This window comes from Candidatus Tisiphia endosymbiont of Nemotelus uliginosus (assembly GCF_964264755.1).
In the GTDB taxonomy this organism is placed as follows: domain Bacteria; phylum Pseudomonadota; class Alphaproteobacteria; order Rickettsiales; family Rickettsiaceae; genus Tisiphia.
The window spans coordinates 576,377-634,047 of record NZ_OZ183481.1; the positions used below are offsets into that span (position 1 = coordinate 576,377).

At 33.0% G+C, this 57,671-nt stretch carries 56 protein-coding genes, 4 tRNA genes and 3 pseudogenes (2 of these 63 running past the window's edge); 33 read left to right on the top strand and 30 right to left on the bottom strand.

From position 1 onward, the window contains the following. Positions 1-505, top strand: partial view of a hypothetical protein gene (locus ACFELW_RS02960; protein WP_375330386.1) — the 3' portion only. 200 nt of this gene lie to the left of the window's left edge; the window shows 505 of its 705 coding nt (coding positions 201-705); the start codon falls outside the window, past its left edge; the stop codon is at positions 503-505. A 10-nt stretch (positions 506-515) separates the two neighbouring features. Beyond that, positions 516-935 carry an SCO4402 family protein gene (locus tag ACFELW_RS02965; protein ID WP_375330387.1) on the top strand — a complete coding sequence of 140 codons (420 nt, stop codon included), beginning with the start codon at positions 516-518 and terminating at the stop codon, positions 933-935. A 1,184-nt stretch (positions 936-2,119) separates the two neighbouring features. On the opposite strand, the gene tsf is transcribed toward ACFELW_RS02965, so the two are convergent. The 3 genes from tsf to cysS form a co-directional block, all read right to left on the bottom strand. Then, positions 2,120-3,052, bottom strand: coding sequence for a translation elongation factor Ts (gene tsf / locus ACFELW_RS02970; protein WP_341759864.1), 933 nt, complete (start codon positions 3,050-3,052; stop codon positions 2,120-2,122). Positions 3,053-3,352: 300 nt separating this feature from the next. Then, on the bottom strand, positions 3,353-4,240 hold the full coding sequence (gene rpsB / locus ACFELW_RS02975) for a 30S ribosomal protein S2 (protein WP_375330388.1): 888 nt from the start codon (positions 4,238-4,240) through the stop codon (positions 3,353-3,355). A gap of 216 nt (positions 4,241-4,456) precedes the next feature. Then, complete coding sequence (cysS, locus tag ACFELW_RS02980; RefSeq protein ID WP_375330389.1) at positions 4,457-5,851, bottom strand: cysteine--tRNA ligase; 1,395 nt, start codon at positions 5,849-5,851, stop codon at positions 4,457-4,459. Positions 5,852-5,946: 95 nt separating this feature from the next. On the opposite strand from cysS, the gene rodA reads away from it, so the two are divergent. The 5 genes and pseudogenes from rodA (at position 5,947) to ACFELW_RS03010 (ending at position 9,504) form a co-directional block, all read left to right on the top strand. Further along, a complete protein-coding gene (gene rodA, locus ACFELW_RS02985; protein WP_341759865.1) occupies positions 5,947-7,047 on the top strand; it encodes a rod shape-determining protein RodA in 1,101 nt (366 codons plus the stop codon). 200 nt (positions 7,048-7,247) lie between these two features. Continuing rightward, positions 7,248-7,322: transfer RNA gene (locus ACFELW_RS02995), tRNA-Asn, on the top strand. A 28-nt stretch (positions 7,323-7,350) separates the two neighbouring features. After that, positions 7,351-7,566 carry a translation initiation factor IF-1 gene (infA, locus tag ACFELW_RS03000; RefSeq protein WP_094649298.1) on the top strand — a complete coding sequence of 72 codons (216 nt, stop codon included), beginning with the start codon at positions 7,351-7,353 and terminating at the stop codon, positions 7,564-7,566. 14 nt (positions 7,567-7,580) lie between these two features. Then, a complete protein-coding gene (locus ACFELW_RS03005; protein ID WP_341758919.1) occupies positions 7,581-8,210 on the top strand; it encodes a Maf family protein in 630 nt (209 codons plus the stop codon). Positions 8,211-8,455: 245 nt separating this feature from the next. Beyond that, positions 8,456-9,504: pseudogene (locus tag ACFELW_RS03010) on the top strand (IS110 family transposase). 382 nt (positions 9,505-9,886) lie between these two features. Here ACFELW_RS03010 and ACFELW_RS03015 read toward each other — a convergent pair. After that, the gene (locus tag ACFELW_RS03015; RefSeq protein ID WP_375330390.1) at positions 9,887-10,891 is read right to left on the bottom strand and encodes an N-acetylmuramoyl-L-alanine amidase; all 1,005 of its coding nucleotides are present in this window, start codon (positions 10,889-10,891) and stop codon (positions 9,887-9,889) included. Between the two features lie 290 nt (positions 10,892-11,181). Here ACFELW_RS03015 and ACFELW_RS03020 point away from each other — a divergent pair, with 290 nt between their 5' ends. From ACFELW_RS03020 to ACFELW_RS03030, 3 genes are all read left to right on the top strand, one after another. Then, on the top strand, positions 11,182-11,475 hold the full coding sequence (locus ACFELW_RS03020) for a transposase (protein WP_341759866.1): 294 nt from the start codon (positions 11,182-11,184) through the stop codon (positions 11,473-11,475). A 489-nt stretch (positions 11,476-11,964) separates the two neighbouring features. Then, positions 11,965-12,090 (top strand): hypothetical protein, encoded by a 126-nt coding sequence (locus ACFELW_RS03025; protein WP_375330391.1) that lies wholly within the window; start codon positions 11,965-11,967, stop codon positions 12,088-12,090. Positions 12,091-12,589: 499 nt separating this feature from the next. Then, on the top strand, positions 12,590-12,889 hold the full coding sequence (locus ACFELW_RS03030; protein ID WP_094649795.1) for a transposase: 300 nt from the start codon (positions 12,590-12,592) through the stop codon (positions 12,887-12,889). 21 nt (positions 12,890-12,910) lie between these two features. On the opposite strand, the gene ACFELW_RS03035 is transcribed toward ACFELW_RS03030, so the two are convergent. Continuing rightward, on the bottom strand, positions 12,911-13,408 hold the full coding sequence (locus ACFELW_RS03035) for an IS630 family transposase (RefSeq protein ID WP_375329725.1): 498 nt from the start codon (positions 13,406-13,408) through the stop codon (positions 12,911-12,913). Positions 13,409-13,428: 20 nt separating this feature from the next. After that, positions 13,429-13,914: a helix-turn-helix domain-containing protein gene (locus tag ACFELW_RS03040; RefSeq protein ID WP_341758975.1), complete on the bottom strand. Its 486-nt coding sequence runs from the start codon at positions 13,912-13,914 to the stop codon at positions 13,429-13,431. An 84-nt stretch (positions 13,915-13,998) separates the two neighbouring features. On the opposite strand from ACFELW_RS03040, the gene ACFELW_RS03045 reads away from it, so the two are divergent. Next, complete coding sequence (locus ACFELW_RS03045; protein WP_375330392.1) at positions 13,999-14,817, top strand: IS3 family transposase; 819 nt, start codon at positions 13,999-14,001, stop codon at positions 14,815-14,817. A gap of 134 nt (positions 14,818-14,951) precedes the next feature. Then, positions 14,952-15,715 (top strand): IS5 family transposase gene (locus tag ACFELW_RS03050; RefSeq protein WP_375329714.1). Its coding sequence is split into 2 segments (ribosomal slippage): positions 14,952-15,284 and positions 15,287-15,715, totalling 762 coding nucleotides; the frame shifts between segments, so codons are not numbered across the junction. Between the two features lie 440 nt (positions 15,716-16,155). On the opposite strand, the gene ACFELW_RS03055 is transcribed toward ACFELW_RS03050, so the two are convergent. After that, positions 16,156-16,230, bottom strand: a tRNA-Gln gene (locus ACFELW_RS03055). 301 nt (positions 16,231-16,531) lie between these two features. On the opposite strand from ACFELW_RS03055, the gene ACFELW_RS03060 reads away from it, so the two are divergent. Both ACFELW_RS03060 and ACFELW_RS03065 read left to right on the top strand, forming a co-directional pair. After that, entirely contained in the window at positions 16,532-16,915 is a 384-nt protein-coding gene (locus ACFELW_RS03060) for a hypothetical protein (RefSeq protein WP_375330393.1), read from the top strand. Positions 16,916-16,932: 17 nt separating this feature from the next. After that, positions 16,933-17,034: a hypothetical protein gene (locus ACFELW_RS03065; RefSeq protein ID WP_375330501.1), complete on the top strand. Its 102-nt coding sequence runs from the start codon at positions 16,933-16,935 to the stop codon at positions 17,032-17,034. Positions 17,035-17,163: 129 nt separating this feature from the next. On the opposite strand, the gene ACFELW_RS03070 is transcribed toward ACFELW_RS03065, so the two are convergent. Beyond that, positions 17,164-17,927, bottom strand: a protein-coding gene (locus ACFELW_RS03070) for an IS5 family transposase (protein ID WP_375330394.1) whose coding sequence is annotated in 2 segments (ribosomal slippage) — positions 17,164-17,558 and positions 17,558-17,927 — 765 coding nt in all. Because the reading frame shifts where the segments join, the coding sequence is not laid out codon by codon here. A 72-nt stretch (positions 17,928-17,999) separates the two neighbouring features. On the opposite strand from ACFELW_RS03070, the gene ACFELW_RS03075 reads away from it, so the two are divergent. Together ACFELW_RS03075 and ACFELW_RS03080 are read left to right on the top strand one after the other, a co-directional pair. Beyond that, entirely contained in the window at positions 18,000-18,227 is a 228-nt protein-coding gene (locus tag ACFELW_RS03075; RefSeq protein ID WP_375330395.1) for a transposase, read from the top strand. Between the two features lie 54 nt (positions 18,228-18,281). Then, a protein-coding gene (locus ACFELW_RS03080) for an IS5 family transposase (protein WP_375329687.1) occupies positions 18,282-19,045 on the top strand; the annotation gives its coding sequence in 2 pieces (ribosomal slippage) (positions 18,282-18,639 and positions 18,639-19,045; 765 coding nt in all). A gap of 125 nt (positions 19,046-19,170) precedes the next feature. On the opposite strand, the gene grxD is transcribed toward ACFELW_RS03080, so the two are convergent. Next, positions 19,171-19,500, bottom strand: coding sequence for a Grx4 family monothiol glutaredoxin (gene grxD / locus ACFELW_RS03085; protein WP_341758924.1), 330 nt, complete (start codon positions 19,498-19,500; stop codon positions 19,171-19,173). 51 nt (positions 19,501-19,551) lie between these two features. Here grxD and nth point away from each other — a divergent pair, with 51 nt between their 5' ends. Then, complete coding sequence (nth, locus tag ACFELW_RS03090; protein ID WP_341758925.1) at positions 19,552-20,190, top strand: endonuclease III; 639 nt, start codon at positions 19,552-19,554, stop codon at positions 20,188-20,190. 70 nt (positions 20,191-20,260) lie between these two features. After that, a tRNA-Ser gene (locus ACFELW_RS03095) sits at positions 20,261-20,348 on the top strand. Between the two features lie 202 nt (positions 20,349-20,550). On the opposite strand, the gene ACFELW_RS03100 is transcribed toward ACFELW_RS03095, so the two are convergent. The 3 genes from ACFELW_RS03100 to ACFELW_RS03110 are packed head-to-tail and all read right to left on the bottom strand — an operon-like array spanning position 20,551 to position 21,607. Further along, on the bottom strand, positions 20,551-20,874 hold the full coding sequence (locus ACFELW_RS03100; RefSeq protein WP_375330396.1) for a transposase: 324 nt from the start codon (positions 20,872-20,874) through the stop codon (positions 20,551-20,553). Next, positions 20,817-21,101, bottom strand: coding sequence for a hypothetical protein (locus ACFELW_RS03105; RefSeq protein ID WP_375330397.1), 285 nt, complete (start codon positions 21,099-21,101; stop codon positions 20,817-20,819). Before ACFELW_RS03105 ends, ACFELW_RS03100 begins: the two co-directional genes overlap by 58 nt. Continuing rightward, positions 21,053-21,607: a helix-turn-helix domain-containing protein gene (locus ACFELW_RS03110; protein WP_375330398.1), complete on the bottom strand. Its 555-nt coding sequence runs from the start codon at positions 21,605-21,607 to the stop codon at positions 21,053-21,055. The genes ACFELW_RS03105 and ACFELW_RS03110 overlap by 49 nt, the downstream gene beginning before the upstream one ends. Positions 21,608-21,723: 116 nt before the next feature. Here ACFELW_RS03110 and ACFELW_RS03115 point away from each other — a divergent pair, with 116 nt between their 5' ends. Genes ACFELW_RS03115 through ACFELW_RS03135 form a run of 5 tightly spaced genes read left to right on the top strand, consistent with a single transcriptional unit; the run spans position 21,724 to position 25,775 of the window. Next, positions 21,724-22,161, top strand: a complete 438-nt coding sequence (locus ACFELW_RS03115; RefSeq protein WP_375330399.1) for a hypothetical protein — start codon at positions 21,724-21,726, stop codon at positions 22,159-22,161. Beyond that, the gene (locus tag ACFELW_RS03120) at positions 22,154-23,707 is read left to right on the top strand and encodes a portal protein (RefSeq protein ID WP_375330400.1); all 1,554 of its coding nucleotides are present in this window, start codon (positions 22,154-22,156) and stop codon (positions 23,705-23,707) included. Before ACFELW_RS03115 ends, ACFELW_RS03120 begins: the two co-directional genes overlap by 8 nt. Before the next feature lie 4 nt (positions 23,708-23,711). After that, entirely contained in the window at positions 23,712-24,005 is a 294-nt protein-coding gene (locus tag ACFELW_RS03125) for a hypothetical protein (protein WP_375330401.1), read from the top strand. 23 nt (positions 24,006-24,028) lie between these two features. After that, a complete protein-coding gene (locus ACFELW_RS03130) occupies positions 24,029-24,979 on the top strand; it encodes an Rpn family recombination-promoting nuclease/putative transposase (RefSeq protein ID WP_375330402.1) in 951 nt (316 codons plus the stop codon). Between the two features lie 4 nt (positions 24,980-24,983). Then, positions 24,984-25,775: a hypothetical protein gene (locus ACFELW_RS03135; RefSeq protein ID WP_375330403.1), complete on the top strand. Its 792-nt coding sequence runs from the start codon at positions 24,984-24,986 to the stop codon at positions 25,773-25,775. 317 nt (positions 25,776-26,092) lie between these two features. Here the strand turns inward: ACFELW_RS03135 and ACFELW_RS03140 are convergent, their stop codons facing one another. After that, positions 26,093-27,106, bottom strand: a complete 1,014-nt coding sequence (locus ACFELW_RS03140) for an IS4 family transposase (protein WP_375330404.1) — start codon at positions 27,104-27,106, stop codon at positions 26,093-26,095. Between the two features lie 74 nt (positions 27,107-27,180). Between ACFELW_RS03140 and ACFELW_RS03145 the strand changes: the two genes are divergently transcribed. Together ACFELW_RS03145 and ACFELW_RS03150 are read left to right on the top strand one after the other, a co-directional pair. Continuing rightward, on the top strand, positions 27,181-27,408 hold the full coding sequence (locus tag ACFELW_RS03145; RefSeq protein ID WP_375330405.1) for a hypothetical protein: 228 nt from the start codon (positions 27,181-27,183) through the stop codon (positions 27,406-27,408). A gap of 274 nt (positions 27,409-27,682) precedes the next feature. After that, the gene (locus ACFELW_RS03150; protein ID WP_375330406.1) at positions 27,683-33,556 is read left to right on the top strand and encodes an autotransporter domain-containing protein; all 5,874 of its coding nucleotides are present in this window, start codon (positions 27,683-27,685) and stop codon (positions 33,554-33,556) included. Positions 33,557-33,700: 144 nt separating this feature from the next. Here ACFELW_RS03150 and ACFELW_RS03155 read toward each other — a convergent pair whose 3' ends face one another. Beyond that, entirely contained in the window at positions 33,701-34,399 is a 699-nt protein-coding gene (locus ACFELW_RS03155) for a 50S ribosomal protein L11 methyltransferase (RefSeq protein WP_375330407.1), read from the bottom strand. A gap of 510 nt (positions 34,400-34,909) precedes the next feature. On the opposite strand from ACFELW_RS03155, the gene ACFELW_RS03160 reads away from it, so the two are divergent. Next, entirely contained in the window at positions 34,910-36,223 is a 1,314-nt protein-coding gene (locus ACFELW_RS03160; protein ID WP_375330408.1) for an MFS transporter, read from the top strand. On the opposite strand, the gene ACFELW_RS03165 is transcribed toward ACFELW_RS03160, so the two are convergent. From ACFELW_RS03165 to ACFELW_RS03185, 5 genes and pseudogenes are all read right to left on the bottom strand, one after another. Beyond that, positions 36,138-36,902, bottom strand: a complete 765-nt coding sequence (locus tag ACFELW_RS03165) for an HD domain-containing protein (protein ID WP_375330409.1) — start codon at positions 36,900-36,902, stop codon at positions 36,138-36,140. The genes ACFELW_RS03160 and ACFELW_RS03165 overlap by 86 nt on opposite strands. A gap of 282 nt (positions 36,903-37,184) precedes the next feature. Further along, positions 37,185-37,286 (bottom strand): annotated as a pseudogene (locus ACFELW_RS03170) (IS5/IS1182 family transposase); the annotation flags it as partial. A 317-nt stretch (positions 37,287-37,603) separates the two neighbouring features. Continuing rightward, on the bottom strand, positions 37,604-38,134 hold the full coding sequence (locus tag ACFELW_RS03175) for an IS630 family transposase (protein ID WP_375330410.1): 531 nt from the start codon (positions 38,132-38,134) through the stop codon (positions 37,604-37,606). A 5-nt stretch (positions 38,135-38,139) separates the two neighbouring features. Next, positions 38,140-38,655, bottom strand: coding sequence for a winged helix-turn-helix domain-containing protein (locus tag ACFELW_RS03180; RefSeq protein WP_375330411.1), 516 nt, complete (start codon positions 38,653-38,655; stop codon positions 38,140-38,142). A gap of 63 nt (positions 38,656-38,718) precedes the next feature. Further along, entirely contained in the window at positions 38,719-39,051 is a 333-nt protein-coding gene (locus ACFELW_RS03185) for a reverse transcriptase domain-containing protein (RefSeq protein WP_375330412.1), read from the bottom strand. Positions 39,052-39,111: 60 nt separating this feature from the next. On the opposite strand from ACFELW_RS03185, the gene ACFELW_RS03190 reads away from it, so the two are divergent. Continuing rightward, on the top strand, positions 39,112-40,152 hold the full coding sequence (locus ACFELW_RS03190) for an IS630 family transposase (protein WP_375330413.1): 1,041 nt from the start codon (positions 39,112-39,114) through the stop codon (positions 40,150-40,152). Between the two features lie 20 nt (positions 40,153-40,172). Here ACFELW_RS03190 and ACFELW_RS03195 read toward each other — a convergent pair whose 3' ends face one another. Continuing rightward, complete coding sequence (locus ACFELW_RS03195; protein WP_375330414.1) at positions 40,173-42,038, bottom strand: AAA family ATPase; 1,866 nt, start codon at positions 42,036-42,038, stop codon at positions 40,173-40,175. A 196-nt stretch (positions 42,039-42,234) separates the two neighbouring features. On the opposite strand from ACFELW_RS03195, the gene ACFELW_RS03200 reads away from it, so the two are divergent. After that, the gene (locus ACFELW_RS03200; RefSeq protein ID WP_375330415.1) at positions 42,235-45,378 is read left to right on the top strand and encodes an N-6 DNA methylase; all 3,144 of its coding nucleotides are present in this window, start codon (positions 42,235-42,237) and stop codon (positions 45,376-45,378) included. A gap of 97 nt (positions 45,379-45,475) precedes the next feature. Here ACFELW_RS03200 and ACFELW_RS03205 read toward each other — a convergent pair whose 3' ends face one another. The 3 genes and pseudogenes from ACFELW_RS03205 to ACFELW_RS03215 form a co-directional block, all read right to left on the bottom strand. Continuing rightward, complete coding sequence (locus ACFELW_RS03205) at positions 45,476-45,973, bottom strand: IS630 family transposase (RefSeq protein WP_375329867.1); 498 nt, start codon at positions 45,971-45,973, stop codon at positions 45,476-45,478. 20 nt (positions 45,974-45,993) lie between these two features. Continuing rightward, positions 45,994-46,113: pseudogene (locus ACFELW_RS03210) on the bottom strand (winged helix-turn-helix domain-containing protein); the annotation flags it as partial. A gap of 18 nt (positions 46,114-46,131) precedes the next feature. Further along, a protein-coding gene (locus ACFELW_RS03215; RefSeq protein ID WP_375329687.1) for an IS5 family transposase occupies positions 46,132-46,895 on the bottom strand; the annotation gives its coding sequence in 2 pieces (ribosomal slippage) (positions 46,132-46,538 and positions 46,538-46,895; 765 coding nt in all). A 127-nt stretch (positions 46,896-47,022) separates the two neighbouring features. Between ACFELW_RS03215 and ACFELW_RS03220 the strand changes: the two genes are divergently transcribed. After that, a complete protein-coding gene (locus ACFELW_RS03220; RefSeq protein WP_375330502.1) occupies positions 47,023-47,196 on the top strand; it encodes a hypothetical protein in 174 nt (57 codons plus the stop codon). A 1,070-nt stretch (positions 47,197-48,266) separates the two neighbouring features. Here the strand turns inward: ACFELW_RS03220 and ACFELW_RS03225 are convergent. The 3 genes from ACFELW_RS03225 to ACFELW_RS03240 all read right to left on the bottom strand — a co-directional run bounded on the left by ACFELW_RS03225 (position 48,267) and on the right by ACFELW_RS03240 (position 49,680). Next, positions 48,267-48,641 (bottom strand): helix-turn-helix domain-containing protein, encoded by a 375-nt coding sequence (locus ACFELW_RS03225; protein WP_341759292.1) that lies wholly within the window; start codon positions 48,639-48,641, stop codon positions 48,267-48,269. A gap of 558 nt (positions 48,642-49,199) precedes the next feature. After that, entirely contained in the window at positions 49,200-49,379 is a 180-nt protein-coding gene (locus tag ACFELW_RS03235; RefSeq protein WP_375330416.1) for an ATP-binding protein, read from the bottom strand. After that, positions 49,363-49,680, bottom strand: a complete 318-nt coding sequence (locus ACFELW_RS03240) for an ATP-binding protein (RefSeq protein WP_341759289.1) — start codon at positions 49,678-49,680, stop codon at positions 49,363-49,365. Before ACFELW_RS03240 ends, ACFELW_RS03235 begins: the two co-directional genes overlap by 17 nt. 505 nt (positions 49,681-50,185) lie before the next feature. Here ACFELW_RS03240 and ACFELW_RS03245 point away from each other — a divergent pair. From ACFELW_RS03245 to ACFELW_RS03255, 3 genes are all read left to right on the top strand, one after another. Further along, a complete protein-coding gene (locus ACFELW_RS03245; RefSeq protein ID WP_375330503.1) occupies positions 50,186-50,533 on the top strand; it encodes a portal protein in 348 nt (115 codons plus the stop codon). A 61-nt stretch (positions 50,534-50,594) separates the two neighbouring features. Further along, positions 50,595-51,080, top strand: coding sequence for a helix-turn-helix domain-containing protein (locus ACFELW_RS03250; RefSeq protein ID WP_375330417.1), 486 nt, complete (start codon positions 50,595-50,597; stop codon positions 51,078-51,080). Positions 51,081-51,100: 20 nt separating this feature from the next. After that, on the top strand, positions 51,101-51,598 hold the full coding sequence (locus tag ACFELW_RS03255; RefSeq protein ID WP_375329867.1) for an IS630 family transposase: 498 nt from the start codon (positions 51,101-51,103) through the stop codon (positions 51,596-51,598). A gap of 97 nt (positions 51,599-51,695) precedes the next feature. Here ACFELW_RS03255 and ACFELW_RS03260 read toward each other — a convergent pair whose 3' ends face one another. The 4 genes from ACFELW_RS03260 to ACFELW_RS03275 all read right to left on the bottom strand — a co-directional run bounded on the left by ACFELW_RS03260 (position 51,696) and on the right by ACFELW_RS03275 (position 56,029). Beyond that, complete coding sequence (locus ACFELW_RS03260; RefSeq protein ID WP_375330418.1) at positions 51,696-53,618, bottom strand: restriction endonuclease subunit S; 1,923 nt, start codon at positions 53,616-53,618, stop codon at positions 51,696-51,698. Next, a protein-coding gene (locus ACFELW_RS03265) for an IS5 family transposase (protein WP_375330419.1) occupies positions 53,618-54,381 on the bottom strand; the annotation gives its coding sequence in 2 pieces (ribosomal slippage) (positions 53,618-54,046 and positions 54,049-54,381; 762 coding nt in all). Before ACFELW_RS03265 ends, ACFELW_RS03260 begins: the two co-directional genes overlap by 1 nt. Before the next feature lie 255 nt (positions 54,382-54,636). Then, positions 54,637-55,389 carry an ankyrin repeat domain-containing protein gene (locus ACFELW_RS03270; protein ID WP_341759273.1) on the bottom strand — a complete coding sequence of 251 codons (753 nt, stop codon included), beginning with the start codon at positions 55,387-55,389 and terminating at the stop codon, positions 54,637-54,639. Positions 55,390-55,952: 563 nt separating this feature from the next. Next, positions 55,953-56,029, bottom strand: a tRNA-Arg gene (locus ACFELW_RS03275). Between the two features lie 502 nt (positions 56,030-56,531). On the opposite strand from ACFELW_RS03275, the gene ACFELW_RS03280 reads away from it, so the two are divergent. Then, positions 56,532-57,671 carry the 5' portion of a hypothetical protein gene (locus tag ACFELW_RS03280; RefSeq protein WP_375330420.1) on the top strand. It continues 240 nt past the right edge of the window, so the window shows 1,140 of its 1,380 coding nt (coding positions 1-1,140); it begins with the start codon at positions 56,532-56,534; the stop codon falls past the right edge of the window.

Below are 57,671 nucleotides of genomic sequence, written 5' to 3' on the forward strand. Positions count from 1 at the left end.
ATTACAAAAACATATTGAGACAGTTACTGGCATTAAAAAACCTTTAGACCTTAAACTAGAACAATATACAACGTCTCTTAAACAATATGAAAATTGGACTCAACTTTCAGATTTAACTAAAAAAGTACCAGAAGAATTTGGCTTACCAATATATAACAGAAAAGATATAGGTTTAAGATGGCAAATGCAGGATAAAGAAGGTATGCATAATATCAGGATAGATAAGGCTGATTTATTTGCTAAACACTCAACTCAACAGGTAGACCATGTTATAGTAAGTTATAATGGTAAGGTTATTGATTATACTGGTAAGAATTATATAATTAAAGATGAAGCAACTGGAGCAATATATAAAATAGAACGTAGTAAGTTTGACAGTGGAACAAGAAGTATAGAACATGGTTTTGATATAAATACACAAGTAAAAAAAACTACAAAACATCCAGATGCCCATATTCCAGCAGATATGTGGGTTAAATGGAAAAGTTTTCATAAACCAAATTAAAGGATAACATATGTTAGTAAAATCTTTGTCTCGTCCACAACTCCGTATGGAAATTAAAGGTTCATTTGAATATTTAGCTGATAATGATTACCAAATGCAAGAATGGGTAGATAAAAATTATCTTCACCCCTATTGGGACAGTTTATTATATGATGTCTTAGATACATTATATAATATGTGTGATTTGGATGAATATAAAGAAAGTAATATTGGCGATATACTATATGATGAAGATGAGGCACAACAAATTCATAGATTTTGCAAATGGTTTTCTGATTTGTTAGATTTTGAAATAGGTGAAAAAAAGCCAGATACAGATTATTTAAATCACCCAGAATGGTCTAAAGTGTATACTGGAGCCAAAGAGATGTATGAATTGATGGATAGAAATGATAAAAAATATCATTTCTCCGAAATAGCAAATAATTAAAGTGCTTTATACTCAATATGATTAATAATAATTTCTTCTAAATTATTATATTTTTTTTTCATTCTGCTACTTAGTGCTAGTGGTGTTGTAGTGTATATTATAGCAAGTTAAGAAAATTAGTTGCTATGTTAAATCTTATTCAGGGGAAACTAGTTATAGCTAACCCGGCTAATATTACACCAAATTCACAGATGTCTATTAGTGAGAAGGTCACTTTACAACGTTACGTCATTGCGAGCTTATATATCCCCACGAAATTAAGCATGACAAAGCTCCGTCTTTATAATAGATGCCAGGGGTTCTAGCAATGGTTTTATGGTATGCAAATAATTAAATTCAATAATAAATTTCCCAAGGGTAAAATACGTACTTCAATTAGGAATAAAATTAATTAAACAATCTTATAGTTGTTTTAAATATTCTCTTGATTCAGTTATTATAAAGTTGCTTAAATTATATGATTTGCAATCAACTTAGCATTTTTGTCCAGTAGTGTGATTATTTATAGGCGTCGCTCCATCGCTCCTAGCACCAAATCCTCCTGAATTGACTATATATTATCTGGTATATTGCTATTAAAAAACCAATCTATAATAGACCTCTTGCATAACCTAATCTAATTGGTAATTTTGTTGTCAAAACTCGTTTCCGTTCCTCACGTACATCTTAGTACGCTGCGGTACTCGACTTCGTTTTTCCTAAAAATTCCTCAATTATCTTTAGGTTATGCAAGAGGTCTAATATATATTTGGTATTATATCTTAAATTATCTAAATTTTTGTCTAGACAAAGAGAGCAACCTTAGATAATCTTAACATATTATGAAGATGCTAATTACACAACAATCTGATTTGCAACAAAAGATCGATTATATCTGTTGCTATATTGAAGTTAAAAAACAATGGGATGAAGAAGACTATCCTCAAAATTAGTTGAGAATCAATTATAAATTGTTATTCCCGCCCACTATTGTCATTCCCATTTTGGTGCGGAATCTAGACCCCACACCAAAGCATAAGCGTCAGTTTAAGAAAACAATAATTGAAAAACCATCATTGCGAGCCACCATAGGTGGCGTGCAATCCATTTCTAATCACTTTTCTGGATTGCTTAATCAACCTACGGTCTTCCTAGCTAATAGGCGTTGACCACATACGACTTTTAAACTTCTCAGTCTCTCCTGTTTATTTTTGTATAACAGCTGCCACTTCGTCTGCAAAATTTTTATCTTCTTGCTTTATACCTTCACCTAGTTCATATCTTATAAACTGAGTAATTTTAATCGAAGCTCCTAATTCTTTTGCCGCATTATCAATAACTTGAGAAATTGTTAATTTATCATCAAATAAAAAGTTTTGTTCAAGCAAAACAACTTCTGCTAGAAACTTACGTATTCTACCTTCAACCATTTTTTCAATGATATTGTCAGGCTTACCAGAAGCTTTTGATTGTTCAAAGAATATATCTTTTTCACGTTCAACTAAAGTCTGATCCAAACTCGATACATCTAGACTATAAGGATTATTTGCTGCTATATGGGTGGCGATTTTTTGCCCTAATTCTAGAAGTTTAGCTTTTTCTTTGCTAGTTGACTGTAAACCAACAAGGACAGAAATCTTACCTAGCCCCTCAACCACAGTGTTATGTACATAAGATGCCACCACACCTTCTGAGACCTGTAAGACATCCACGCGACGTAGATTTAAATTTTCACCAATTGTAGCAATATTGTCTAATATTTCTTCATCAACTGATCTGCCTGTTGATGTTTTTGCTAATTTTAGTGACTGTAAATTTAGTGCTTGTAAATTACTTTGATGCAAAGCTAATGTTGCAATATTTTTAACCAATTGCTGAAATTTATCATTTCTTGCCACAAAATCTGTTTCTGAATTTACTTCTATAATAACTCCAACATTATCTTTAATGTGTATGGCTGTTAGCCCTTCAGCAGCAACTCTATCTGATTTTTTTGCGGCAGCTGATAATCCTTTTTTTCTTAACCAATCAATAGCTGGTTCAAAGTCTCCTTTTGTTTCAAGCAAAGCCTTCTTGCAGTCCATCATTCCTGCACCAGTTCTTTCTCTTAATTGTTTTACAAGTCCAGCATTTATCATATTATTCTCCTTATTAAGGTTATAAGTTGTTTTAATTGAATTTGGGAAAGCGATGGCATCCATCCCCGCCTTAAGCAGGGCAGTTAAAAATTGTAGAAAAACAGTCTAAAAACCCAAAATGTCTATTAGCAAGGAAGATCATAGGTCAACTAAGCAATCCACTTCTGGTTATTTTTATGGATTGTTGTCGACTTACGCCTCCTCACAATGACACTAGCAGTTTTTCTTATGATTTTTAAACAGACATGACATCTTTCCACCCCTTAAGTACTCTTGTGATTTGTGAGTATACATATCTAGTTATTTTGTTGTTGTAGCAACTTCTGTAATCTCCAAAGCTGTTTCAAACTCTGATTCAGCTGCCTTTTGGTTGTTTAGTTCAGAAGTTTTAGAAAATTTCTTGGTTGGCTTTAACTTAGTAATAGCTTTGACATTGGTATTTTTTTCTTCATGAGTAGCTATACTGCCTAAATCAACACCAGATGCAGCTAAAGCTTCTTCTATACCAGCAAGTACAGCATCGGCAAACAAGCTACAATAAAGTCTAATAGATCTTATTGCATCATCATTACCAGGAATAGGGTGATCTATATTGTCTGGATTAGAGTTAGTGTCAACAATAGCAATTATTGGAATGCCCAACTTTACTGCTTCTTGAATTGCCAAATGTTCCTTATTAGTATCAATTACCACCAGCAAGTTTGGTTTTGTTCCAATATGTCTAATACCACCTAAGGATTTAAGTAATTTATCCTTTTTACGGGTCATTTCCAATATTTCTTTTTTGGTATAAACAGAATATTCTTCTTCATTTTCTAGAATTTTCTCAAGATTATCCAACGTTTTTATTGAAGCAGAAATTGTTCCCCAATTGGTTAACATACCTCCAAGCCATCTGTGGTTAACGTAATATTGCCCACATTTCTCTGTATATTCAGCTATTATATCACTAGCTTGGATTTTAGTACTGACAAATAATATTTTACCATTTTTCTTAACAGTTTCATATATTACATTGAGAGCCATTTGCATTAGGGCAGCAGTTTGTTGTAAGTCAATTACATGAATATCATCCCTGATACCATAAATGTAAGGTGCCATTTTGGGATTCCAACGTGAAGTTTTATGACCGAAATGCACTCCAGCATCAAGTAATTCTCTGACATTAACAGCTTTTAATTTAGACATTATTTAATCTCCTTGAAATGTTAGTTATGTACCTCTACATAATTAGTAGCAGGTACTCCTCCGCAAGAGTTGATACCAAAAAAACTGGACTAACAATTAGGCTCTTACGTGTGAATTTTGCTTATCATATTTTAAGCAAGGTTCATTATATATTTAATGAATATATTTGCAAGGAATATAGTCTTTATTTTTCTTATTGACCAAAAGACTCATTAATCAAACTTTTCTCCAAATAGTTGATCCATCTGGTTTATCTTCTAGAATAATGCCATCTTGCAATAAATCTTGGCGAATTTGATCGGCTAATAGCCAATCTTTTTGTAATTTTGCTTGTTGTCTTTGGGCAATAAGCTGCATAATTAATTGATCGCCCTGTTGATCATTTATTGCATAATCGAACCACACGCTAGCTGGCTTGGTCATTAGACCTATAAAATTGCTGCAAGAAAGTAAGTAAGACGCATATTGGTATTTATCTTCTTCTGTGGTACTGGCAAAAACCAATTTGGCATAATCGTTGATTATTTTTATGGCAAGAGGGGTGTTCAGATCATCAAATAAGCTTGAGCAAAATTCTTCTGGAACATTCTGAACATCAAGCTTGTTAATATCTAAATTTTCTATCGCTCTATACCAATAATTTATTGTTTTTTTAGCATCTTCTAAAGCCTTATCGTTGTAATCTAATGGTTTGCGGTAATGGCTGCTCATTAGCAATAACCTAATCACGTCACCTGGGATTTTCTTATCTATCAAATCTTTTACCGTAATAAAATTATTGAGCGACTTACTCATTTTTTCACCATTACAGGTTAAGAATCCATTATGCACCCAATATTTAGCAAAGTAAGAGTTCGGGAAAGCACATGTACTTTGTGCTATTTCATTAGTATGATGAGGAAAAATTAAATCTGCTCCACCACCGTGAATATCAAAATTTTCTCCTAGATATTTATAGCTCATCGCTGAACATTCTATATGCCATCCTGGTCTACCTCTTCCCCAAGGACTATCAAAATTTGCCAATATTTCTTCATCTTTATTGGCTGGTTTCCATAAGACAAAATCATGGGGGTGCTTTTTTGATAGATTATTTTCAATACGTACTCCTTCTAGCATTTCATTAAGATTACGATTTGATAATTTTGTATAATCTGGAGAGGTAGAAATATCAAAATAAACATGGTTATCTGCCATATAAGCATGGTTTAGGTCAAGTAATTTTTGAATAATCATCACCATATCATCAATATGCATAGTAGCTTTTGGTTCGATATTTGGTGTTTTGCAACCTAGATATTGCATATTACAATGAAATTCTTCTGTAATTTTGGCTGTTAAGTCAGCAATAGTTATTTTGAGTTCTCTGGCTCTATTTATTATTTTGTCATCAATGTCGGTAATATTACGGACATATTTTATATGATTTTTACCAAATATTTTACTTAGTGAGCGATATAAAATATCGTATACTACTACGGACCTAGCATTACCAATATGGGGGTGATCGTAGACAGTTGGACCGCAAACATACATTTTCACTAGATTATTATCTAGCGGTACAAAAACCTCTTTATTGCGAGTTAGTGTGTTATGTAATAATAATTTCATGTTCTTTATCGTTGTGTAAACTTTAAGGAGCGTAATTATATAATATTTATTATTGTTTTATAGTTAATTTTTATGGATATCTACCTAAAATGTCAATTCAAGGAAATTATTTTGAAAAACTAAAAAAACTACCAATTACTTTAATTATTCTTATTAGCATAATTTGTAGTATTGGTTTTGTTGTACTATATTCCGCTTCGGATAGTAATATTCAACCTTGGGCATATAAGCAGATGATGATTTTTTTCTTGTTTATACCAATTGTGATAATTATTACGATTATTGACATAAAATATATATTTAAGTTTTCATATATATTTTATATTGCAGTTATTATCTTATTAGTTAGTGTTGAGCTTTTTGGCTCTATTGCTATGGGAGCAAAACGTTGGATAGATTTAGGAGTTGTCCGCTTGCAACCTTCTGAACCGACAAAACTAGCCATAGTGTTAATGTTAGCTAGGTATTTTCATCAATTAAAAACTGAAGATTTTACCAGATTTCATAAGATTTTATTGCCTATAATAGCTGTGATAGTACCAGTTTTACTGATAATAAAAGAGCCGGATTTAGGTACTGGAGTGATTACTATCATTATTGCTAGTGTTATTTTCTTTGCTGTTGGTTTTAGAGTAAGAAATTTTATGATAATTGGTATTATCGTTGTTACTTGCGTACCGGTTATTTGGCAAGTGATGCATGATTATCAAAGAAAAAGAGTCATGGTTTTTTTGGATCCTGAGAAAGATCCGCTTGGAGCTGGCTATAATATTATCCAATCAAAAATCGCTATTGGCTCTGGTGGGTTATGGGGTAAAGGGCTTACCAAAGGTAGTCAAAGCCATCTAAATTTTTTACCAGAGCATCAGACCGATTTTATCTTTGCTACTTTTGCTGAAGAATTTGGTTTTGTTGGTAGTTTGTTTCTATTAATTCTTTATTCGGCAATTATAGTAATTTCATTGATGATTGCTACTAATTGTCGAACAACATTTAGTAAATTGATGGTAATAGGCATAACATCGATCCTATTTAGTCATGTATTTATAAATATAGCTATGGTGATGGGATTATTACCAGTAGTGGGCGTACCTTTACCATTTATATCTTATGGTGGTACAATGATGGTATCAATGCTTATTGGCTTTGGATTGGTAATGAATGCTCAAATACACCAGCATAGTATAGTCAATTGATGAGAAATTGGGGACGTCGTCACTCGTCGCTCGCCTATTACTTATAGGCGTCGCTCCATCGCTCCTAGCCCCAAATTCTCCTAAATTGACTATAGTAGTTTTTAATAGACTTATGCAGGAAATATAATTTTTTTTTAGAGAAAAAACAAGAAAACACTAGACCCTAGACAAAAGATTTGTTATAAGGGTAAGGTAAATGTTCCTCGGTAGCTCAGTGGTAGAGCAAACGGCTGTTAACCGTTCGGTCGCTGGTTCGAGTCCGGCCCGGGGAGCCATTTTAAATATAATTTAATTTAAGTTGTAATGACCAAAGAAGAGCTAATTAATTTTGAAGGGGTTGTCCTTGAGCTTTTACCTAACGCAACTTTTAGAGTGAAGCTAGAAAATGGTCATTTTATTATCGCCCATACTTCTGGTAGGATGCGTAAAAATCGTATTAGGATACTTGTTGGGGATAAGATAACAGTGGAAATGACTCCTTACGACTTAACAAAAGGTCGTGTTATCCATCGTCATTAAGATTTTTCATATTTATGTCAAATGTAGAAGATACTTCTTTAAAACAACATAATATAGATGTAATTCTAGCATCACAATCACCGGCAAGGCTTGAATTGCTAAAAAGAATCAAAATATTTCCCACCCAAATTATTCCTGCTAATATCAATGAAACAGAATATTTGCGAGAATTACCAAATCAATTAGCGATAAGATTGGCACAGGAGAAAGCAAAAGCTGTTGCCCAAAAAATAACTGGTGAAGCTATAATTATAGCAGCTGATACTGTTGTAGCTCGCGGCAGAAAAATATTACCCAAAGCGTTAACAAGTGAAGATGTTAGATATTGTCTTAATATTTTATCTGGAAGACGTCATAGGGTTTATACAGGGGTCTGTATAATAAAAAAAACTTCCGAACAACTCTTAACACGACAAAAAATAGTGCAAACTATAGTCAAGTTTAAAAAACTGAGTCATCAAGAGATAGAATTTTACTGTAGCCTAGATGAAGGAATCAATAAAGCAGGTGGTTGCATGATTCACGGCTATGCTGAAGCTTTTATTCCTAGCATATACGGATCATACTCCAATATTATGGGGTTACCACTATTGGAAACCATGCATATGCTTACTTCTTTGGGTTTTAAAAATAATTCTATGTAAACCTTAATTGTGAACGTTCACGGAAAAAAGTTAAAGTAGAAAACGTCATTACGATAAGATGTAAGCCAAGAAGCAATCTAACCTCACAACCGTCTATTAGCGAGGAGCTACTTGTAGTAGCATTGATGCAATCCAGGGAAGTAATTAGAAATAATGGTATGGACCTACCCTATATACAGAATGAGAAGCAAATGCTAATCTTCTAGGATAGGAAATGAATCCTAAACAACAATAAGGAGGTCCGTATGGAAGTTACCACAATTGGTATAGATATTGCAAAAAATTTTTTCAAATTCACGGTGTAGATAAAAATGGTAAGACAATATTAAAGAAAAAATTAATGAGAGAGCAGGTTCTAACTTTTATGGCTAACTTACCAAAATGCTTAGTAGGCATAGAAGTTTGCGGTGGTTCTAGCTATTGGGCAAGAGAATTAACAAAACTAGGGCATACTGTAAAATTAATAGCCCCGCAATTTGTTAAGCCTTATGTTAAAACTAATAAAAATGATCAAGCAGATAGCGAAGCAATATGCGAGGCAGTAGCAAGACCTAATATGAGATTTGTGCCTATCAAAACTGCAGAGCAACAAGATATTTTATTTATTCATAGGGTAAGGCAACGATTGGTAAAAAACCGTACAGCTCTTGCTAATGAGATCAGGGGGTTATTACATGAATTTGGTTTTGTTATTCCGCAAGGAATTAATAAAATTATGACAAAACTAACTGAGATTTTAGATGAAGGAGCTTTAAGCCAACTAAGCTATCGAACGTTTAGTGAGTTAAAAGAAGAATTTCTGGAGAATGATAAAAAAATAAAAGAATTAGAACAAAGATTAAAAATTATAGCTAGCCAGTATAGTAATCACCAACAACTAATGACGATACCAGGTATAGGGTTAATTACTGCTACAGCCTTAATAGCGTCAATAGGTAATGCTAGTTGTTTTGAAAATGGTAGGCAATTATCAGCATGGCTAGGATTAGTGCCAAGGCAACATTCTAGTGGTGGCAAAGATAAGTTGCTTGGCATTAGTAAAAGAGGTGATATATATTTACGCACTTTGTTGATTCAAGGAGCAAGAGCAGTACTGAATAGTAAAATAAGATTTACCACGGAAGAGCAAAAATCTAAAAAAGATTATAGCAAGTTTACCGAGTGGATGTTTAATTTATCTGAACGAAATGGGCATAATAAAACAACTGTTGCAGTAGCTAACAAACTAGCAAGGGTGGTGTTTGCGGTACTCAGTTCAGGCAATGATTATACCGAGAGTAAAGTTTGTAGCTAAAGAATTGGTACAAATAGTTGACGAGATAATATTATATTATAGGTAAGTAGAAATTTAATAGATTCTAATCTGGGATATGCGAAAGAATGATAATATTGATGGTAAATAAGACGAACCTTAGCTTACGAAAAAACTGAACAGTCCAATGGCTCTTTAGAAGTCGAAGAAATGATAAGTATAAGTTTGTAAGCCAGAGAATTCCATCAGGGCTATAGGGTAAATTTAAAGTAATTGATTAACTATAAGCCGGATACATGACTGCATTCGATTTTTTTGCTGTTATATATTATTTTTTTCTTGCATTATCGGGTAAGTCCATACATGGATTTATCGGCTTATGCCTCATCGCAATGACGGTGGTATAACTAATCAAATTAGCTTATTAACCTAGCAGATCATTTAATACATTCTCACTATTTTCACTCCAAGTAGCTAATATCCCTCTGGCATCCTTATTACTAGAATTGTTCCATAATATATCCCATTGTTCTCTGAGAGCAATATTATTTAAAATATCTCCCGTATAATGGATATTAAAAGCCAACATAGCTGATATGGTGCCTTCATCTAATAGACCTAGATTTGAGTTATCTGCTTTTATAATTGGATAACCAAATTTCTCAAGTAATTTCTGTACTTCTTCAATCTTATTCCTATCTTGCTTTGTTTTATCATTATAAGATATTATAACTTTAGGGTTCTCTTTTCTTGAAACAAAAGAATAAAGTCCGAGAGATGCTTTAGCAAAGCTATCCCAAGGGAAATATATACCAGGATCTATTTTTCTACCTGGAGCCCAATCACTATGACCTATTATTAATTTTGGATTTATTTCATATTTGGATACTAATGTTTTAACTAACTCAATACTGGCATCTATTTGCTGATCAGTAAAAGGTTCCTTACCAGAAGCAATGTGTTCAATACCAATAGACCAGCTGTTCATATCATTATCAAGTATTGAAGTCACAATATGGGGATTAAGCGTACTATTTTCTTTTAAATTATTTGATTCATCATCTGATCCATAAACCCCACAAAATTTTGAATTCATAAATGTTGGATCAGCTGGGTCAAGATCACTATCTGCTTCTAATTTTCCTCTACCAGCATGCCAAGCCCTATACTGATCTGGTACAAGTCGATAAATGGTACCATCAGTATTTATTACATAATGAGATGAAACATTTGATGTATTCCTGGTAAATAATGCGATAGTTTCAGCAAAATCACACTCCGTATAATGCATTACTATCCATTTAGCAGCACCATTATTCTTTCTCAAGTTATAATTATTACATTTCCCTGCCTCAGGTTTTGCTTGAGGATCAGGTGGGATATCATAATTTGTACGTAAATAAGTAGTATTAATATTGTTATCGCTCATACTGGTATTCCTCTTGCTAAGTTAATTAGAAGGACGGATGCAAGGTTTTGTTGCATCTGTTACCCTTCTGTAGTGGACTTAAGAAAACTCAAAATTGTTGGTTTCAAGTTCTCCATGCTAGTATATAATCATTTTATGCTTTCACTAGGTTCTGTGAACAAAAAATTTAAATTTATGTAAGAAAATGGTAGTCTTCGGTTATTCAAGACAGAAGGACTACCAGAATAAAGTATTACATAGATTCGAACGCATGGGAACAAATTTTAGATTTTTTGTGACAAATAAAAGGTATACATACTCAAGATGAGACAACTTTAAGACAGTTTGTAGAGGTTATATGGTTTATGGTAAGAAGTGTATGTCAATGGCGTCTTTTACCATCTTCTTATGGCTGTTGGCGTTCAGTGCATCAACGTTTCAAACGTTGGGTTCAAGGAATATGGGAACAATTAATGCAATATGTGCAAGTTGATAAAGATTTAGAATCTACCATGCTTGATGCCACAATAATACGAGTACATGTCTGCAGTAGTGGTTATAAAAAGGATAGTCATGAACAGGAAAGTTTAGAGAATCTGTCATAAAGATTGTGTGTGTGCCAAGAAAAGGTGCATTAGTCTTACAGGTGAAAGTCCTGTTATGGAAGGAGTAGCTAGCTCCACCATATAGCGAGTCTTGCACTACTGAAGGTAACGACAGTGGTGAAGCGTAGACAGCGAAACATTCGAGCCGAAACCAAATGGTGAACGTGATAGCCCCGAAATTTTATTGGTAGTGGAAGCTGATGTTCTACACAAGACAGTAAGCCACAGAAAACTGGAGGTCAATCTAGCAAATCCAACAGTTTTCAACCACCGGGGTCTCAGGCGTCAGCGAGTTTGTAGAGATTAATGACACAACTTGGGAAGTCCTTATAACTCTTACTGGAAAGTAAGTATCTAAAGTACAAATGCCAAAACATAAGGCTTTGGAGATGGTGTAAGGATGGCTGAGTCGGCTGTAGTAGTGATGAAACTCCGTAATGGGAGTGGAGCAAAGGGCTGGCAGAAAGGTAAGAACGTAAGGGGGAAACAATGACCGTACACAGAGACGGAAACTCATGGTTAATAAAACTTGAACGTATAAAGCTGATAGCATTACAACATCAACAAATAAAGTTCAATAATCTTGAACATATTATTGATTTAGAGATGTTATGAGAATAATAAGGTTAATACACCTATCTTGCTTTTCGGGAGCCGTATGCGGTAGTTCCGCACGTACGGTTCTGAGGAGGGGTCTAATCGAGTGATTGGTTAGATCTACTCACAAAGTTGAAAAAAGTATTAAAAATAAGAATAGTAAAAAACACTTGCACGAGGTTAATATGAAGAAGAAAACAAAAACAACAAATCCATCTGTAGAAAAAGTAGTGTCAGAACTCTTGTGAAGTAGTTGAGATTTAATCTTACATGTTAGTAAAATAAACAAATTATTAAATGGAGATTAAAATGAATTTAAATCAGAAAATAATAAGACCAAAAATAGGATTAGTTGAACTAGGGCGGGTCATCAATTAAGTTGACATAAATATTAGGATGAGGCAAATTAGATATTGGTAAAAAAATAAGAAGGTGACCAATATAATGGTTCCAATATTTTGGACAGAAAAATAAGAAAAATGAGATAGAATTCTTTAGCAAACAAGGAGAGCTAGAGATGAAAAAACAAGTAAGGCAATATAGTGCTGAGGAGAAAGCCAAAATTGTCATAGAAGCAATTAAGGGAGAGCTAACAATAGCCCAGATAACCAGTAAGTATGGTGTTCATGCAACACAGATAAGTAACTGGAAAAAACAAGGTCTTGAGTTGTTAGTACAAGGTTTTAAGAATAAAACACAGAGTGCTGACCCAAATCAGCAGGGGTTAATCAAGAATCTATATGAGCAAATTGGTCAGTTAAGCGTTGAGTGTGACTGGCTCAAAAAAAAATCTGCATTGTTTGGAATTAAAGGTTAGGTGTAATACCAATTCCCGAATTTAATTTAGTAAATGATTCATGCAACAAATAGATTGAATTAGCAAGGTATTTAAATTTTTAATAGAGGAAGATACTACTATTTCTAATTGTTCAATTGTATTGTATACTTTATTCTTTATAGTCTCAGACTTTAAATGTTCCCATAATCGCTCCGCAGGATTTAATTCAGGAGAATATGGTGGCAAATAAAGAATTTCTATATTAGCAGGAACCACTAAGTCCTTAGCCTTATGCCATCCAGCACAATCCATAACAACAATGGCTTTTTGATCGCCTATATGTTTAGACATTTCCGCAAGAAACATGTTCAAAGACATAGTATTAACATTTGGCATCATTAAGCTAAAATCATCTCCTGTTATTGGGTTAACAGCACTGTAAACATAAAAATTCTGAAAACCTATTTTGATTTTAACTTGAGTTCTGATACCTTTGCGAAACCAACCATGACCTAATTTAGAATGAGTTCCAAAACGCGATTCATCAAAGAAATACAAAAAACTTCTTGGATTGCTTGTTATTTTTTCTTGAATTTTTTTTTAAACTGTTCATGAGTTTCTTTATTCTGTTTGTAATGCACTGGTCTTGGAGTAATGTACGCAAACTTAAGCTTGTGCAATGCCCTGTGTACAGCCGATTTACTTACATTAATTCCCAAATTTTCTTTAAGTTTTATGACGATACTTTTTATTGTTATGTTACAATCTTCTTGTATCCATTTGTTTATTGCTTCATAGCAGCTTTCCGTTAAATCGCTTTTCCTTCCCCTACCTTTTTTATATTCAAGATTTTTATCATCGCCTTGGGCAAAGCTTTTTATCCAGTTTCTTAGCGTATTAGTTGTGATATCAAATATTTTAGACACCATACCAATACCATGTTCTTTTGCAGCTACTATAGCTCTTAACCTAATAGCGATCCTATTCTCTTTGTTCGTACTTGCAAGTTGAGCTATAGCCTGTTTGTATAAATCTTCTGTTATTAATTTTTGATGAGTACCCATTACATTCCTAATTTTATCTATCTTTTACATTATAACCTATTTTTCTCATCTTTATACTAAATTAAATTTGGGAATTGGTATAATATGATAGAGCCTAATCATAATAAGTTAACAATTGTACAACAGTGTAAGTTATTGGATATTAGCAGGTCAACCTATTACTATCAACCTACTGGTATTAGTGAACAAGATATCAAGATTATGGCAATAATTGATGAGACCTATACTATGCATCCATATTATGGTATGCGGCGGATGGCTAAATATTTACAAACCCAAGGTTTTTCGGTAGGTCGTAAAGCTGTTAGACGTTACTACAAGATAATGGGTCTTGAAGCTGTTTATCCTAAAATAAATTTAAGCAAGAGGAATCAGGCACATAAAATATATCCTTATTTACTAAAAGGATTAGAAATAGTATTGCCAAACCAGGTTTGGAGTGCAGATATAACGTATATAAGACTGAGCCAAGGGTTCGTATATTTAGTAGCTATTATTGACTGGTATAGTCGTTATATTCTAAGTTGGCGAATCTCCATTAGTTTGGAAAGTGAATTTTGTGTAACAGCCCTTGAAGACGCTATAGAAAAATATGGTATGCCAAAAATATTTAATACTGCTCAAGGAGTACAATTTACCTCGGAGAATTTTATTAGTATGCTAAAGCTACATAATATATTGATTAGTATGGATGGTAAGGGACGAGCCTTAGATAATATTTTTATTGAACGTTTTTGGCGATCATTAAAACAGGAAAAAATTTATCGGATTATTTTAACAACAGTAAAGGAGGCAAAGACAGCAATTAACGAATATATGGACTTTTATAATAGACAAAGGATGCATCAAGATTTGGATTATAAAACTCCAGAATGTGTATATTTTGAAAAAAATATTGTATAAAAACAACAATTTAATTTTTGTGAATTATATCTCTATTTATCTAAATTTTTGTCTAGGGCGTGTCATCAATTAAGTTGACATAAATATTAGGATGAGGCAAATTAGATATTGGTAAAAAAATAAGAAGGTGACCAATGCGCAGATATGCTTTAAGAGATGATCAATGGGAAAGGATAAAGGATATTTTACCTGGAAAAGAAGGAGACGTAGGAGCAAGTGCCAAAGATAATAGATTATTCGTAGAAGCTGTATTATATAGATATCGTGCTGGTATACCGTGGAGAGACTTACCAGAAAGATTTGGAGATTTTAGAGTAATTCATACAAGACATACACGTTGGAGCCAAAAAGATGTATGGAAGAAGGTTTTTGAACTACTTGCACAAGATGCAGATAATGAATATAGTATGATTGATTCAACGATTGTTAGAGCACATCAACATAGTGCCGGAGCTAAAAAAAAGTCATAGTAGATGACCAAGCAATAGGTCGTAGTAAAGGTGGTTTATCAACTAAAATTCATGCAACTGTTGATGCTTTAGGAAATCCGACAGCTTTTTATTTAACCCCTGGTCAGTCGCATGATTTACAAGGTTCTGATGCTTTAATGGAAACTTTGACAAAAGCGGATACCGTAATTGCAGATAAGGCTTATGATGCTAAGGCAAGAATGAGGAATAAGATAAAAGATAAGAATTGCACTCCTGTAATTCCATCCAAGAAGAATCGTAAATTTCCTGTAGAATATGATGTAGAGCTTTATAAGTATCGTCATTTAATTGAAAATTTCTTTGCAAAACTTAAACAATCTCGAGGCATTGCTACGCGTTATGATAAACTAGCTCAGAATTTTCTGGGAGCAATTTATTTGGCTTCTTCTGTAATATTACTTAATTGATGACACGCCCTAGACAAAGGGGACCACCTTAAAGTTTCAATAAAGGCAAGGCTCATGAATTTAACCGTGAAGTTGGTGAATTAAAACAAGAGCATACCGTTATTCAAAATAAACTCGATAGATTGATGGATTTCTTAGCAGATGACACCTTAACTAGAGAAGAATTTTTTCGTAAGAAAACTCAATTAAAGGAAAGACAATATGAATTAACTGAATTAATTAAGAGTTATGACAAAGTAGATGATAAGCTTTCTAAAGAGCTTGCAGGCCTTATAAGTATCAGCAAAAACGCCTATGAAACTTTTAAAGGTTCGACAATTGCTGAAAAAAGGGAATTATTAAATTTTATATTTTCGAACCTAACACTTGAGGGCTGTAAGCTGCATTACGTTCTGGCTTTTCCATTCACAGAAATGCAAAAAGTAGCAAGTTGTGCCGAATGGCTGGGGCGGATGGATTCGAACCACCGAATGACGATACCAAAAACCGTTGCCTTACCACTTGGCTACGCCCCATCACTCTAAGAATCTTATAGCAACAAACAATTCTCTAGTCAAATAATTTATACAATTACCTTATACTTGACGCAATTCACAATGATATAGTATAACATAATTATAGCTAACCCTAATAATGCCAGTTTAGGATAAGTGATTAGAAAGTATGAAGTTTAAATTAGATTTTTTAATGGAATAGCTAGTCAAACAAGCTAGGTTCTTATATCTTGAAAATGTGATATAAGTAATTGTAATACCAATTGAAATAGTTAAGGAGGTATATTATAATATGGAAGTATAAGTTTGTGCAGGTACTAAAATGGCAAGAACATTAATATTACCAAAAGGTTTTCATGAGTATGATTTCATATGCCTAATGAAAAACGAGTCGCACGGAAGAAATCGTATACGCTTATTAGCAATGCATCACCTGCAATCAGGCAGGTCATTGAAAACTGTATCGATAATAGCTGGATCGCACTGGAAAACAGTACAATCTTGGCTTAGAAGATTTAGAAATTCTAGCTTTGATGGATTATTTGAATCACATAGGAGTGGTGCGTTTAGAAAATTCAATAGCTTACAAGAATCTTTTCTGTCTGATAAAATAAATATGTTAAGTGAAAGTAAGACAGGTGGTTATATAACAGGAAAGGAATTACATAATATGTTATTTGAACATATTATATTAAATGTAGTTTAAAAACAGTTTATAATACTATACATCGACTTGATTTTAGCTGGATCACTTCTCGTTCATTACACCCAAAATCTAATCAAGCAACTCAAAATACATATAAAAAAACTTCGCCAATATGCTAAAAGTATTATTACCAAAAGATATTGATTTGAGTAAGGTTGACATTTGCTCGCAGGATAAAACTAGAATTGGACAGCAAGGTAGCTTAAGTCGCATATGGCTAAACGTGGGAGCTGCCCTAGGGTATGTCGTCACGAGATTTGAGCCCACATTAGTAAAGCCCTTAAACAAAGACCCGCCATGTATGATTTTGTATTTTTAGCATATCTTGTTGCTATACCACGACATTCTTTAAATTTTTGAAATGTATTTTCAATAATGTGCCTTAGCTTATATAGATATTTATCTATCTCTCTTTGAATCTTCCTGTTTCTTTTTGATGGTATTACAGGAATTATGTTTGCATTCACAGCCGATTCTATTATGGCGTTTGTATCGTAAGCTTTATCAGCCATAAGATGTTGTGCCTCCATATTCTGGATTAACTCACAAGCTTGAGTACAATCATTTCTGGAACCTTCTGTAACAATAATTCTGACCGGCATACCATACGCATCCACGGCCATATGTACCTTTGTATTGAGCACCCTTTTGTGCGACTAACCGTTTGATTCCCGCCTTTCGCTCCAAGCCCTGCTTTGTGAATTTTTACAAATGTAGAATCTATCATTAACCATTCAAAATCAGGAGCATTTATAAAAATATTTAGCAAATTCTCCCATATCCCATTATCACGCCATCTACAGAATCTTCTGTGTATATTCTTCCAATTGCCATAATCAGGAGGCAAATCTCTCCATGGAGCTCCCGTTCTAAATATCCACATCACTGCATTTATAAAAGTTCTATTGTCTCTTGCAATACCTCCCCAACAACCTTTCTGACCAGGTAAATTACTTTCTATCTTATTCCAAAGCTCATCGCTTATATCATGTCTTCTATGTGCTAAACTCATTGCTTCTTATCGCCTATTTTTATTACTACAATTATAATAACAAATCACATAAAATTATGCAATCACAATCTCGTGACGACATACCCTAGGAAGTACGGCAACAACGATTTATCTCAACATACATTAGTACCGCTTCCGCCATACGCACCGGAATTAAATGCAATGGAACAAATTTGGCAGTGGATCAAAAATCACTTCCTATCTAATCAATGTTACGGTGTATACGAAGATATCGTTGCTAATGCTTGCTATGCCTGGAATCAACTTAGGGTATGTCGTCACGAGATTGTGATTGCATAATTTTATGTGATTTGTTATTATAATTGTAGTAATAAAAATAGGCGATAAGAAGCAATGAGTTTAGCACATAGAAGACATGATATAAGCGATGAGCTTTGGAATAAGATAGAAAGTAATTTACCTGGTCAGAAAGGTTGTTGGGGAGGTATTGCAAGAGACAATAGAACTTTTATAAATGCAGTGATGTGGATATTTAGAACGGGAGCTCCATGGAGAGATTTGCCTCCTGATTATGGCAATTGGAAGAATGTACACAGAAGATTCTGTAGATGGCGTGATAATGGGATATGGGAGAATTTGCTAAATATTTTTATAAATGCTCCTGATTTTGAATGGTTAATGATAGATTCTACATTTGTAAAAACTCACAAAGCAGGACTTGGAGCGAAAGGCGGGAATCAAACGGTTAGTCGCACAAAAGGGGGCTCAATACAAAGGTACATATGGCCGTGGATGCGTATGGTATGCCGGTCAGAATTATTGTTACAGAAGGTTCCAGAAATGATTGTACTCAAGCTTGTGAGTTAATCCAGAATATGGAGGCACAACATCTTATGGCTGATAAAGCTTACGATACAAACGCCATAATAGAATCGGCTGTGAATGCAAACATAATTCCTGTAATACCATCAAAAAGAAACAGGAAGATTCAAAGAGAGATAGATAAATATCTATATAAGCTAAGGCACATTATTGAAAATACATTTCAAAAATTTAAAGAATGGCGTGGTATAGCAACAAGATATGCTAAAAATACAAAATCATACATGGCGGGTCTTTGTTTAAGGGCTTTACTAATGTGGGCTCAAATCTCGTGACGACATACCCTAGTAAAAATGTAAATTTAGTAAAATCAATTATGTATAGAGAGTGAATTAATATACCGCGTTAATTATTTCAATTGGTATAATATTTTGCTTTGAATAATTATTTTTTGTTTTACTTAAGGTATTATATGTTTATCTTTCAATAATGAAATAAGGTCACCATTTTCATACATTTCACGTACTATATCACAGCCACCTATAAATTCCCCTTTTATATAAAGCTGTGGTATGGTAGGCCAATCACTGAAAGATTTGATATCCTCACGTAAGCTAAGACTGGTCAAAACATTAATATCACGAAATTCTATGCCAAGTTTTTTTAAGATAGAAACAACGGTAGCAGAAAAATTACATTGAGGAAAATTACTAGTGCCTTTCATAAACAACACAACATCATTATTAGCAATTTCATTTGTTATAAAATCAAAATTTTTATTCTCTAACATCTCCAAACCTGGTAAAAATTATAACTTCTTTTTACTCTTAAATGTTATATTATGCAAGATCAAATAGTAGATAAAATCTTTGAAATTTTAAGCCAGACTAATACTACTCCCCGAACAGAACTAAAATATATTAATAATTTTACTCTATTAATAGCTGTGGTATTATCCGCACAAGCAACTGATATTTCAGTTAATAAAGCAACAAGATTTTTGTTTGAAGAATATAATACACCGGAAAAAATATTAGAACTCGGTGAAGAAGGGTTAAAGAATTATATACGATCAATAGGTTTATTTATAACCAAAGCAAAAAATATTGTTGCACTTTCTCGTATTTTGATAGATAAGTATGACAGCAAGGTGCCAAATAATTTTGACGAGTTAATTAAATTACCAGGAGTTGGTAGAAAAACTGCTAATGTAGTATTGAATTGCTTATTTGGTAAGCCAACTGTGGCAGTTGATACGCATGTATTCAGAGTCTCTAAAAGATTGGGACTGGCAAGTAGTAATACTCCCAAAAAAGTGGAATTTGAATTAGTTGAAATTATCGATACAAAATGGTTACAACACGCTCATCATTGGTTAATATTACTTGGTAGGTATATCTGCAAAGCACGAATACCAAATTGTCCTGCTTGCCCAGTTAAAGAATGTTGTGAATATTATGCTAACAATTATTTGAAGTAGCAAATACTTAGTTTTAGTTAGATAAATTCGGGATAATTCTTTATTCTGAATATGTGTATGTAGTAGTTATGGAGAGGTGGCCGAGTGGTTTAAGGCGCTCGCCTGGAAAGCGTGTTCACGGTAACGTGTCAGGGGTTCGAATCCCCTCCTCTCCGCCATTACTTATCAGCCTTTCAGGATTTTATTACTCTTTTTAAGAATTTCATATGTGTACCATATGTGCTAATATTGAAATTTGACCTACAAAAAAATCTATTTTTCACCCTGTTGCAAGGGGGGAAATATGACAAAATCATTAATTTCTCCTAACGCTTCAGTTGAAAATCCTGATGTTATCTTTTATACCAAATCACTATCTAATTAACAAGATACTATCCAATTCCAAGCACATATAGATTTGACAATTGCAGGATTATTTTCATAATAATTACATGCTGTGATTAGTTGATTTTCTATAGCATTCATTGAATCAAAAGCTAGGTTATAAAAGAATTTTTCCCTCATATCATCCCATATATTTTCTTGTGGGTTTAATTGTGGGCTATATGGTGGCAAGTAAGCTAGTTTAATATTATTAGGTAATAATTCTTTATCGAGTTTATGTGCAGCAGCTCCATCGCATACTACTAAAAGAAAATTATCCTTATAACGCTTGCCATTTCTTGTAGCATTAACATCATCCAATCTTGGTTCATTAAAGGCAAAATAAGGAAACAACTAGCACCGTCAAATGGACAAATTGCCCCATAAGTATATTCACGAATAATTTGTTTCTTAAGTAAAGGCCTGATTCCAGCCGGAGCCCAGCAACGCCTTAATGAATCTATACGACCAAAACGTGCCTCATCTTGGAAGAATATCTTTAATTCCTTGCCTTCAGTTGCTGCTGATACTCTTGCTTCTTTAACCATATCAGGCCACTTTTTTTAAAAGTTTCTACCGCATCCTTCTTTTGTTTAGGATGGTATGGTCTTGGTGCAATTTTACGCCACCCATGCCTATGAAGCAGCCTATAAGCTGTGTAACGTGCTATTTTACTACCAACCGTTTCCTCAAAAATCTTATGCACCTTGCTAATTTCTACTATCCCACCATTAACGGCATTCTGTTCTATCTTTTTAAGCATCTCACGTTCTTGCTCTTGAGTTAGATAACTTCTGTATCTCCCACCTTTCTTCCTGCTACATAGTGCCTTTAAGCCTTTTTTCCGACATTGACTATGGGTTCTGTGAACATGACTTTCTGATAATCCTGTAACTTTAGCAATCAATGATGTCGGCATTTTTTCACTCACTCTTAGATAGATTGATTGATAACGTCTAAATTCTTCTTTAGTCTTTGCTTCATTCATTAATTGTTTCACTTCTTCTACATTAACTTCTAATACCTGATACCCTCTAGACATCTTAATTAACACTATACTATCTTAAATAACACACTATAGCATCTATATTATTAAATAGATAGTGATTTGGTATAAAATGTTTAGCTCCATTGGTTGGTATTGGTCATTACTTGAATACATCAAATATTATGCATAGACTTAGAGGGGGAATTGAACCAGTTGATCTTGCTAATAACCATCAACATGATGGTATGTCAGGTGATTTAGACCAAATGGCAAGATATGGTAGATCAGGACTAGCAAAAATGCCGATAGCTGAACTTGGTGGTTTAAAACAAGCAGTGGAACATTTTAACATGCGGTCAGTACCAGAGTTAAAAGATTTACCACAATTATCTGAATCTCTGGGAAAAATAGTATCACTTAAGGATATTGAAGGGTTAACCCTTGGCTTACCTAGTATGACTGCTGCTAGCGGTAAGAAATATAATTATGAGGTGTTATACGATAACGATTTTATCAAGAAACTCAAGAAAGTATCAAAGAAGCTTGGCGAGCCATATTTAAACCCAAACCCAAATATAAACCCAAACTCAACCCGTAACATGGTGACAGCTTATGGCTGATAATGATTTAAACAAAAAGATTGAATATTTTGACAATCTCAAGAGCAAGCGGGAGAAATGGCATCATATATGGGATGAGCTGAAGAAATATGTTTGTCCACAAACTGAGACTAATAAGGTAATATTTGATTCAACTTCTATCTGGTCAAGAGAGCAATTAGCATCAGGTTTACAAAGCTTGCTAGTAAATCCAGCAATGAACTGGTTTAACCTTACCATAGTTACTGAAAATGAAGAACAGCAAGAATATTTAACCACAGCTGAACGTAACATGTTAGCCCAAATGTTAGAAAAAACCTTAATGGATATATTCAACAATCCGGCTTCTAATTTTTATAATCAGATTCATCAGTTTTTTTTGAATTTATCAGCCTTTGGTACTGCAATATTCTATGTTGAAGAAGATTTGGAATTACCCCAAACTTTGTTCTTCCGTAATATTAATTTACAAGAATGTTATTTTGAAGAAGATAAGTTTGGTTTTGTTAAAACAATGTACAGACTCTTTAGCATGCCAATTAAAACCGCAGCAGCTAAATGGTCAGAGTTTGCCCCTTTCAAGGAAAGACTAGCCCGAAATCCTGATGAGATAGTAGAAATATTGCACATAGTTAGCCCGCAAGCTCAAAATCAGAAGAATAAAGCCAGAAAACCAACGGCAACACTTGAATATAATTCGGAATATATCTACTTAGCTGAGCAAAAAATTATTAGTCAATCAGGCTATTCTTATTTCCCGTTTTTTGTAACGCGGTGGGTAAAAGAAGAAGGTGAAGTATACGGCTATGCTCCGGCTCATCATGTGCTACCTGATATTAAACTACTCAATAGTTTAAGACAAATTACCCTAAAAGTAGCCCAGAAGCAGCTAGACCCACCATTATTAGTGCCAAAAGATGGATATTACTTACCCCTCTATACTACGCCAGGTAGTGTTAATTTCTACCGTAATGGTATGGCAGATAAAATAATACCGCTAACTGGTATGGAAAATATTCTACCTACTGAAATTGAACAAAATCAATGTCGCGATGCCATATACAAAGCATTCTATATCGATATATTCAGGATGCAAAAGGAAAATAAAGAAATGACTGCCACTGAGGTGCAAATTAGGACGGAAGAACAATACCGTTTAATGTCTCCAATGGTTGGTAGAATTGAGAGTGAGTTGTTAAATCCGTTAATTATGGCGATATATCAAACGCTGATCAAATATAATAGAGTGCCGATCTTAGAAGGAGCAAATAGCCCGCCCGAGATAGAGATTGAATATGTTTCACCATTATCCAGGGCCCAGAAAACATCAGCAATATCAAGCGTTGAGCAAGTATTAGGTTTCTTCCAAAGAAGTGGAATCAGTAACTTTTTTCCTGAGATTTATGATAATATCAACTGGGATGAATGTTTTAAACTATTTTTTGAGCTGCGAGGCTCCCCAAACTCAATCCTCAAGAATGAGCAAGAAGTATTACAAATAAGACAACAACGTAAGATGATGCAAATGCAACAATTACAACAGCAACAACAGATACAAGGGCAATGATCAAATGAAACTATCAATTAACTCATCATCCCCACCAAATTTACTAACAAAAGAGCAATTAAAATCAATTTATTTGAAGCTTTTTAGTGGAGAAGATGGTAAAATAATATTAGAGGATTTAGCTCAGATGAGCGGCATATATCGTAGCAATTTCGTTCGGCAAGAAAGTGATTACACTGCCTTTCTTGAAGGGCATCGAGCATTGTTCCTATATATATGCTCACAGGCTTCAGAAGATAATGGAGTTAATAATATTGATGGTGCTAAAATGAACCAGATAAATAAAGGCAACATTTAGTAATAATTAAGAGGTTATATTATATGTTTTTATCAAAATTTCTTGACCCTAAAAATGATTTTTGTTTTCGCCAAATTTTTGGTACTGAAAAGAATAAAGATATACTTGTTCATTTTTTAAATGATGTCCTAAAATTTGAAGGTAGTGACAAAATAACTAATGTGGTATTTTTACCAACTATCCAAGACCCTGATATTGCTATTTACAGAAAGTCTATTGTTGACGTATTATGCAAAGATCAACATGGTAATCAATTCATAGTAGAGATGCAGGTAAGTGAACATAAAGGATTTGAGAAAAGAGCTCAATATTATGCTGCTAAAGCATATTCTAAGCAAATACTCAAAGAAGATGAAAACCATAAAAAGTTGGCAGTATACGCTAAATTAAAAGGAGTAATATTTTTAGCAATAGCAGATTTTGTGATGTTTGACGATAAAAAACATTGGAAATCAAAACATTGTATTTTAGATACAAAGACCTATGCCAATGATTTAAAAGATTTTCATTTTGTTTTTTTAGAACTCGAGAAATTTAATAAAACTATTAATGAGCTGGAAACTATTGAAGAGAAGTGGATGTACTTTTTTAAGCATGCAGGGGATAGTACATTAACCTTAACAGATATAGAGCATTTAATAGGTAAGGATAAAATTATTAGGAGAGCCTTTGAGGCTGTAGACCAAGCTAGCTGGTCAGAAGCAGAACTTAATACTTATGAGGAAATAACTAAAGCCCGTCTTGATAATTTAGCGGTAGAGCAGCAAAAAATTGAAGATGCTGAAGCTAGAGGCGAAGCTAGAGGCGAAGCTAGAGGCGAAGCTAGAGGCGAAGCTAGAGGCGAAGCTAGAGGCGAAGAAAGAAAAGCTATAGCCATGGCAAAAAAAATGTTGGCTAAAAGAAAGCCAATAGATGAAATCATTGAATTTACCGGGCTAACCCTTGAAGAAATAGAACAGTCAAAAGAAGAATAAGCAGATGAGCAAAGAACTAATTGCCAATAACTATGAAACTAGCCCTACTTCCTCTGGTAATGACTGGCTAGCTAACATGCCTGAGGAAATACGTAAGTCTGAGTCACTTGGTAAATTCAAGGATGTCTCATCTTTAGCTCAGAGCTATTTAGAGGCAGAGAAGAGCTTAAATCAGCGAGTCGCTGTGCCAAAAGATGACAGCTCTGATGAAGAATGGCATAAATTCTATTGTCGGCTTGGATTGCCTGAAGATAAGAGATATACTGACAAACGATCCAAGGAAGATGAGGAGTATTTAGCTCGTTATGAGGACATGTTTTACCAAAGCGGATTATCTAAAAGGCAAGGTGAAAAGCTGCTTAATTCTTTGTATGGTTTTTCGCAGGATTTGCAGAAACAGCAACAAAGTGCTATCGAGCAAACACGTAACTCTCACATTGATTGGCTAAAAAATACTTATGGTAATGCCTTTGATAATAAAATGACAGTGATGCAGGCAGCCTTGTCTAAGTTTGGTAGTAAAGAACTGGCTGGATTAATTGAAGATTCGCATTATGCACCAGCTCTAGTAGATTTATTAGTACGAGTCGGTGAAACTTTAAAATCCGACTCGTTAGTAACTGGTAAAGAGCTGCCTACAATTAATAATCGGGATGGGGCATTAGCAGAGATAGAAAAACTTGAATCTGATCCTGAGTTTGTGGTAAAATTAAGGAGTAAAGACCATACGGGACATGAGCAAGCTGTTAAGCGTAGGGAACAATTATATAAAATCGCTTATGATAAAAAACAATAGACTTCCTGCATAAGTCAATCTAGTTGGTGATTTTGTCGTCGAAACTCGCCTCCTAAAAATCCCTCAACTATCTTTGGCTTATGTAGGGAAGTCTAATAAAAAATAACGTAACCAACCAATCATTAAAGTTATGATGTAGGTGACAACTCATTTAAGGCTGCAACTTCGCAATAACCTAATCATAAAAGAGCCACTAATAGCATAATACTCTTCTGCTTTGAAGAATTGGCTTCGTAAAACTACGGGGAATTCGTGTACTCACGTACTAAATGTCACACTACTGGACAAAAATGCTAAGTTGATTGCAAATCATATAATTAAAGCAATTTTATAATAACTGAATCAAGAGAATATTTAAAACAACTATAAGATTGTTTAATTAATTTTATTCCTAATTGAAGTACGGAATAAGCCCTGCACCCTAATGTTTTCTTCATTTTAACTGGTTGTTTTAGTTCTTCAATTGACCCTATTTTTATAGCTATCGCATAAGATATAAATATGCATTTAATAAAACTTTCAAATCTCACTTTGTCCTTTATATGGCTATCCTCCATTCGAAACCCATTACTCTTGCATCCTTTAAATGCCGTCTCGATATCCCATCTTCGTCGATATATTTTAGCCCCATTGCTCATATTTCTACTATATACTACCGATAAATATTCTCCACTCTCTAATTTGATATGATCTAATTTTATTGGTATAGAATAAAACTGTGTTTCTAGATTTAGTATTTTGCTCTTTTGAAGATTAACAACTTTAATCCATTCTCCTTCCTTATTCATTATTCTATTTGTTTTTCTAATCCTTAAAGCATAATTAATAGATTTACTGTTTAAATAAGTTATTAATTTTTCATTATCAAACTCTCTATCTCCAGTAATTACATCTATTCTAGCTACCCCAAATTTTTCGATAAATTTTTCAACTACTTCAACTTGATCATCAGTAGTACATGTACCTCTGTAAGGAATTATTTTATAGATTAACGGCATAGCAATTTTATCATAGGATACTGATAATACTAATATATTTCTAATCTCTTTTCCTAACTCCCAAGTAGTCCTATCTAATGATAATATGACTTTACCTTCAGGAAGAAGAGGGGTCATAAATTTGTAATAGTCATCAATATTAATAAAATCTTTTTCTAAAAATCTATATACAGATTTTATTTTTGAATCTAACAAAGCATTTCCTTCTATTTCCTCTGCCATATTTTTTTTACTACCTCGACATAAAATTAACGATTTTATTATGCCTTTAAATGTATTAGATCTTGAATTTATCATCTTAAAATGATTAAATAATAACTTGGCTAGCAACATAGAATACCTAAGATTTTTTATGTATCCTATCTAAAATATTCTATTTGCTAGCCTTTTCAACCCTTCCTACATTTTTGTCCAGTAGTGTGATAAGTAATAGGCGAGCGACGAGTGACAACGTCCCCAACTTCTCATCAATTGACTATACATCAAAACTCTTTGGGCATTTTAAATCCACGCCATTGCTAAGGATAACAAACATTATCCGGTTAAAATCTTCTAGGACTAGCTATAGATGGAAATGCAAATCATATTTTTTGAATATGATTATTCAATTGTTAATTATTTCCAGGCAATTCTGATTTTATTAAAAATAAGTAATAGACATTTAAAAATTATTATTATACTCTTAATAATAATATTAAAATATTCATGTGAATTATTAATAATAGTATGAAGATTTTTATATAAATTAACTGGATTGGTGGGCATAAAATATATAGTAAACCAAAATCGGATAATTATTTAAAGTGTTGTTAATCCAATGACATTCAATTTACAAGTGGAGTGATTCAGTAAAAATTAGGGCAAATTATACTATTATCAACAAAGCCATTCAATATATGGGGGTTATATATGAGTTTAAGAATAAGCATATTATTCAATATTGGGTTAACACAACTAGTATTAATCAGTACATGTAAAGGCGAAGGGGGTATTTCACCACATACAAAATTTGGTGAATCTAAATCATCACCGAAAATTCTTACTAATAGCAATATTGTAAATACTAATACATCATTTCCTGATGAAGAATTTGATTTAGAAAACATTCAACCACTTACAGGTTTGGGTAAATCTAAATCATCATCGGAAATTCTTACTAGTAGCAATATTATAAATACTAATGCATCATTTCCTAATAGAAAAACTGACTCAGAAAATATTCCACCATTTAAAGGTTTCGGTAAATCTAAATCATCATCGGGAATTCTTACTAGTAGCAATATTGTAAATACTAATGCATCGTTTCTTAATAGAAAAACTGACTCAAAACATATTCTCTCTAAAGAGAACACTCCACCACTTAAAGATTCTGATAAATCTAACTCATCATCGGAAATTCTTGCTAGTAGCAATAATACTAATGCATCATTTACTGATGAAGAATTTGATTTAGAAAACATTCAACCACTTACAGGTTTGGGTAAATCTAAATCATCATCGGAAATTCTTACTAGTAGCAATATTATAAATACTAATGCATCATTTCCTAATAGAAAAACTGACTCAGAAAATATTCCACCATTTAAAGGTTTCGGTAAATCTAAATCATCATCGGGAATTCTTACTAGTAGCAATATTGTAAATACTAATGCATCGTTTCTTAATAGAAAAACTGACTCAAAACATATTCTCTCTAAAGAGAACACTCCACCACTTAAAGATTCTGATAAATCTAACTCATCATCGGAAATTCTTGCTAGTAGCAATAATACTAATACATCATTTACTGATGAAGAATTTGATTTAGAAAACATTCAACCACTTACAGGTTTGGGTAAATCTAAATCATCATCGGAAATTCTTACTAGTAGCAATATTATAAATACTAATGCATCATTTCCTAATAGAAAAACTGACTCAGAAAATATTCCACCATTTAAAGGTTTCGGTAAATCTAAATCATCATTGGGAATTTTTACTAGTAGCAATATTGTAAATACTAATACATCGTTTCTTAATAGAAAAACTGACTCAAAACATATTCTCTCTAAAGAGAACACTCCACCACTTAAAGATTCTGATAAATCTAACTCATCATCGGAAATTCTTGCTAGTAGCAATAATACTAATGCATCATTTACTGATGAAGAATTTGATTTAGAAAACATTCAACCACTTACAGGTTTGGGTAAATCTAAATCATCATCGGAAATTCTTACTAGTAGCAATATTATAAATACTAATGCATCATTTCCTAATAGAAAAACTGACTCAGAAAATATTCCACCATTTAAAGGTTTCAGTAAATCTAAATCATCATCGGGAATTCTTACTAGTAGCAATATTGTAAATACTAATGCATCGTTTCTTAATAGAAAAACTGACTCAAAACATATTCTCTCTAAAGAGAACACTCCACCACTTAAAGATTCTGATAAATCTAACTCATCATCGGAAATTCTTGCTAGTAGCAATAATACTAATGCATCATTTACTGATGAAGAATTTGATTTAGAAAACATTCAACCACTTACAGGTTTGGGTAAATCTAAATCATCATCGGAAATTCTTACTAGTAGCAATATTATAAATACTAATGCATCATTTCCTAATAGAAAAACTGACTCAGAAAATATTCCACCATTTAAAGGTTTCGGTAAATCTAAATCATCATCGGGAATTCTTACTAGTAGCAATATTGTAAATACTAATGCATCGTTTCTTAATAGAAAAACTGACTCAAAACATATTCTCTCTAAAGAGAACACTCCACCACTTAAAGATTCTGATAAATCTAACTCATCATCGGACATTCTTGCTAGTAGCAATATTATAAATACTAATGCATCATTTACTGATAAAGAAATTGATTTAGAAAACATTCTCTCTAAAGAGAATACTCCACCACTTACAGGTTTCGGTATTTCAAATCGAAATCAATCTAGATATTTTGCATTTGGAGCAGATGAGAATAGAAGCCCGTCATTATTAACCCAAGAATCTAAGGAATCAACGCCAGAGTTACCTACAATTGCTCGACGGAAAGTGTATAGAGTAAGACTTCCATCTCAAAAAGGGAATCAATCATTAGAAGAAAAAAAGCAAATGGAAATAATAGCACAGAATCCCAACACAATGGTAAGTGAATCATCAAAAGAGGATGTATTAGGTACTGTTGCAGCAACATCTAGTACAGAAGTAAAACCATGGGATGCAACTAGTCCATTGCCCTCACATCAAAGTAGTGGCACTAATCTTGGTGGTTCTCCAACTACTAGCCTTGCTAAATACGCTACATCAACACCTGCTGAAGTTTCAGCAAATCTCGTACTATCACCTTCTAATAATTCTAAATCAGATACATTTAGAGATTATAGAGATGGTCGTGATCCTGTCCTTAAATCTCCTATTAAGGATATAACGAGTACTTCTAATAAACAAAACAATCCATCTAATATAAGTAGAGCATTAAAACCATTATTCGATAATAATGGCTTAAAGAATACAGATTTACTGAGTACAGATAATCAGCTTCAAAAAATACAACCTTGCGAGGATGAAGAACAAGGATTAATTTCTGAATTCAAAAATCTTAGTATTACTAATTTTCCTGACTTAGAAGCATCAAGCTCAGGGACAACCCAACTGACATTGCCAACAACAGCAATGATGCCCAATACCACCAATCACCGGAATAAATTGAAGAAATTAAAGCAAAGGCATAAAGATAATGAGTTTAAACAAGCAATGAAAAAACAAGAACAAAGGAAGAAAGAAGAAGCTAAAATAACAGCAGATAAGAAGCAGTTGTTGGATATGGTAAAACAAATGAATAAGGAGAGGAGACAGCAGGCACGAGCTGAGCAAAATAATAGAGCAATTGAGCAACAGGCTATTGTTCAGCTGACAGCCCAACAGCTATTAACTCCTGAAACTAATAAAGTTCCTGATGTTGCATTGGTTCAAAACAATATTGAACCAACCATAGTGCCAGATGAAAATGGAGGAGAATGGCAAGAAGTATTAAGTAAAAGGCAAAAGAGACTTAACAAGAAGAATATTGCTAAATCAATAGAGGTACATACAGAGTTAGTAGTGAAGCAAAATAATGGAATAATTGATCAACAGTCTATTGTTCCTAAGACATTTACCCAACAACCATTAACTCTTGAAACTAATAAAATTCCTGATTATGCATTTGCTCAAGACAAAATTGAACAAAGCATAGTGTCAGATGAAAATGGAGGAGAGTGGCAAGAAGTATTAAGTAAAAGGCAAAAGAGACTTAACAAGAAGAATATTGCTAAATCAATAGAGGTACATACAGAGTTAGTAGTGAAGCAAAATAATGGAATAATTGATCAACAGTCTATTGTTCCTAAGACATTTACCCAACAACCATTAACTCTTGAAACTAATAAAATTCCTGATTATGCATTTGCTCAAGACAAAATTGAACAAAGCATAGTGTCAGATGAAAATGGAGGAGAGTGGCAAGAAGTATTAAGTAAAAGGCAAAAGAGACTCAACAAGAAGAATATTGCTAAATCATTAGCAGTACAGCCGGAACCGCCACCAATCCAGCCGGAACCGCCACCAATCCAGCCGGAACCGCCACCAATCCAGCCGGAACCGCCACCAATCCAGCCGGAACCGCCACCAATCCAGCCGGAACCGCCACCAATCCAGCCGGAACCGCCACCAATCCAGCCGGAACCGCCACCAATCCAGCCGGAACCGCCACCAATCCAGCCGGAACCGCCACCAATCCAGCCGGAACCGCCACCAATCCAGCCGGAACCGCCACCAATCCAGCCGGAACCGCCACCAATCCAGCCGGAACCGCCACCAATCCAGCCGGAACCGCCACCAATCCAGCCGGAACCGCCACCAATCCAGCCGGAACCGCCACCAATCCAGCCGGAACCGCCACCAATCCAGCCGGAACCGCCACCAATCCAGCCGGAACCGCCACCAATCCAGCCGGAACCGCCACCAATCCAGCCGGAACCGCCACCAATCCAGCCGGAACCGCCACCAATCCAGCCGGAACCGCCACCAATCCAGCCGAAACCACCAGCAATCCAGCCGAAACCACCAGCAATCCAGCCGAAACCACCAGCAATCCAGCCGAAACCACCAGAAACAAATTTAGATTTAGAAGGGGAAGAAGACTATGGACTTACTCTACTTTTTAAGGAGGAAGAATCTGCAACATCGCAAACGTTAAGCTCAGTATTAGTGCCAACATCAACGTCAACTTCAACACTATCTTCAGAATTAAGAGCAAATTCTTTAGCTAATTCATCAAGTACACGGTCAAATTCAACACTAGAAAACTCAGACTCAAATTCAGACTCAGAACTTGACAACAACCAAGACTCAAAATCAGAAACACCATCAACGTCAACTTCAACACTATCTTCAGAATTAAGAGCAAATTCTTTAGCTAATTCATCAAGTACACGGTCAAATTCAACACTAGAAAACTCAGACTCAAATTCAAAATCAGAACTTAACAACAACAAAGACTCAGATCAAAATTCAGAATTAAAAGAAAAAGAAGAGCAAAAACCAAATTCAAAATCAGAACTTAACAACAACAAAGACTCAGATCAAAATTCAGAATTAAAAGAAAAAGAAGAGCAAAAACCAAATTCAAAATCAGAACTTGACAACAACCAAGACTCAAAATCAGAAACACCATCGAGTCCAGTATTAAAGCCAAATATATCAGCTGACAACGATATTGCCTCCCGCAATAACAGTGATGCATTAATATTGCAAGAACAGGTAAAAGCATTAGAACAACAAACAGTAGAGGTACAAAAACAAGTAACTTCAGCAACAATAAATTCAGTAGCATCAGTTTTTGATTTTATAGAACAGTCTGTTCAATCAAGATTCCACCAACTTGATCTTGCAGCTCTTGCTTCTGGTGATGAAGATAATATTGTGTCTAAAAATGTCTGGGTTAGTGGTACGATTGGTGTGGCTAAGTATGAGGGGGGTAACATATTAAGTAGATATACCGGCAGAACTAGGGCTGCAACTATTGGGGGTGATATAGAACTGCAAGGTGGTAGCATTATAGGAGGAGCTTATAACTATGTCATTTCTAACTTTAAATACAAAAATCGTACTGACAAAGTTGCTGCCCACGCCCATGTAATATCTATATATGGTCAAACTAATTTGTCTGATAAATTAATACTACAAGGTGTTTTTTCCTTTGCCCTTGGTAATGTTTCTGCAAAAATACCAGTGCAAAAACAGATGGCTAAGGCTAAATTTGATAATACTTCATATAGTAGTAAGATAGTAGTTGCTCACAAGTCACAATTTGGTAAAGTACTAATTACCCCAAATATTGGGTTAAAGCATGGAGGATACAATATTGCTGGATATAATGAAAGATTTGAAGCACAGAGTCTATCGGTCGCTGCTACTAATGACAGAAGAGCTTCTGGAATTATAGGATTTGAAGCAGTTATACCAATAAAGATTAGTGATACTACCCAGGTAATTCCTGGATTGCACATGGAAGGTGAAAGATTTTTGCATAATAAGCAACAGAAGGTTCGTATGCAGATAACGTCAGGTTCCAACAAAAGAGAAGAAGTATTGCTACTTGAAAAACCGGCTAAATATAACTACAAAGTTGGTGGGACTATTACTATAAAACGTGGAGTGACAGAAATTATGGTAGTATATGATTATTTAGCTTCTAATAATAAATACTCTAGCCATCAAGGTTCGATAAAATTGAGAGTATCGTTTTAACCTGGGCTAGTAGGGGGAGGAGCAGCCATCATGTTGTAAATCTAGCAAAGTGAAACTTCAGTGGGTTACCCAATGCATCAACGAGGGAATGAATTTTAGTACTAAAGCCAGAAGTGGATGTCAATGGCGTCTTTTACCATCTTCTTAACGGTGGGTTATTTCTAATACATAATGTATATTACCATCATTATGTAGGTCAGCTTCTTTAACTATTTTATAACTTAATTGATACTTTAAGCATAATTGTTGTATTCGGTCAATGCTTCTCATTGATGAAGTAATAAATATTCTACCTTTATGTGACAGTAACTTAAACCCTTTTAACATAATAGCTGTTATGAGTTTATTATCAACATCATAAAAAGTATGGCTAATTGCTCTTCTTTCAGGTGGTATAGTTTTAAATTCATCCTTTGATAAATTATCCCAAGGAGCCCCTGAAACAATTATATCTATCTTACCTACAAAATTTGGCAATAAAGGAGATACCCCCTCTCCTTTAAATAAATACACATTTTTTGTAATACCATTAAGTATCAAATTATCTGTAGCACATTGTATCGCATACTTACTGATATCACTTCCAATAATTGTATCGGCACCATTTTTTGCAGCTATTATACCTAAAGCAAAGCATCCAGCTCCTATATCTGCAACCACCTTACTTTGTACTAAATTGTTATCTATTAAAAACTCTGCAAACATTTCAGTCAACTTTCCAGGAGGATAAACATTAACATTCTTGATAATAAAATTATTGTTAAGAACCTTTACCTGATATGGTACCTCTTTATCAATTATACTTGATATATATTTCTCTGCCTCTGGATTTATTTGTGCCATAGATTTCGTACTTAATAACAATAAAACTTTAAATAGTCTATCATCTTTTTAACTTCCTTCTATGACACATTTAGAGTTTCTTTACAATATCAGCAAGTTTTGGATTATAAGGGATCGTTCAGGTACAACAGTTTTTACATTATAGTAACATTTTTACAGGTGTTTATAATTAACACCTTGATGCTTTTAGGTTATAGAGAATAGACCTATCCAATTTACAGAATGAAAAGCATTTACTAATCCTCTAGAATTAAGAATAAACATAAAACAACAAATTGAATATCTAAAGTGTAGATTACTACAATTGGCATAGATATTGCAAAAAGAATTCTGCAAATTTACCTATGTATAAGAAGTCTCCTCTATAATATTTATACTTTTATTTGAGTACCGTGATATTGTTACAAGCAAAAAATTTATTATTTCAATTTTCTACATTATTTTTTCTTGCTATCATTAAGCCAAACTATCAGTATATGTATAATATAAAGTATGAAGAACGGGGGAGAAATGATAGAGTCCCAGCAAGAACACAGGAGTTTAACTAGGAAACAGAAGGAAGCTATTGGTCTACTATCCATAGGCACCTTTTTAGAGTATTTTGATCTAATGCTCTATGTTCATATGGCGGTACTTCTTAATGAGCTTTTTTTTCCAAAAGCTGATCCTTACACTTCAGCTATTTATTCTGCAACAGCATTTTGTGCTACTTTTGTTTTTAGACCAATTGGAGCATTAATTATTGGCTGGATTGGTGATAATATTGGTCGTAAAGCAACAGTAATTATCACCACTTCTATGATGGCTATTTCCTGTATTATTATGGCTAATCTACCAACTTATGCTCAGATAGGTATTACTGCTACCTGGATAATGACTATATGTCGTATTGCACAAGGTATGTCTTCGATGGGAGAAATAATGGGGGCACAACTTTACCTAACTGAAATTACTAAACCACCTGTACAATATCCAGTTGTAGCATTAATAGATGCTTTTGGTGCTATAGGTAGTGCTACCGCTTTAGGTATTGCATCTATTGTTACCTCTTTTGAGTTAAATTGGCGAATAGCATTTTGGATAGGAGCAGCAATTGCTTTAATAGGAGTGATAGCTAGGACTGCACTTAGAGAAACACCAGAATTTGCTGATGCAAAACGACGAGTTAAAAAAATATTGGAAAATACTGATATGAACAAAAAAATATTAGAAGACGATCCAATTTGGCAAGATAAACCTGACAAAAAAACAATTTTTGCTTTGTTTTTAATAGATTGTAGTTGGCCTTTAACTTTTTATTTTGCTTTCATTCATTGTGGAAATATTCTTAAAAATCAATTTGGTTATAAACCGGAAGAAGTAATTAATCACAATTTTCTAGTATCAATTGGTACAATTATTTATATGTTATTTATAACATATTTAAGTTATAGAATATATCCACTAAAAATACTAAAAGTAAAAATAATTATTATGCTTATTTTTATCCCCTTTTGTCCATATCTATTGGATTATGGAATAACAACACCGTTTTATTTGATGTTATTCCAACTATTTATTTTGGTATTTGGGCCCTCTAAAACACCAGCGTTTCCGATTATCTTTAGGAACTTTCCGATCTTTAAAAGATTTACTTATAGTAACTTTTCATATGCCTTGTCACGTGCAATTATATACATAATTACCTCTTTCGGCATTGTTTACTTTATAAAATATTTTGGTAATGGGGGAGTATGGATTATGATGATTCCAATATATGTTGGATATAGTTATGGATTGTCTCATTTTGAACAGTTGGAAAAAAAAGCTGGTAATTATCCTTAAAGATCATTTCTTGGTTCTGTAACAGATAGTGTTTGACAGGTAAATTTTGATAACATAATTCAGTTATTCTTTTTTCTATTTTTAACACTCCATCTATTTGATCTTCAAGATAGATACTAAGAGTTATAAATCTTTTAAGAGTTTCTTCGACAATTTTTTTTCTTTTCTCAGAAGATTTAGAGCCTATAGTTTGCATATTATGAAGCCGATCAAATATCTTAATAACCAAAATATCACTTTTCTTCTGTCTATACAAGGTTTCTACTATTTCAGCAGAACTAATTTTGTGTTCACCTTTAATTCGGGTTAGGTCTTCTACTTGACTAGCAACCTGATCACCAAAAATACTAGTTATCATAGTTTGTGTAAGTTCCTTATCCTCGATAGTATCGTGTAGTAATGACGTAACAATCATATCAGTTCTAAAATATTTTAAAATTCCTAATGCTGTATGTTCAGCAACCATGTATGCTACTTCTATAGGGTGAGAGTAATATGGCTCGCCGGATTGTCGCATCTGTGTGCCATGATATTTTTTGGCGTAATATATACCTTTTTTAACCTCCTCAATATCTATTGGTTGCTTTACTTGTTTGTTTAGTAAAATTAATTTACTGAGTAACCTTTCAGCATATTTACAAGATTCAAACTTTGATTGCCAGTTATGAATATCTTCCATTAGATACACATTATTTTTAATTATGAAGTAGACTATAACTAAAAATAAAAATATTTCCAATATATTATCTTCTAAAGATAAATATTTTCTAACCTTGTTGTAGGATAAGCAGTATCCATTACTGAGTTCCACTTTCCTCAATAGTCTTCGGTTAAGAAAATCCAATGATTAACCAAGCCTGGATATATGACTGCATTCGATTTTCTTTTCATCTCCAGTCCTCCTTTTTTTGCTAGAGAATTCTATTAAGCCTAGTAGTATTAGGTTCTGTTGACAAAATTTTTAACGTAACCATATTAAAGCTCCAACAAAATTTAGAAAGGCTAAAAATGTGGCTGGGGCTTTATCAAACCTAGAAAATATACGCCTAAAATGTTTGATTTTAGGGGAGTAGACGTAATAGTCACCTATTACGCCCCTCGTTAGAACCACATCGTGCCCTATTAAGGCAATGGGCTCAAGATATTACCATTTACATAGTCTGCACCTTAATACATGATATGATATATTTTTACCTTTGGCAAAGGATGGCGTGCAATAAAGAGTGTAAATTGTTCCCAGTTAAATGATTTCTTCTGACTGCGTCTATTAAGCCATTTGAACATTATATTAACCGCCTTCCATATGAATCCCTTTACTGCCTTGCCATTGTGTGATACTCCATAATATTGGATGTCCTCTAATACCAAATCACCATCAATTTAGCATGATATTATCAAATTCCAGGTAGTAATTGATTTTACGATCGATGGGTTATTTTCGTAATGATTGTAAGCATCAATCAAGATAGAATCTACTCCATTCATTGAGTTGAAAACAACGTTGTAAAAAAATTTCTCCCTCATATCATCCCATATATTCTCTTGAGGGTTCAACTGCGGACTATATGGTAGTAGAAATGTTAATTGCATATTGCTTGGTAATGCTTCCTTGCTTATCTTATGGGCAGATGCACCATCGCAAACTACTAGAAGATAGTTATTAGGATATCTTTCTGATAGTTCCTTGAGCATTAACATCATCCAATCCTTATTCAACCTTGGCAAAACAAGAAAGCAGCTGTCCCCATCAAATGGGCATACAGCACCATATGCATATGTATATTCTCTTACTACTTGTTTTTTGAGTAACGGTCTTATTCCCATTGGAACCCAGCATTTTCGAAGATTATCTATGCGTCCGAACCTAGCATCATCTTGAAAAAATACTTTAAGCTCTTTATTTTGTTTCACTGCTTCTAATCTTGCACCTTTGACCAAAATTGACCAGTTTTTTTAAAAGTTTCCACTGCATCAGCCTTTTGGTTAGGGTGATACGGTCTTGGCACAATTTTACGCCATCCATGTCTGTGAAGCAGTCTATAAGCCGTGAATCTTGCTACCTTGCACCCGACTTTTTCTTCAAACAGCTTATGCACCTTGCCTATTTCTACTACACCTCCTTTTATAGCAGTCTTTTCGATCGTGTTAAGCATTTGTCTTTCTTCTTCTATTGTAAGATAGCTTCTATTCCTACCTCCTTTTTTAGCACTTGCAAGGCTAGTAATACCTTTATTGCGAGCAAAGCTATGGATACTATGTATATGGCTTATTGAGAAACATGTAATTTTAGCTATTAGATGGGCAGACATTTTATCGCTTACCCTTAGGTATAAAGCTTGGTAACGCCTGAATTCATCTTTGCTATTACTATTATTCATCAGAACTCTTACTTCTTCTGGATTTATTTCTAGTTTTTGATATCCTCTTGCCATTGTTGTACACTCTCATTTGTTAGAGTTTTTTTATATCATATATACTACTCTATTGATAGTGATTTAGTATAAGTCTATTATGCTCTCAACCTCATTTTCATAGAGATACTTAGAAAGTTCTCTCACTGCATCATGACATCCTATCCCTGTCCTGAAACCGTAAGAACATTTGAGGAATAATGGCTCATAGATGTTTTCAAGTACCTTCTTCATCATCTTCTGGCAAAGCTTATCTTCAAAATTGCTAATCCCTAAAGTCCTATACTTACCTGGGCTTCCCTCCTTTGGTATCTTTACCTCTAGTATATTCCCTGGTTTGTATACCATGTTCTTTAGTTTCTTAACCAACTCTCCGATATTTTCTGTAAGGTTTAAGCTATAGTTTGATTTGTTCATATACTACTCATAAATGAAGGGTTGCAAAGATAGGAGAGATATTATAGAGTATATGACATTATGAGTAAGAATGTATTGACAGAAGACCAAAGAAAAAAGTTGAAGGAACGTCATAAAACAGAACGAGAAGGAAGGATACGTGATCGTATTAAGGCAGTTTTGATGTATGACGATGGGTATAGTAATGTAGAGATTGCTAAGGTACTACTCCTGAGCCACGAAGCGATAAGAAAACATATTGTTGATTATCAAAAAGCCAATAAGCTTTATACCAACAACGGAGGTAGCACAAGCAAATTAAATGATGTTGAGCAGGCAGAATTAGTGAATCACCTAGAAGCAAATAATTATGTTTATGCTAAAGATATCATGCATCACATTGAGAACAAATATGGTGTGACATATACGATAACGGGAGTAACAAAATTACTATACAAACTGGGTTTTGTTTACAAGAAGCCGAAAGTAGTACCAGCTAAGCTGGATTTTGACAAGCAAGAATTATTTAAGTTAAACTACAGTTTACTAAAAGGGAATCTCAGAGATAAGGAAGCCATATATTTTATGGACGGTGTTCATCCTCGGTATCAAGCAAAGGCAAGGTGCGGTTGGATAAGAAAGAACCAAGATAAGACCTTACCAACATTCAGTGGCTGGAGAAGAAAGCACATGATTGGTGCTATTAACCTAGTTAATTTACAGTTAGTAAGCACAGAGAACCCCAAAATAAATGGGGAGCAGATAGTTAATTTCCTACAGAGATTGGAAGAGGAGAATAGTGACAAGGAAAAAATATATTTAATCTGTGATAATGCTAGTTACCACAAATCCAAGAAAGTGAAAGAATATCTAGCAAATAGTAAGATAGAGATGGTATTTTTACCGCCATACAGTCCAAATCTTAACCCAATTGAGAGATTATGGAAGTTTATGCACAGTATTACAACTACTAATAAATTTTATCATAATTTTGAACAATTTTCGGAAGCAATAAACAAATTTTTTAGCAACATCGCCGATTATAAATATAGGTTACGTACCTTAATAAATGATAACTTCCAAACTATTACTGTTAACCATTTCTGCAACTCTTCAGGTTAATTGAGTATATATTAAATAGTTTAAAGATTCACCACATCAATCTGATATTCTAGTGCCACTTCCTTGCCGCAAAAAGCCATAGCAATTTTGATAATTTTCTGAACATGAGAGTGTTCTTTTATTTTAGTCTCATATTTTTTTCTCATGATTTGATCTAGCCCATCTTTGGCAACAGATTCTAAAATATCAGGAGATTTACATATTTTATATTCAATAATAATAGCATTGTCACCTTTACCTATCTTGGGTAGTAGCACAATGTCCGCCCTACCGCTACCGGTTTCTCTTTCACTGTCTATTATATAGCCAAGAGATAACGTGTTAATTAAACCTAGCATAAAGCCACTATAAAATAGCTCGGCTTTTTTCTCGCCAGTTTGATGAAAACTAGTAGCGTTTAGTAATAATTCTTGCAGCCTTTCTTTAAATTCTTCTATTTTACCTGCCGGCAGCAAACTAGCAAATGAATAATATAAAGAACTATCCATTTGTAACTTGTTGCTCACCCACTGCAATAATCTTGCATTATATATGTGTTTTACCTCTTTATTAGGAGCAGATAATTGATAAATATCCTCTTCTGACTCGATTACCATTGGGTTTAAATAACCACTAAATAACAATAGACTAAATAGCCCTGACCGTGTGTTAATATCACTGAAACTAATTTGTCTGGTAATAGGGGAGATAATATTTTTGCCACTAGCGAGTAGCTGAATATCTTGTTGTATCTCATCTGATAGTAATGCTTTATCAACAAGACCAGTTCCCCCACTATCAAGCCAATAATGGTCAAGCTTGCCTTTATGAGCTAAACATTGCATAATCGACCATGGATTATAGATGATTTCTCCGCCAAAATTATAACCATTATACCAAGCTTTAATTTGTTCAGGATTAGTTGCTGTTGGTACTTTGGTTAATAACTCATCAACTTCTGCTTGAGTAAAACCATAGAACTTAGAATATTTTTCATCAAGCAAGCTATATTCACTAACATTATTCAAATCCGAAAATAAATTAGCTTTAGCAACCCTTAATATGCCGGTTATTACCCCTTTTTCTAAATAAGGATTAGTTTTTAAACTACTGCCAAACATCCCGCGGAATATTTCAAGTACCTGTTCAAACTCTTCTGGTTTGTTACCAAACTTAATGTATGAACTATTGATCGGCGTATCATATTCATCGATTAATATGTAAACTTTTTGACCAAAATGTTTGTACAGCACTTCGCTCAAAACCCGTAAACTATCTTTTAAGTCATTTCTCTCAAGTTTCCCATCAAAATATCTCCTTAGTTTTTCTTTTTGGGCATTATTTAATAGTCCTGTATCTTCTGTTACATGATGATTTAAGTAATGATGACTTGCAAATAATTCTATAATTTGATCCTTTATACCTAGTTCTATTTCTTGATAACTACTACCTTTTACATCTTTAAGATTGAGCAAAATCACCGGAAATTGACCTTGGTACTCAGATATTACATCTGGGTACTGAGCTATTTTCAACTTCTTAAGTAACTTTTTTCTACCTGTTGCTAGTCCTAAATCTACTTCACCCCCGATAAATAGCTTGTTATTTACTCTATCTTCTGTAGGGAAAGGAACACCATTTTGATCCACCTCTATCTCAAAAAATTTCTGGAGCATGTTCATATTCAAGCTCTTACCCCAACGTCTTGGTCTGGTGATTAGGATAACCTTACCATTGTCCTCTAGTAATTCTTGAATCATTAGACTTTTATCAACAAATACATCACTATTAACAACCAAGTCATAGAACTCATCCGTACCTACTAGCATTCTTGGCGGCTTATTTTTACCTTGAATGGTACTAATATCTTTAACTGTTGTATTAAGATCAGAAAGTTTAAAGGTCATATTATTATATTATATTTGAGAATTACTATAAATATTTGCTTTAAGAAAGTGTAGCATAAATAAGCTAACAGCACCAGCAATTATCTTTTTGACAAATATCTTAAGTATCTATTGTTGATGGGTTTTGTTTTGGATATAATTAAAGGAACAATAACGCGGCTTTTAAATTGTTATTGAATAATTGGGTGATTTAATTATGAGCGAAGAACTTCTGCAACGAGATTTAATCAAGAATCCTGAAAAAATAGGGACTTGGAATTTTTATAATATTGGTTCAACAACTATTAGTGCTTTAAAAAAATATGATATAATAAGAAGTATAGACTATGGGAATGTATCAAACAAGAGAGTTGATGCCATTATCACCAAACAAAAAGAAGTTATTGCTATTGTGGAATTTAAATCACCTGAACATTTTAATACCAAGGATAAAAAAAATAATGCCATTCTGCAAGAAATTGAGGTTGCCAAAAAACTAAAAACAAAATTAATTATTGCAACTGATACCAAAGAGACGGTATGGTTTAATGTTGCTACTGGTAATACCGTGAAAACCGAAGAAGCTAATGATTTTAAATATCCTTTTGATTCTAAAGATATAAACTTACCAAAAGTTATCAATGAAATAATACAATCAATAAATGAGAAAAATGATAGAATTTTACCAAAAGAACTAGTCAATCCAACAGATTTAGCAAAACAAATATGGCAAGATGTTTGGAGTGTTAGCGGTGCAACCCCTGATAATTGCTTATACACATTTGTTGAATTATTTATATTCAAATATTTAAGTGATTTAAAAATATTGCAAGGTACTTATAATTTTTACACTTTACTTGGGATGTATGAAGAAGGCAATGAAACTAATACAGTTTTACAACATTATGCAAATATTATCAGACCACAAATAAAAGAGCTGTTTCCTGAAAATGCTTTAGACAAGACCACCATAATAAATGGTAGCATATTTATCAGCAAAGAACAAAAAGCTGTTGATGGTTACGGAATAGTCTTTAAAAAAGTTCTACAAAAATTTAAAAATTATGGAAAACTTGAACATATTGACCATGATTTTAAAAGTAAGTTATTCGAGAGTTTTTTAAAAGAAAGTATCAGTAAAAAGAATTGGGGGCAATTCTTTACTCCGATTAAAGTTGTCCGTGCTATCAATGAAATGGCAGAAGGTGAACTAAAAGAAGGAATGACTATTTGTGATCCAGCCTGTGGAGTGGGGAAATTTCCATTAGAATTTATAAAGAACGATCTTGATAAGCTCTTTAAAGTTGAAAACAATAAAATAATACAAAAAGTTAAAATAGTTGGTTTTGATAAGGGTTTTGATAAAGATGAGCAGAAAACCATCATTTTAGCAAAAGCCAATATGCTTATTTATTTTTGTGAACTGATAAAAGATAATATTGGATTAACTAGGGAATTTGCCAAAATATTTAATGAGAGTTTTGTTTTAAAAACAAACTCGATACTTGGTACGCTTTCAGAAGCAGAAGAAGAAAAATATGACTTAATTTTAACAAACCCACCTTATGTAACAAGTGGTAGTAGTAATTTAAAAGAAGAGATAGCTAAAAATACTACGTTAAAAAATTATTATAAGATAAATGCCATGGGTATTGAGGGGCTTTTCATGGAGTGGATTATAAAAGCTCTTAAGAAAGGTGGTAAGGCTTTTATAGTTATTCCTGATGGAATTTTTAATAGACAGAACGATAAAAATTTAAGGCAATATATTTTAGATAGTTGCTATATTGATGCAATTATTTCTTTGCCATTAAAGACATTTTTTACAACGACCAAAAAGACTTATATTTTAGCGATTACAAAAAAATTCGATATTTCTGATATTCAGACTGATCCAGTATTCACCTATTTAGTTAGTGAAATTGGTGAAAGCAGAGATGTAAATAGATTTGATATTGAGCAAGATGACTTAAAAGAAGCTGTTAATTTGTATAACGCTTTTAAGGGTAATAAGAAGTATTTTGCAAATCTTAATCATGATAAGAGATGTAAGATAGTTTTGATAAATGAATTTGACAGTGGTAAAAATTGGTCTGTAGAAAGATGGTGGAGTAAAGAAGAAAAAATTGAGTTAGCTATTGGAGAAACAGACCAAATGGTTTCAATTAGTGAATTTAGCGATATAATTAGGGATTTAGGAATGATCTGTAATGAATTTAGTAAATCATTGCAAGATAGCGTTCTTTATAAATTTGATAATGAAATCGGACGTTGCCAAAGTATCAAAATAGAGGATATTTTTAATATAAAAAAGGGAATAGCAAAATACACTAAGACTTATATTAAAGAACATGAAGGTTCGTATCCTGTCTACTCAGCAAACACCAAACAAGATGGTGTTTTAGGTTATATAAATCATTTTGATCATGAGGTGGAATCTATCCAGATTACTACTAATGGATATGCTGGCACAGTTTTTTATAGGTCAAAACATAAATTTAGCATAAATGGAGATGCAAGATTGTATATTCCAAAATGTGATAATCTTGATTGTTTATATCTATCGTTTGAATTACAAAAAGCATTAGATAAAAATAACTTTAATTGGGAATATAAGCCAACCATAGAAAGAACAAGAAATATTGAAGTCAAAATTCCAATTACTACAGCAGGTGAATTTGATTTACCAAAACAACAGGAGATAGCAAAAAAATATCGTAAAATCGAAGAAATAAAGCAAACAGTTGAGGAATACAAATATAAAATAGATAAACTTGTTATCAAAATTGATAGAGAAACCAAATATTGCCAAAGTATCAAAATAGAGGATATTTTTGATTTATCACAAAAAACGAATAACAGTAAATTTACAAAATCCTTTATTGAGAAAAATAAAGGCAATATTCCTGTGTATAGTGCTTCAAAAGATGAAAATGCTATTGATTATGGTTATATTAAAGATAATCTAAAAGGGGTGAAATATTTTGAAGATTGTTTAACTTGGAATATTGATGGTTCAGTTGGTAAAATCTTTTTGAGATTCAATAGATTTTCTCTGTCCGAAAAAGTTATACCTTTAATTTTACGAGATAAATTTAAAGGTTGTGATAAACTATACTTAAAATATACCATAGAGAATGAATTGACTGCTAAAAATTTTGGGTTTGCAAATAAAGCAGGAAAAAGCAAAATTAAAAATATTGAAGTCAAAATTCCAATTACTACGACAGGTGAATTTGATTTACCAAAACAACAGGAGATAGCAGGAGAATATCGTAAAATCGAAGAAATAAAGACTAATATAAAAAGAGAACTTGAAAAAATAGAAAATATAAAAGTTGATGTTGGTTTATCCTTGTAGAAGTCAAGATTTGATCTTACAGACACCATAAATTAACTTATTAGATTGTCAGATAAATTTTGACTGTCAGATAAGTGTTTAATACCAATTCCCGAATTTAATTTAGTAAATGATTCATGCAACAAATAGATTGAATTAGCAAGGTATTTAAATTTTTAATAGAGGAAGATACTACTATTTCTAATTGTTCAATTGTATTGTATACTTTATTCTTTATAGTCTCAGACTTTAAATGCTCCCATAATCGCTCCGCAGGATTTAATTCAGGAGAATATGGTGGCAAATAAAGAATTTCTATATTAGCAGGAACCACTAAGTCCTTAGACTTATGCCATCCAGCACAATCCATAACAACAATGGCTTTTTGAACGCCTATATGTTTAGACATTTCCGCAAGAAACATGTTCAAAGACATAGTATTAACATTTGGCATCATTAAGCTAAAATCATCTCCTGTTATTGGGTTAACAGCACTGTAAACATAAAAATTCTGAAAACCTATTTTGATTTTAACTTGAGTTCTGATACCTTTGCGAAACCAACCATGACCTAATTTAGAATGAGTTCCAAAACGCGATTCATCAAAGAAATACAAAAAACTTCTTGGATTGCTTGTTATTTTTTCTTGAATTTTTTTTTAAACTGTTCATGAGTTTCTTTATTCTGTTTGTAATGCACTGCTCTTGGAGTAATGTACGCAAACTTAAGCTTGTGCAATGCCCTGTGTACAGCCGATTTACTTAGGGTATGTCGTCACGAGATTTGAGCCCACATTAGTAAAGCCCTTAAACAAAGACCCGCCATGTATGATTTTGTATTTTTAGCATATCTTGTTGCTATACCACGCCATTCTTTAAATTTTTGAAATGTATTTTCAATAATGTGCCTTAGCTTATATAGATATTTATCTATCTCTCTTTGAATCTTCCTGTTTCTTTTTGATGGTATTACAGGAATTATGTTTGCATTCACAGCCGATTCTATTATGGCGTTTGTATCGTAAGCTTTATCAGCCATAAGATGTTGTGCCTCCATATTCTGGATTAACTCACAAGCTTGAGTACAATCATTTCTGGAACCTTCTGTAACAATAATTCTGACCGGCATACCATACGCATCCACGGCCATATGTACCTTTGTATTGAGCCCCCTTTTGTGCGACTAACCGTTTGATTCCCGCCTTTCGCTCCAAGTCCTGCTTTGTGAGTTTTTACAAATGTAGAATCTATCATTAACCATTCAAAATCAGGAGCATTTATAAAAATATTTAGCAAATTCTCCCATATCCCATTATCACGCCATCTACAGAATCTTCTGTGTACATTCTTCCAATTGCCATAATCAGGAGGCAAATCTCTCCATGGAGCTCCCGTTCTAAATATCCACATCACTGCATTTATAAAAGTTCTATTGTCTCTTGCAATACCTCCCCAACAACCTTTCTGACCAGGTAAATTACTTTCTATCTTATTCCAAAGCTCATCGCTTATATCATGTCTTCTATGTGCTAAACTCATTGCTTCTTATCGCCTATTTTTATTACTACAATTATAATAACAAATCACATAAAATTATGCAATCACAATCTCGTGACGACATACCCTAGCAGAATAGTTAACTGCAGACATCGTTGGATGTGATGTTATCCAAGATCGTGGATATGATAGTAATAAAAATAGACCAAACCTTGAGTCTCAGAATAATATTACCTTTATCCCTGGCAGAAAAAATAGAAAAACAGAAATTGTTTATGATAGAGAAAAATACAAACTTAGAGGAGCTATTGAAAGATTCTTTGGAAAAATAAAAGAAAATTAGAGGCTTACTGTCTGATATGAAAAAGATGATCTTTCTTTCCTCTCGTTTATCGCTCTTGCTGCTATTAAATTATACCTTTGTTAACAGTATCTAGCAAGGGTGGTGTTTACGGTACTCAGTTCAGGCAATGATTATACCGAGAGTAAAGTTTGTAGCTAAAGAATTGGTACAAATAGTTGACGAGATATTATAGGTAAGTAGAAATTTAATAGATTCTAATCCGGAATATGCGAAAGAATGATAATATTGATGGTAAATAAGACAAACCTTAGCTTATGAAAAAACTGAACTGAACAATGGCTCTTTAGAAGTAGAAAAGATGATAAGTATAAGTTTGTAAGCCAGCGAATTCCATCAGGGCTATAGGGTAAATTTAAAGTGATTTATTAACTATAAGCCTGATACATGGTTGCATTCGATTGTTTGCTGTTATATATTATTTTTTTCTTGCATTATCGGGTAGGTCCATACATGTTCAGAATACGACAGTGATAGGCAATAAAGGATATGATAGTAGTACGTTTGTAGAAGCAAATAAGGGATGTGAGGTTGTTATACCACCAAAATCTAATCGTAAAGTACAACGTGAATATGATAGACATATTTATAAAGAACGGTACTTAAATTGAATGTTTCTTTGGTAAAATCAAACATTTTAGGCTTATGTTTTCTAGGTTTGATAAAGCCCCAACCACCTTTTTAGCTTTTTTAAATTTCGTTGGCTCTTTAATATGGTTACGTTAAAAATTTTGTCAACAGAACCTAATTATGGTTTTGTAAATTACATAATACATGAACATCGGGATAAGAAGTTCCAGAAGGTAAGCGTTCACGGTTTTCTGCTATTTTCTTATGATAAATAAAAAATCTGCTCGCCAAGCGTCTATTAGTGAGGAGACACTTGGCGGCGACGCGGTAATCCATAAAATGACCAATAATGGATTACTTTGTTGCTACTAAAGTAGCTCCTCGCAATGACGTTTTGTACTTTAACTTTTTTCCGTGAACGCTCACTAAATTATTTAGATATCTATTTAATCTTACAATATTTTCATTCTGTTTTATTTTACCTAATCTTCTTTAATCAAAGAGCGTATCAATGCATTAACCGCTTGTTGATGTGCAGGGTTACGAATTTTCATAAAATTTCTTGACACTTCTATACACATACGCTGGTGTTGAGTATGTACAGGTTCAACATTATCAACCTCTTCTAAACCATTATAAAAATAATCGATATTTTTTTCTAGTGCTTTAGCAATAAGAATTAGCCTGCCCATTGGTATTCTATTGACCCCCTTCTCATATTTTTGTAACTGCTGATGTGTTACTACTATTACCCTTGCAAGTTGTTGACGCGACAATCCCTTGGCAAGCCTTAGAGAATAGATTTTCTCACCTATAAATTTGTCAGCTTTTTCGATAAAGTCATTCTTTCGTGCCATAATTAACTCCCTTATGAATGAATTATTAAATTTTTGCAAATATATATTATTAACAAATGCAAAGATTACTGTCATATATTATATAACCTAGAAAGGCAACAATTAAAATAGGTTTATTGCCATATAAACTAATCCACTATCAGTAAATAGCAATATATTGTTCGTTTACATACAAGTAATACTTAATATTATTTAACTTTTATATATCATAATGATCTTATAGATACTTACCTATCTTGTAAATTATAATTTTATTTTTATTGGATTTTTTAAGCATAGTACCCTACAATTTTTGTTATATAAGTGTCACAACAGTATAAAACATCAATAGACCTCTTTCGAAACTCTACTTCTGCTGGTAATTTGTGCGTGATACCTGTACTCTGCTCCTCACGTACATTTGTGTAAATTGTAATGATCTTTTGCCCCCTTATTGTAATCAACTATTGACCCCTCTAAACCTATAAAAAAATTAGTTAATTTTAGTTAAATTTTAGATAAAATTCTCTAAAACTCTCGATAATTTTTAATTAATGCAATAGTCTGTTATCTCAATCTTTAATCTACATTCCTTCCTCCCCTAAAACTTTTATTACCAGTTTCTATGATTTGACAATGATGGGTTATCCTATCGATAATTGCCTTTGTTGCTTTAGGATTAGCAAACATATCTCCCCATTCTTCAAATCTTAAATGGGTTGTTATAATCAGCGAAGACTGTTCATATATATTTAGCAAACAGCTCAAATAATAAGAATCTAGACTCGGGTTTTATTGGCACATATCCCAGTTCATCTGTCACAATAAGGTTGAACCTCTTAACTGAATCGATGAATTTTATCTCATAGTTATGTATTCTTGCATTGAGTAATTGGCTAGCTAATTCATTTAAAGTATAGAACCTTACCCTGTAATCCTTTTCAACTGCAGTAAATGCTAAACCAATTGCTAAATGAGTCTTGCCTGTTCCAGAACCACCTATTAACATTATATTGTGGTGATTATCAACAACTTTTTGTATATCACAGTTGCTAGACACTGTTAACAAATATCTATAAATATATAGAAGAAGATATGATATATTTAAGATATATTAAGAAAAAAGGTATGATATATAATGGATTCGCGATTATTCCCTGTAAAACAAGGATTTTTTGAAAACGAAATAGAACCAATCATAGAGAAGAATTATATTTGGAAAGGACGCCTCCAAAGATTAGCCATTATAAGGTATTATGTGCAATAATGTATGTATTAAGAACTGGGATACCGTAGCAGGATTTACCAAAATGCTATGGATGTTGGTACACCATCTACCAACGCTTTAAAAGAGGCAGTGAAAAAGGAATATGGTGGAAAATCTTAATAATCTTACAACAAAGTAAAAAATTATTAATTAACATAGTAATTACGGATAGCACAACCTTTAAACTATATCGACACAGTGGCGGGTTAAAAGGGGGATGCAAAGCAAAGGAAAAAGTAAAGGAGGAATGAGTACAAAATTATACCTTTGTTAACAGTGTCTAGCTGAGCAAAAAATTATTAGTCAATCAGGCTATTCTTATTTTCCATTTTTTGTAACGCGGTGGGTAAAAGAAGAAGGTGAAGTATATGGCTATGCTCCGGCTCATCATGTGCTACCTAAACTACTCAATAGTTTAAGACAAATTACCCTAAAAGTAGCCCAGAAACAACTAGACCCACCATTATTAGTGCCAAAAGATGGGTATTACTTACCGCTTTATACTACACCTGGTAGTGTTAATTTCTACCGTAATGGTATGGCAGATAAAATAATACCACTAACTGGTATGGAAAATATCTTACCTACTGAGATAGAGCAAAATCAATGTCGTGATGCCATATATAATACCAATTCCCAAATTTAATTTAGTATAAAGATGAGAAAAATAGGTTATAATGTAAAAGATAGATAAAATTAGGAATGTAATGGGTACTCATCAAAAATTAATAACAGAAGATTTATACAAACAGGCTATAGCTCAACTTGCAAGTACGAACAAAGAGAATAGAACCACTATAAGGTTAAGAGCTATAGTAGCTGCAAAAGAACATGGTATTGGTATGGTGTCTAAAATATTTAATATCACAACTAATACGCTAAGAAACTGGGTAAAAAGCTTTGCCCAAGGCGATGATAAAAATCTTGAATATAAAAAAGGTAGGGGAAGGAAAAGCGATTTAACGGAAAGCTACTATGAAGCAATAAACAAATGGATACAAGAAGATTGTAACATAACAATAAAAAGTATCGTCATAAAACTTAAAGAAAAATTGGGAATTAATGTAAGTAAATCGGCTGTACACAGGGCATTGCACAATCTTAAGTTTGCGTACATTACTCCAAGACCAGTGCATTACAAACAGAATAAAGAAACTCATGAACAGTTTAAAAAAAAATTCAAGAAAAAATAACAAGCAATCCAAGAAGTTTTTTGTATTTCTTTGATGAATCGCGTTTTGGAACTCATTCTAAATTAGGTCATGGTTGGTTTCGCAAAGGTATCAGAACTCAAGTTAAAATCAAAATAGGTTTTCAGAATTTTTATGTTTACAGTGCTGTTAACCCAATAACAGGAGATGATTTTAGCTTAATGATGCCAAATGTTAATACTATGTCTTTGAACATGTTTCTTGCGGAAATGTCTAAACATATAGGCGTTCAAAAAGCCATTGTTGTTATGGATTGTGCTGGATGGCATAAGTCTAAGGACTTAGTGGTTCCTGCTAATATAGAAATTCTTTATTTGCCACCATATTCTCCTGAATTAAATCCTGCGGAGCGATTATGGGAGCATTTAAAGTCTGAGACTATAAAGAATAAAGTATACAATACAATTGAACAATTAGAAATAGTAGTATCTTCCTCTATTAAAAATTTAAATACCTTGCTAATTCAATCTATTTGTTGCATGAATCATTTACTAAATTAAATTCGGGAATTGGTATTAAACACTTATCTGACAGTCAAAATTTATCTGACAATCTAATAAGTTAATTTATGGTGTCTGTAAGATCAAATCTTGACTTCTACAAGGATAAACCAACATCAACTTTTATATTTTCTATTTTTTCAAGTTCTCTTTTTATATTAGTCTTTATTTCTTCGATTTTACGATATTCTCCTGCTATCTCCTGTTGTTTTGGTAAATCAAATTCACCTGTCGTAGTAATTGGAATTTTGACTTCAATATTTTTAATTTTGCTTTTTCCTGCTTTATTTGCAAACCCAAAATTTTTAGCAGTCAATTCATTCTCTATGGTATATTTTAAGTATAGTTTATCACAACCTTTAAATTTATCTCGTAAAATTAAAGGTATAACTTTTTCGGACAGAGAAAATCTATTGAATCTCAAAAAGATTTTACCAACTGAACCATCAATATTCCAAGTTAAACAATCTTCAAAATATTTCACCCCTTTTAGATTATCTTTAATATAACCATAATCAATAGCATTTTCATCTTTTGAAGCACTATACACAGGAATATTGCCTTTATTTTTCTCAATAAAGGATTTTGTAAATTTACTGTTATTCGTTTTTTGTGATAAATCAAAAATATCCTCTATTTTGATACTTTGGCAATATTTGGTTTCTCTATCAATTTTGATAACAAGTTTATCTATTTTATATTTGTATTCCTCAACTGTTTGCTTTATTTCTTCGATTTTACGATATTTTTTTGCTATCTCCTGTTGTTTTGGTAAATCAAATTCACCTGCTGTAGTAATTGGAATTTTGACTTCAATATTTCTTGTTCTTTCTATGGTTGGCTTATATTCCCAATTAAAGTTATTTTTATCTAATGCTTTTTGTAATTCAAACGATAGATATAAACAATCAAGATTATCACATTTTGGAATATACAATCTTGCATCTCCATTTATGCTAAATTTATGTTTTGACCTATAAAAAACTGTGCCAGCATATCCATTAGTAGTAATCTGGATAGATTCCACCTCATGATCAAAATGATTTATATAACCTAAAACACCATCTTGTTTGGTGTTTGCTGAGTAGACAGGATACGAACCTTCATGTTCTTTAATATAAGTCTTAGTGTATTTTGCTATTCCCTTTTTTATATTAAAAATATCCTCTATTTTGATACTTTGGCAACGTCCGATTTCATTATCAAATTTATAAAGAACGCTATCTTGCAATGATTTACTAAATTCATTACAGATCATTCCTAAATCCCTAATTATATCGCTAAATTCACTAATTGAAACCATTTGGTCTGTTTCTCCAATAGCTAACTCAATTTTTTCTTCTTTACTCCACCATCTTTCTACAGACCAATTTTTACCACTGTCAAATTCATTTATCAAAACTATCTTACATCTCTTATCATGATTAAGATTTGCAAAATACTTCTTATTACCCTTAAAAGCGTTATACAAATTAACAGCTTCTTTTAAGTCATCTTGCTCAATATCAAATCTATTTACATCTCTGCTTTCACCAATTTCACTAACTAAATAGGTGAATACTGGATCAGTCTGAATATCAGAAATATCGAATTTTTTTGTAATCGCTAAAATATAAGTCTTTTTGGTCGTTGTAAAAAATGTCTTTAATGGCAAAGAAATAATTGCATCAATATAGCAACTATCTAAAATATATTGCCTTAAATTTTTATCGTTCTGTCTATTAAAAATTCCATCAGGAATAACTATAAAAGCCTTACCACCTTTCTTAAGAGCTTTTATAATCCACTCCATGAAAAGCCCCTCAATACCCATGGCATTTATCTTATAATAATTTTTTAACGTAGTATTTTTAGCTATCTCTTCTTTTAAATTACTACTACCACTTGTTACATAAGGTGGGTTTGTTAAAATTAAGTCATATTTTTCTTCTTCTGCTTCTGAAAGCGTACCAAGTATCGAGTTTGTTTTTAAAACAAAACTCTCATTAAATATTTTGGCAAATTCCCTAGGGCGTGTCATCAATTAAGTAATATTACAGAAGAAGCCAAATAAATTGCTCCCAGAAAATTCTGAGCTAGTTTATCATAACGCGTAGCAATGCCTCGAGATTGTTTAAGTTTTGCAAAGAAATTTTCAATTAAATGACGATACTTATAAAGCTCTACATCATATTCTACAGGAAATTTACGATTCTTCTTGGATGGAATTACAGGAGTGCAATTCTTATCTTTTATCTTATTCCTCATTCTTGCCTCAGCATCATAAGCCTTATCTGCAATTACGGTATCCGCTTTTGTCAAAGTTTCCATTAAAGCATCAGAACCTTGTAAATCATGCGACTGACCAGGGGTTAAATAAAAAGCTGTCGGATTTCCTAAAGCATCAACAGTTGCATGAATTTTAGTTGATAAACCACCTTTACTACGACCTATTGCTTGGTCATCTACTATGACTTTTTTTTAGCTCCGGCACTATGTTGATGTACTCTAACAATCGTTGAATCAATCATACTATATTCATTATCTGCATCTTGTGCAAGTAGTTCAAAAACCTTCTTCCATACATCTTTTTGGCTCCAACGTGTATGTCTTGTATGAATTACTCTAAAATCTCCAAATCTTTCTGGTAAGTCTCTCCACGGTATACCAGCACGATATCTATATAATACAGCTTCTACGAATAATCTATTATCTTTGGCACTTGCTCCTACGTCTCCTTCTTTTCCAGGTAAAATACCCTTTATCCTTTCCCATTGATCATCTCTTAAAGCATATCTGCGCATTGGTCACCTTCTTATTTTTTTACCAATATCTAATTTGCCTCATCCTAATATTTATGTCAACTTAATTGATGACACGCCCTAGTTCAACTAATCCGCCCTAGTTCAACTAATCCTATTTTTGGTCTTATTATTTTCTGATTTAAATTCATTTTAATCTCCATTTAATAATTTGTTTATTTTACTAAATGTAAGATTAAATCTCAACTACTTCAAATTATGGATACAAGCAATGTATTTCGTTTTTCGTACGTTCCGTTACGCTAAGCCTAATGATTGTGTTTCAGCTACTTCACCATAGTCCAAATATATAGGATACATATTATTTATTGAAGTTATTAATCCCTTAGGTATCTCTAGTTCTAGTATCGCCGCATCCATATTCCCTATTAATTCTTTGATTGTAACCATAGTTAAATTTTTCAGCGATGGTATTTCTTCTGTTATAGTTGTGAGTTCTTGTTTAAGTTTTGGAGTAACATTAGTAAAAGAAATAAGCTTATGATAGAGCTGAGTTAATTTTAATGGACATTGATTATTATCTTTCCATAAAGGCATAAAACTTACTGCTACTCCTTGGCTATTTAATAGAGAATAGTCTGCTCCTGTGTTTAAAAGTTCTAGTGTTGCATCAATATTTTTTTGTTGAGTTGCTATATGTATCAAAGTATTGCCACTATCATCTACAGTATTAACGCAATGAGGATATTTCTTTATAAGAAATGCTAATATTTTAGGTTGGTTTAAGAGTATTGCATCATGAAAAGCAGTATTACCTCTTCCATCTCTATAGTTTTCAGGACTCTCTATAGAGTTTTCGACTAATAGTTTAATAACATCAAAAGAACTGTTCGTTAATGCAAACTGTAAAAAAGAGCAACATGAAATACAAAGTATTGATTGATTCATATTAAAATTTGGCTTAGTTGCTAAAAATTCTTGTATAGCAGAAACTTCTTTAGCTTCAATTAAATCACAAAATTTATCATTTTCTCTTTCACTTAGGGGCATATAATATTCATATTGTACATTTTATTGTTAACCTCAGTTTTGGATTAGAATTTAAAAGTTCTAATCCAAAACTGGTAAAGTAATAAGGAAAATGCATTCTTGAAGCGGTTTTACAAATGCATTTGCACCTAATTTTTAGCTAATAATCTTATTTTTCAGATTAAAAACAAGATTATTAGCCATTTTTATTATTTTAACAATCAAGCGACGAACCGCTTCTAGCCTAATTGTTTACATTATTATTCCAATTTTGGATTAACAAAGTTAATCCGAAATTGTGGGTGTTAGTTAACATAGGGCTAATTGTACCAGTTAACAGTAATAAATTGTAGAAGTCAAGATTTAATCTTATAGCTGGAATTTATAATTTTGAACTCTTATGATTAGTTTCGAAAGAGGTCTAATTTTTAATTCTTTCGATTCCTTCTATATCTTCAAAGGTTATCTTGTAGTTGCTTATTTCTTCTAATATGTTCAATTTTCTCATACAGTTTATTGAAGTAATATGGTTTATTGTTAGAACAGGTTGTCAATGGCGTCTTCTGCCTAATTGATTATGGTGTTGGCGCACCCTAAAGGATTCGAACCTTTGACCTACGGATTAGAAATCCGTTGCTCTATCCAGCTGAGCTAAGGGTGCGTATACTCGCATGCTTTCAAGACCTACTTATAATTGAATTTGAGCAGACGCTAGCTACCATAAAGCATGTGATTCCATGATAAATGAAATAAGAAATTCAAATACGCAAAATAGTATATACAAAGCTGTTTGTCTTATATCAGCTAAAAGCATTTTTTTCAAGTGAAAAATAATAACTTTTCTCTACATAACGCTTATTGATAATGCAAGTAATAGGATAAGTGATTAGGAAGTATGAAGTTTAAATTAGATTTTTTAATAGAATAGCTACTTAATCTTCCAGATGAAGAGGAGCAAAAATTATATAAAAAGAGACCTGGCTAAAATATCACATGAAATTAAGGGGGTATTAACCATCAAAACCATATCCCATGCGAGTAGAGTATTGAATATTGTTTTTATTAACAAAAAATAAATATATTTTAATAAAAAATTAGTTGACTATTTAATGTAGGTTATATTTAATTAAAATTATAACTATTGCTAACAAGATTTAAACACGGTGAAAACACGGTATATGGCTGATGATTCTGACGACGACAAAGACGATAAAAATAATAAAGGGCAGAAAGATACAGCTTATTTAGCTCAGTTTGATAATATTGTTAATGAGATTATCAAACAGATTCATTCCACTAACCCAGCTGAGTTGGCAAGACTCAATAGTGCTATCAGTAGTTTGTTAGCTAGTGATCTTCCGCCAAAAATACTAAAAAGTTTGGAAGCTTTACAAGCTGCTGTTACAAAAGCAGAGGAGCGTGCTGAACAAAAGAACCTTTCTGACCAAGGGGAGAATATCAGAAAAGCAGCAGAAGAGGCTAAACTACAAGAATCAATAGCACTTTTAGAAAAGGAAGCTGAAAAATTAGAAGCGGAGAAGTTAGCAGAATTTCATCAAGAAGGGATGAGGTTGAAAAAGCAACATGAAGAATTTGAGATAAATATAGCTAAGCGTATAGAGGAAACTAAGGAAGAAACTAAGAAACATAATGAGTTGTTTGATTATCTTAGTGATGAAAATCTGAAAGGTAAAGATATTGATGCAAGCAAATTAAGACCTTTCATCAAGAATGAAGCACAAATAGAGGAAGATAGAAAATTATATAGGCATCAGAAAGAAGTACATAAACGTTATGATGGATTATGTGCTTATGATGCCAAATTAAAGGTAGAGAAGAAAAAGTTAGAAGAGGTTGTTAAGAAAGAAGAACAAAAGCCACAAGAACAGCAATCTTCAACTTTGCTTGAGACAGCAAAACAAAAAATAAAACATAAGAACGAAAAAAGAGAAGAACTAAAACCTGTTATTGCAGAAGCTAAAGAAGTGATGGATGTAGCTGATAAGCAAATTCAGGCTTTGGAGCAGGTAGGGGGTTATAAATCTTATAAAGAGTTAGCTGATAAATATAAACATAAAGATTCTGCAAAATATCAAATGTTAACTAAATTTGATAGCTTAATAAAAAACCAAGAAAATGCTATTAAAAATGATGAGCCAGTTGCAGATAATGATCTGCGTAATGCCTTTTTAAGCGGTGGTAGCCTTTTGCAAGAAGATAAATTATCTAAAAATATTGCAGATATTGACCAACGCAATGCATTTTTAAACAACACTAGCATTCTACAAGAAAATGAATCATCT

Bases quoted from the DNA above. Each gene is read 5' to 3' on its own strand.
- ACFELW_RS03225 (WP_341759292.1), bottom strand. From the start codon at position 48,641: ATGGCACGAAAGAATGACTTTATCGAAAAAGCTGACAAATTTATAGGT.
- ACFELW_RS03195 (WP_375330414.1), bottom strand. From the start codon at position 42,038: ATGACCTTTAAACTTTCTGATCTTAATACAACAGTTAAAGATATTAGT.
- ACFELW_RS03260 (WP_375330418.1), bottom strand. From the start codon at position 53,618: ATGACACGCCCTAGGGAATTTGCCAAAATATTTAATGAGAGTTTTGTT.
- tsf (WP_341759864.1), bottom strand. From the start codon at position 3,052: ATGATAAATGCTGGACTTGTAAAACAATTAAGAGAAAGAACTGGTGCA.
- ACFELW_RS03250 (WP_375330417.1), top strand. From the start codon at position 50,595: ATGGGTACTCATCAAAAATTAATAACAGAAGATTTATACAAACAGGCT.
- ACFELW_RS03125 (WP_375330401.1), top strand. From the start codon at position 23,712: ATGAAACTATCAATTAACTCATCATCCCCACCAAATTTACTAACAAAA.
- grxD (WP_341758924.1), bottom strand. From the start codon at position 19,500: ATGTTAGAGAATAAAAATTTTGATTTTATAACAAATGAAATTGCTAAT.
- ACFELW_RS03155 (WP_375330407.1), bottom strand. From the start codon at position 34,399: ATGGCACAAATAAATCCAGAGGCAGAGAAATATATATCAAGTATAATT.
- ACFELW_RS03160 (WP_375330408.1), top strand. From the start codon at position 34,910: ATGATAGAGTCCCAGCAAGAACACAGGAGTTTAACTAGGAAACAGAAG.
- ACFELW_RS03030 (WP_094649795.1), top strand. From the start codon at position 12,590: ATGAAAAAACAAGTAAGGCAATATAGTGCTGAGGAGAAAGCCAAAATT.
- ACFELW_RS03025 (WP_375330391.1), top strand. From the start codon at position 11,965: ATGACCGTACACAGAGACGGAAACTCATGGTTAATAAAACTTGAACGT.
- ACFELW_RS03045 (WP_375330392.1), top strand. From the start codon at position 13,999: ATGATAGAGCCTAATCATAATAAGTTAACAATTGTACAACAGTGTAAG.
- ACFELW_RS03130 (WP_375330402.1), top strand. From the start codon at position 24,029: ATGTTTTTATCAAAATTTCTTGACCCTAAAAATGATTTTTGTTTTCGC.
- ACFELW_RS03115 (WP_375330399.1), top strand. From the start codon at position 21,724: ATGCATAGACTTAGAGGGGGAATTGAACCAGTTGATCTTGCTAATAAC.
- ACFELW_RS03150 (WP_375330406.1), top strand. From the start codon at position 27,683: ATGAGTTTAAGAATAAGCATATTATTCAATATTGGGTTAACACAACTA.
- ACFELW_RS03190 (WP_375330413.1), top strand. From the start codon at position 39,112: ATGAGTAAGAATGTATTGACAGAAGACCAAAGAAAAAAGTTGAAGGAA.
- ACFELW_RS03060 (WP_375330393.1), top strand. From the start codon at position 16,532: ATGGCAAGAACATTAATATTACCAAAAGGTTTTCATGAGTATGATTTC.
- ACFELW_RS02965 (WP_375330387.1), top strand. From the start codon at position 516: ATGTTAGTAAAATCTTTGTCTCGTCCACAACTCCGTATGGAAATTAAA.
- ACFELW_RS03140 (WP_375330404.1), bottom strand. From the start codon at position 27,106: ATGTTGCTAGCCAAGTTATTATTTAATCATTTTAAGATGATAAATTCA.
- ACFELW_RS03135 (WP_375330403.1), top strand. From the start codon at position 24,984: ATGAGCAAAGAACTAATTGCCAATAACTATGAAACTAGCCCTACTTCC.
- ACFELW_RS03040 (WP_341758975.1), bottom strand. From the start codon at position 13,914: ATGGGTACTCATCAAAAATTAATAACAGAAGATTTATACAAACAGGCT.
- ACFELW_RS03185 (WP_375330412.1), bottom strand. From the start codon at position 39,051: ATGAACAAATCAAACTATAGCTTAAACCTTACAGAAAATATCGGAGAG.
- ACFELW_RS03180 (WP_375330411.1), bottom strand. From the start codon at position 38,655: ATGGCAAGAGGATATCAAAAACTAGAAATAAATCCAGAAGAAGTAAGA.
- ACFELW_RS03200 (WP_375330415.1), top strand. From the start codon at position 42,235: ATGAGCGAAGAACTTCTGCAACGAGATTTAATCAAGAATCCTGAAAAA.
- nth (WP_341758925.1), top strand. From the start codon at position 19,552: ATGCAAGATCAAATAGTAGATAAAATCTTTGAAATTTTAAGCCAGACT.
- ACFELW_RS03270 (WP_341759273.1), bottom strand. From the start codon at position 55,389: ATGCCCCTAAGTGAAAGAGAAAATGATAAATTTTGTGATTTAATTGAA.
- rpsB (WP_375330388.1), bottom strand. From the start codon at position 4,240: ATGTCTAAATTAAAAGCTGTTAATGTCAGAGAATTACTTGATGCTGGA.
- infA (WP_094649298.1), top strand. From the start codon at position 7,351: ATGACCAAAGAAGAGCTAATTAATTTTGAAGGGGTTGTCCTTGAGCTT.
- ACFELW_RS03165 (WP_375330409.1), bottom strand. From the start codon at position 36,902: ATGGAAGATATTCATAACTGGCAATCAAAGTTTGAATCTTGTAAATAT.
- ACFELW_RS03005 (WP_341758919.1), top strand. From the start codon at position 7,581: ATGTCAAATGTAGAAGATACTTCTTTAAAACAACATAATATAGATGTA.
- ACFELW_RS03105 (WP_375330397.1), bottom strand. From the start codon at position 21,101: ATGGTTAAAGAAGCAAGAGTATCAGCAGCAACTGAAGGCAAGGAATTA.
- cysS (WP_375330389.1), bottom strand. From the start codon at position 5,851: ATGAAATTATTATTACATAACACACTAACTCGCAATAAAGAGGTTTTT.
- ACFELW_RS03120 (WP_375330400.1), top strand. From the start codon at position 22,154: ATGGCTGATAATGATTTAAACAAAAAGATTGAATATTTTGACAATCTC.
- ACFELW_RS03015 (WP_375330390.1), bottom strand. From the start codon at position 10,891: ATGAGCGATAACAATATTAATACTACTTATTTACGTACAAATTATGAT.